Annotated in this window: 54 protein-coding genes, 1 tRNA gene and 1 pseudogene (1 of these 56 only partly in view); 32 read left to right on the top strand and 24 right to left on the bottom strand. The window is 66.1% G+C overall.

Features of this window, described 5'->3' with window-relative positions; translation table 11 throughout:
- From RBB42_RS06825 to RBB42_RS06815, 3 genes are all read right to left on the bottom strand, one after another.
- Positions 1-1,160 carry the 5' portion of a GspE/PulE family protein gene (locus tag RBB42_RS06825; RefSeq protein ID WP_305969253.1) on the bottom strand. It extends 325 nt beyond the left edge of the window, so only the first 1,160 of its 1,485 coding nucleotides appear in the window; the start codon lies at positions 1,158-1,160; its stop codon lies off the left edge, out of view.
- A 124-nt stretch (positions 1,161-1,284) separates the two neighbouring features.
- Positions 1,285-3,180: a type II secretion system secretin GspD gene (gene gspD / locus RBB42_RS06820; protein WP_305969254.1), complete on the bottom strand. Its 1,896-nt coding sequence runs from the start codon at positions 3,178-3,180 to the stop codon at positions 1,285-1,287.
- A gap of 155 nt (positions 3,181-3,335) precedes the next feature.
- Positions 3,336-3,812 carry a type II secretion system protein N gene (locus RBB42_RS06815; RefSeq protein WP_305969255.1) on the bottom strand — a complete coding sequence of 159 codons (477 nt, stop codon included), beginning with the start codon at positions 3,810-3,812 and terminating at the stop codon, positions 3,336-3,338.
- Between the two features lie 113 nt (positions 3,813-3,925).
- Between RBB42_RS06815 and RBB42_RS06810 the strand changes: the two genes are divergently transcribed.
- On the top strand, positions 3,926-4,438 hold the full coding sequence (locus RBB42_RS06810; RefSeq protein ID WP_305969256.1) for an outer membrane protein assembly factor BamD: 513 nt from the start codon (positions 3,926-3,928) through the stop codon (positions 4,436-4,438).
- A 7-nt stretch (positions 4,439-4,445) separates the two neighbouring features.
- Here RBB42_RS06810 and RBB42_RS06805 read toward each other — a convergent pair whose 3' ends face one another.
- Positions 4,446-5,432, bottom strand: coding sequence for a DMT family transporter (locus tag RBB42_RS06805; RefSeq protein WP_305969257.1), 987 nt, complete (start codon positions 5,430-5,432; stop codon positions 4,446-4,448).
- A gap of 133 nt (positions 5,433-5,565) precedes the next feature.
- Here RBB42_RS06805 and RBB42_RS06800 point away from each other — a divergent pair, with 133 nt between their 5' ends.
- Positions 5,566-6,504, top strand: a complete 939-nt coding sequence (locus RBB42_RS06800) for an ABC transporter ATP-binding protein (RefSeq protein WP_305969258.1) — start codon at positions 5,566-5,568, stop codon at positions 6,502-6,504.
- Positions 6,501-7,262: an ABC transporter permease gene (locus RBB42_RS06795; protein WP_305969259.1), complete on the top strand. Its 762-nt coding sequence runs from the start codon at positions 6,501-6,503 to the stop codon at positions 7,260-7,262. The genes RBB42_RS06800 and RBB42_RS06795 overlap by 4 nt, the downstream gene beginning before the upstream one ends.
- 12 nt (positions 7,263-7,274) lie before the next feature.
- Here the strand turns inward: RBB42_RS06795 and RBB42_RS06790 are convergent, their stop codons facing one another.
- Both RBB42_RS06790 and RBB42_RS06785 read right to left on the bottom strand, forming a co-directional pair.
- Positions 7,275-8,075 (bottom strand): alpha/beta fold hydrolase, encoded by an 801-nt coding sequence (locus RBB42_RS06790; protein ID WP_305969260.1) that lies wholly within the window; start codon positions 8,073-8,075, stop codon positions 7,275-7,277.
- The gene (locus RBB42_RS06785) at positions 8,075-8,674 is read right to left on the bottom strand and encodes a 2-hydroxychromene-2-carboxylate isomerase (RefSeq protein ID WP_305969305.1); all 600 of its coding nucleotides are present in this window, start codon (positions 8,672-8,674) and stop codon (positions 8,075-8,077) included. Before RBB42_RS06785 ends, RBB42_RS06790 begins: the two co-directional genes overlap by 1 nt.
- Before the next feature lie 99 nt (positions 8,675-8,773).
- Here RBB42_RS06785 and RBB42_RS06780 point away from each other — a divergent pair, with 99 nt between their 5' ends.
- On the top strand, positions 8,774-9,781 hold the full coding sequence (locus RBB42_RS06780; protein WP_305969261.1) for a ribose-phosphate pyrophosphokinase: 1,008 nt from the start codon (positions 8,774-8,776) through the stop codon (positions 9,779-9,781).
- Positions 9,782-9,919: 138 nt separating this feature from the next.
- Here the strand turns inward: RBB42_RS06780 and RBB42_RS06775 are convergent, their stop codons facing one another.
- The 9 genes from RBB42_RS06775 to RBB42_RS06735 form a co-directional block, all read right to left on the bottom strand.
- A complete protein-coding gene (locus RBB42_RS06775) occupies positions 9,920-10,267 on the bottom strand; it encodes an H-type lectin domain-containing protein (protein ID WP_305969262.1) in 348 nt (115 codons plus the stop codon).
- A gap of 76 nt (positions 10,268-10,343) precedes the next feature.
- A complete protein-coding gene (locus RBB42_RS06770) occupies positions 10,344-10,994 on the bottom strand; it encodes a MarC family protein (protein ID WP_305969263.1) in 651 nt (216 codons plus the stop codon).
- Between the two features lie 96 nt (positions 10,995-11,090).
- Positions 11,091-12,314: an MFS transporter gene (locus tag RBB42_RS06765; RefSeq protein ID WP_305969264.1), complete on the bottom strand. Its 1,224-nt coding sequence runs from the start codon at positions 12,312-12,314 to the stop codon at positions 11,091-11,093.
- 98 nt (positions 12,315-12,412) lie between these two features.
- Complete coding sequence (locus RBB42_RS06760) at positions 12,413-12,844, bottom strand: F0F1 ATP synthase subunit epsilon (protein ID WP_305969265.1); 432 nt, start codon at positions 12,842-12,844, stop codon at positions 12,413-12,415.
- A 55-nt stretch (positions 12,845-12,899) separates the two neighbouring features.
- Positions 12,900-14,324, bottom strand: a complete 1,425-nt coding sequence (atpD, locus tag RBB42_RS06755; RefSeq protein ID WP_305969266.1) for a F0F1 ATP synthase subunit beta — start codon at positions 14,322-14,324, stop codon at positions 12,900-12,902.
- 19 nt (positions 14,325-14,343) lie between these two features.
- Positions 14,344-15,225 carry a F0F1 ATP synthase subunit gamma gene (locus RBB42_RS06750; RefSeq protein WP_305969267.1) on the bottom strand — a complete coding sequence of 294 codons (882 nt, stop codon included), beginning with the start codon at positions 15,223-15,225 and terminating at the stop codon, positions 14,344-14,346.
- A 12-nt stretch (positions 15,226-15,237) separates the two neighbouring features.
- The gene (gene atpA, locus RBB42_RS06745; RefSeq protein ID WP_305969268.1) at positions 15,238-16,773 is read right to left on the bottom strand and encodes a F0F1 ATP synthase subunit alpha; all 1,536 of its coding nucleotides are present in this window, start codon (positions 16,771-16,773) and stop codon (positions 15,238-15,240) included.
- Positions 16,774-17,340: a F0F1 ATP synthase subunit delta gene (locus RBB42_RS06740; RefSeq protein WP_305969306.1), complete on the bottom strand. Its 567-nt coding sequence runs from the start codon at positions 17,338-17,340 to the stop codon at positions 16,774-16,776.
- Positions 17,341-17,718: 378 nt separating this feature from the next.
- Complete coding sequence (locus tag RBB42_RS06735) at positions 17,719-18,459, bottom strand: methyltransferase domain-containing protein (RefSeq protein WP_305969269.1); 741 nt, start codon at positions 18,457-18,459, stop codon at positions 17,719-17,721.
- A gap of 68 nt (positions 18,460-18,527) precedes the next feature.
- On the opposite strand from RBB42_RS06735, the gene gloB reads away from it, so the two are divergent.
- The 3 genes from gloB (at position 18,528) to RBB42_RS06720 (ending at position 22,740) form a co-directional block, all read left to right on the top strand.
- On the top strand, positions 18,528-19,289 hold the full coding sequence (gene gloB / locus RBB42_RS06730) for a hydroxyacylglutathione hydrolase (protein ID WP_305969270.1): 762 nt from the start codon (positions 18,528-18,530) through the stop codon (positions 19,287-19,289).
- A gap of 149 nt (positions 19,290-19,438) precedes the next feature.
- Positions 19,439-21,769 (top strand): ATP-dependent Clp protease ATP-binding subunit ClpA, encoded by a 2,331-nt coding sequence (gene clpA, locus RBB42_RS06725; protein ID WP_305969271.1) that lies wholly within the window; start codon positions 19,439-19,441, stop codon positions 21,767-21,769.
- The gene (locus RBB42_RS06720) at positions 21,766-22,740 is read left to right on the top strand and encodes a M23 family metallopeptidase (RefSeq protein ID WP_305969272.1); all 975 of its coding nucleotides are present in this window, start codon (positions 21,766-21,768) and stop codon (positions 22,738-22,740) included. The genes clpA and RBB42_RS06720 overlap by 4 nt, the downstream gene beginning before the upstream one ends.
- A gap of 27 nt (positions 22,741-22,767) precedes the next feature.
- Here RBB42_RS06720 and RBB42_RS06715 read toward each other — a convergent pair whose 3' ends face one another.
- From RBB42_RS06715 to RBB42_RS06705, 3 genes are all read right to left on the bottom strand, one after another.
- Positions 22,768-26,229, bottom strand: coding sequence for a peptidoglycan -binding protein (locus tag RBB42_RS06715; RefSeq protein ID WP_305969273.1), 3,462 nt, complete (start codon positions 26,227-26,229; stop codon positions 22,768-22,770).
- Positions 26,230-26,232: 3 nt separating this feature from the next.
- Positions 26,233-27,408: a biopolymer transporter ExbB gene (locus RBB42_RS06710; RefSeq protein WP_305969274.1), complete on the bottom strand. Its 1,176-nt coding sequence runs from the start codon at positions 27,406-27,408 to the stop codon at positions 26,233-26,235.
- Positions 27,409-27,523: 115 nt separating this feature from the next.
- A complete protein-coding gene (locus RBB42_RS06705; protein ID WP_305969275.1) occupies positions 27,524-28,153 on the bottom strand; it encodes a TetR/AcrR family transcriptional regulator in 630 nt (209 codons plus the stop codon).
- Positions 28,154-28,287: 134 nt separating this feature from the next.
- On the opposite strand from RBB42_RS06705, the gene RBB42_RS06700 reads away from it, so the two are divergent.
- The gene (locus RBB42_RS06700; protein ID WP_305969276.1) at positions 28,288-29,244 is read left to right on the top strand and encodes a homocysteine S-methyltransferase family protein; all 957 of its coding nucleotides are present in this window, start codon (positions 28,288-28,290) and stop codon (positions 29,242-29,244) included.
- 59 nt (positions 29,245-29,303) lie between these two features.
- Here RBB42_RS06700 and RBB42_RS06695 read toward each other — a convergent pair whose 3' ends face one another.
- Positions 29,304-29,837: a gamma-glutamylcyclotransferase gene (locus tag RBB42_RS06695; RefSeq protein ID WP_305969307.1), complete on the bottom strand. Its 534-nt coding sequence runs from the start codon at positions 29,835-29,837 to the stop codon at positions 29,304-29,306.
- Between the two features lie 66 nt (positions 29,838-29,903).
- On the opposite strand from RBB42_RS06695, the gene RBB42_RS06690 reads away from it, so the two are divergent.
- From RBB42_RS06690 to RBB42_RS06680, 3 genes are all read left to right on the top strand, one after another.
- Complete coding sequence (locus tag RBB42_RS06690) at positions 29,904-30,815, top strand: DUF2125 domain-containing protein (protein WP_305969277.1); 912 nt, start codon at positions 29,904-29,906, stop codon at positions 30,813-30,815.
- Positions 30,816-30,873: 58 nt separating this feature from the next.
- Complete coding sequence (locus RBB42_RS06685; RefSeq protein WP_305969278.1) at positions 30,874-32,145, top strand: acetylornithine deacetylase/succinyl-diaminopimelate desuccinylase family protein; 1,272 nt, start codon at positions 30,874-30,876, stop codon at positions 32,143-32,145.
- A gap of 65 nt (positions 32,146-32,210) precedes the next feature.
- Entirely contained in the window at positions 32,211-32,627 is a 417-nt protein-coding gene (locus RBB42_RS06680) for a hypothetical protein (RefSeq protein ID WP_305969279.1), read from the top strand.
- Positions 32,628-32,644: 17 nt separating this feature from the next.
- Here the strand turns inward: RBB42_RS06680 and panC are convergent, their stop codons facing one another.
- Positions 32,645-33,487, bottom strand: coding sequence for a pantoate--beta-alanine ligase (gene panC, locus RBB42_RS06675; RefSeq protein ID WP_305969280.1), 843 nt, complete (start codon positions 33,485-33,487; stop codon positions 32,645-32,647).
- On the bottom strand, positions 33,484-34,317 hold the full coding sequence (panB, locus tag RBB42_RS06670) for a 3-methyl-2-oxobutanoate hydroxymethyltransferase (RefSeq protein ID WP_305969281.1): 834 nt from the start codon (positions 34,315-34,317) through the stop codon (positions 33,484-33,486). Before panB ends, panC begins: the two co-directional genes overlap by 4 nt.
- A 183-nt stretch (positions 34,318-34,500) precedes the next feature.
- Here panB and RBB42_RS06665 point away from each other — a divergent pair, with 183 nt between their 5' ends.
- From RBB42_RS06665 to RBB42_RS06600, 14 genes are all read left to right on the top strand, one after another.
- Entirely contained in the window at positions 34,501-35,970 is a 1,470-nt protein-coding gene (locus tag RBB42_RS06665) for an ABC transporter substrate-binding protein (protein ID WP_305969282.1), read from the top strand.
- A gap of 156 nt (positions 35,971-36,126) precedes the next feature.
- Positions 36,127-37,011, top strand: coding sequence for an alpha/beta fold hydrolase (locus tag RBB42_RS06660; protein ID WP_305969283.1), 885 nt, complete (start codon positions 36,127-36,129; stop codon positions 37,009-37,011).
- 67 nt (positions 37,012-37,078) lie between these two features.
- Positions 37,079-38,020: an ABC transporter permease gene (locus RBB42_RS06655; protein ID WP_305969284.1), complete on the top strand. Its 942-nt coding sequence runs from the start codon at positions 37,079-37,081 to the stop codon at positions 38,018-38,020.
- The gene (locus RBB42_RS06650; protein ID WP_305969285.1) at positions 38,017-38,832 is read left to right on the top strand and encodes an ABC transporter permease; all 816 of its coding nucleotides are present in this window, start codon (positions 38,017-38,019) and stop codon (positions 38,830-38,832) included. The genes RBB42_RS06655 and RBB42_RS06650 overlap by 4 nt, the downstream gene beginning before the upstream one ends.
- Complete coding sequence (locus RBB42_RS06645; RefSeq protein WP_305969286.1) at positions 38,829-40,469, top strand: ABC transporter ATP-binding protein; 1,641 nt, start codon at positions 38,829-38,831, stop codon at positions 40,467-40,469. The genes RBB42_RS06650 and RBB42_RS06645 overlap by 4 nt, the downstream gene beginning before the upstream one ends.
- Positions 40,470-40,673: 204 nt before the next feature.
- Positions 40,674-41,405 (top strand): SDR family NAD(P)-dependent oxidoreductase, encoded by a 732-nt coding sequence (locus RBB42_RS06640; protein ID WP_305969287.1) that lies wholly within the window; start codon positions 40,674-40,676, stop codon positions 41,403-41,405.
- A gap of 11 nt (positions 41,406-41,416) precedes the next feature.
- On the top strand, positions 41,417-42,157 hold the full coding sequence (locus RBB42_RS06635) for a glucose 1-dehydrogenase (protein WP_305969288.1): 741 nt from the start codon (positions 41,417-41,419) through the stop codon (positions 42,155-42,157).
- A 124-nt stretch (positions 42,158-42,281) separates the two neighbouring features.
- Positions 42,282-42,851, top strand: coding sequence for a hypothetical protein (locus tag RBB42_RS06630; protein ID WP_305969289.1), 570 nt, complete (start codon positions 42,282-42,284; stop codon positions 42,849-42,851).
- On the top strand, positions 42,848-43,510 hold the full coding sequence (locus RBB42_RS06625; protein ID WP_305969290.1) for an ABC transporter ATP-binding protein: 663 nt from the start codon (positions 42,848-42,850) through the stop codon (positions 43,508-43,510). The genes RBB42_RS06630 and RBB42_RS06625 overlap by 4 nt, the downstream gene beginning before the upstream one ends.
- Positions 43,507-44,661 carry an ABC transporter permease gene (locus RBB42_RS06620; protein WP_305969291.1) on the top strand — a complete coding sequence of 385 codons (1,155 nt, stop codon included), beginning with the start codon at positions 43,507-43,509 and terminating at the stop codon, positions 44,659-44,661. Before RBB42_RS06625 ends, RBB42_RS06620 begins: the two co-directional genes overlap by 4 nt.
- A gap of 37 nt (positions 44,662-44,698) precedes the next feature.
- The gene (locus RBB42_RS06615; protein ID WP_305969292.1) at positions 44,699-45,463 is read left to right on the top strand and encodes a DUF4198 domain-containing protein; all 765 of its coding nucleotides are present in this window, start codon (positions 44,699-44,701) and stop codon (positions 45,461-45,463) included.
- Positions 45,460-45,795 (top strand): hypothetical protein, encoded by a 336-nt coding sequence (locus tag RBB42_RS06610; protein WP_305969293.1) that lies wholly within the window; start codon positions 45,460-45,462, stop codon positions 45,793-45,795. The genes RBB42_RS06615 and RBB42_RS06610 overlap by 4 nt, the downstream gene beginning before the upstream one ends.
- Positions 45,795-46,667: a metal ABC transporter substrate-binding protein gene (locus RBB42_RS06605; RefSeq protein ID WP_305969294.1), complete on the top strand. Its 873-nt coding sequence runs from the start codon at positions 45,795-45,797 to the stop codon at positions 46,665-46,667. The genes RBB42_RS06610 and RBB42_RS06605 overlap by 1 nt, the downstream gene beginning before the upstream one ends.
- Before the next feature lie 332 nt (positions 46,668-46,999).
- Positions 47,000-47,998 (top strand): P1 family peptidase, encoded by a 999-nt coding sequence (locus tag RBB42_RS06600; RefSeq protein ID WP_305969295.1) that lies wholly within the window; start codon positions 47,000-47,002, stop codon positions 47,996-47,998.
- 8 nt (positions 47,999-48,006) lie between these two features.
- Here RBB42_RS06600 and RBB42_RS06595 read toward each other — a convergent pair whose 3' ends face one another.
- Complete coding sequence (locus RBB42_RS06595) at positions 48,007-48,801, bottom strand: SseB family protein (RefSeq protein ID WP_305969296.1); 795 nt, start codon at positions 48,799-48,801, stop codon at positions 48,007-48,009.
- A complete protein-coding gene (locus RBB42_RS06590) occupies positions 48,798-49,379 on the bottom strand; it encodes a uracil-DNA glycosylase family protein (RefSeq protein ID WP_305969297.1) in 582 nt (193 codons plus the stop codon). The genes RBB42_RS06595 and RBB42_RS06590 overlap by 4 nt, the downstream gene beginning before the upstream one ends.
- A gap of 236 nt (positions 49,380-49,615) precedes the next feature.
- On the opposite strand from RBB42_RS06590, the gene RBB42_RS06585 reads away from it, so the two are divergent.
- The 4 genes from RBB42_RS06585 (at position 49,616) to RBB42_RS06570 (ending at position 53,447) form a co-directional block, all read left to right on the top strand.
- Positions 49,616-49,960 carry an ArsR/SmtB family transcription factor gene (locus RBB42_RS06585; RefSeq protein WP_305969298.1) on the top strand — a complete coding sequence of 115 codons (345 nt, stop codon included), beginning with the start codon at positions 49,616-49,618 and terminating at the stop codon, positions 49,958-49,960.
- On the top strand, positions 49,953-50,978 hold the full coding sequence (locus tag RBB42_RS06580) for a permease (protein ID WP_305969299.1): 1,026 nt from the start codon (positions 49,953-49,955) through the stop codon (positions 50,976-50,978). The genes RBB42_RS06585 and RBB42_RS06580 overlap by 8 nt, the downstream gene beginning before the upstream one ends.
- 149 nt (positions 50,979-51,127) lie before the next feature.
- Positions 51,128-51,787, top strand: coding sequence for an ABC transporter ATP-binding protein (locus RBB42_RS06575; RefSeq protein WP_305969300.1), 660 nt, complete (start codon positions 51,128-51,130; stop codon positions 51,785-51,787).
- The gene (locus RBB42_RS06570) at positions 51,765-53,447 is read left to right on the top strand and encodes a KpsE/RkpR family capsule polysaccharide export protein (protein ID WP_305969301.1); all 1,683 of its coding nucleotides are present in this window, start codon (positions 51,765-51,767) and stop codon (positions 53,445-53,447) included. The genes RBB42_RS06575 and RBB42_RS06570 overlap by 23 nt, the downstream gene beginning before the upstream one ends.
- Positions 53,448-53,459: 12 nt before the next feature.
- Here RBB42_RS06570 and RBB42_RS06565 read toward each other — a convergent pair whose 3' ends face one another.
- Positions 53,460-54,152, bottom strand: coding sequence for a nitroreductase family protein (locus tag RBB42_RS06565; RefSeq protein ID WP_305969302.1), 693 nt, complete (start codon positions 54,150-54,152; stop codon positions 53,460-53,462).
- A 158-nt stretch (positions 54,153-54,310) separates the two neighbouring features.
- Between RBB42_RS06565 and RBB42_RS06560 the strand changes: the two genes are divergently transcribed.
- From RBB42_RS06560 to RBB42_RS06550, 3 genes and pseudogenes are all read left to right on the top strand, one after another.
- Positions 54,311-54,400, top strand: a tRNA-Ser gene (locus tag RBB42_RS06560).
- A gap of 411 nt (positions 54,401-54,811) precedes the next feature.
- Positions 54,812-55,105: a hypothetical protein gene (locus RBB42_RS06555; protein ID WP_306043515.1), complete on the top strand. Its 294-nt coding sequence runs from the start codon at positions 54,812-54,814 to the stop codon at positions 55,103-55,105.
- Positions 55,106-55,263: 158 nt separating this feature from the next.
- A pseudogene (locus RBB42_RS06550) lies at positions 55,264-55,564 on the top strand (transposase); the annotation flags it as partial.
- Positions 55,565-55,668 lie beyond the last annotated feature (104 nt).

Below are 55,668 nucleotides of genomic sequence, written 5' to 3'. Positions count from 1 at the left end.
GGGCACAGCCTGCGCAAGAGACGCTGTGCGATTACCCCGCGCAATGTGGCCGCGATCAGGAAGTTTTCCAGCCCGAGGTCCCGCAGGCGCACCACCGCCGCCACCGAGCTGTTGGCGTGCAGCGAGGAAAACACGAGGTGCCCGGTCAGTGCCGCCTGCGCGGCGGTGCTGGCGGTTTCGGTGTCGCGGATCTCTCCAACCAGGATCACATCCGGGTCCTGCCGCAGTGTGGCGCGCAGTCCGGCGGCAAAGCTCATGCCGATTTCGGCGTTGATCTGGGTCTGGCTGATCCCGGTCAGGTCGTATTCGATCGGATCCTCGACCGTGACGATGTTGCGTTCCTCGCGGTCGGCCAGCTTCAGCAGGGAATAGAGCGTCGTGGTCTTGCCCGCGCCGGTGGGCCCGGTTGCCAGGATGATGCCGTTGGGGGTGGCGGCGAGCCGTTCCAAGAGCGCGATCTGGCCGGCGTCCAGCCCCAGCCGGTCCAGAGGCATCAGCCCCGCCGCCCGGTCGAGAATGCGCAGAACGATGCGTTCGCCATAGTTGCCGGGCAGCGAACTGACCCGCGTGTCGATCATTCGTCCCCCCAGCCGCAACGGGATGCGTCCGTCCTGCGGCAGCCGGGTTTCGGCGATGTCCAGCCCCGCCATGACCTTGAGCCGCGAGACCACGCGTTTCACCGGCACGTCGGCGCGGTCCATGACCGTTTTCAGGAACCCGTCCAGGCGCATTCGCGCGCGCAAACCGCCCTCGTGCGGTTCGATATGCAGGTCCGATGCGCCATCCAGAACCGCCTGCCGCAAGAGCTGGTTGACCAGTTGGATCACCGGCGCTTCCTCGGCATCCTCCAGCAGGTCGCGGCCGCGCGTGTCACCGGCGGTGTCGACAAGATCGAAGGTGACGCCCTCCGCCTCGCCGTCGCGGGCCCCGGAATGATAGAGCCGTGCCAGCACCGCCTCGAAGCCCGTCGCATCCTCTCGGTCCAGCGGCGCGGCCAGTCCCGCGCGGCGCTGCGCCTCGCGCAGGCCCGTCACAGAGACCCCCGGCCCCGCTACGACGCGCCCGCCATCCAGCGCCACGCCGTGATCGCGGGCAAAGGCATAGGGCAGCAGGGCCTGTGCGAAGGAAGGCGGGTGATCTTCGGGCATTGAGGGGGCCATGTTCTGCGGATCCGCCATCTTTGTGCCTGCAATTCGACCAGTGCCGCAAGAGGAACACTCAGGCTCCTGCCCACCGCCGGCGCCGGCTCCCTTGAAGGAAACCGGACGGGCACCGGCTTTTGGCCTAGTATTTGCCGTTGAACTTCAGCCGGCTGGGCAGCGGCGGATAATTCTTGCTCCGCGCCGCCTTGTCGATGAAGGTCTCGTCGAAGGGCTGGTTCAGGTCGGCACCGTCAAAGGGCAGCGCGCCCAGCGGCGTCTGCGGGAACCGGGTGCTGTCTTCGGGCTGGATCGCCAAGCTGGCCCGTTTCGCCTCGCGGGCCAGTTCGCGGGTCAGGCGTGTCGCCTCGCGGTCGGAACTGACGATCCGGGGCCGCAGCATGACCAGCAGGACGCGCTGGTTCTTGGACCCGGACTTGCCCCGGAACAGACCGCCCACGACGGGCAGCTTGGACACCCCCGGCACCCGCTGCGCGTTGGAGCCAAAGCCGTTTTCCAACAACCCGCCCAGCATGATCACGTTGCCGTCGCGCACCAACACGGTGGTGGACAGTGCACGTTTTGCGGTGATCTCTCCGCCCGCCGAGGAGGTGGCATTGGTCAGGTTCGACACCTCCTGCTTGATCACCAGCCGCACGGTACCGTCGGCGTTGATCTGCGGGGTCACGTTCAGGGTCAGGCCGACGTCCTGGCGTTCGATGGTCTGGAACGGCTCCTGCACGGCGCCCTGCCCCACCTGGGTGAACTGGCCGGTGACGAAGGGCACGTTCTGGGCCACCACGATTTCCGCCTCCTGCCCGTTCAGGGTCAGGATCGAGGGGGTCGAGAGAAGCCGCGTGCTGCGGGTTTCGGCGATGGCGGTCAGCAGGCCCGCGATGCCGGTGTGGGAGTCCCCCGCCCGGCCGCCGATCACGCCGCCGTTGCCCGGGTTGGGCGCATCGCCGTTCAGGACGGTGGACACGAGGCTGGTCAGGCTGGGCCGCCCTTCGAGCGCGAACTGCACGCCACCGACGATGGCGTCGTTCAGGATCGTGCCGAACTGGACCGAAAGATCGGCAAAACCATCCACCGACATCTCGAAGATCACCGCCTCGACCAGCACCTGCGTCGGGCGGCGGTCGAGATGCTGCACCATCGCGACGATTTCATGCATCCGGTCGGCCGGGGCGGAAATCAGCAGCGAGTTGGTGCCCGGCTCTGGCACGATGCGGATCTGCCCGCCGGTGCCGTCGCCCTGGAAACTGCGCAACACCACATCGGCCAAGGTCGCCGCCTGGGCATAGTTGACCTGCACGACCCGGCTTTGCTGGCTGTTCTGCTGGGCGTCCAGCCGCCCGGCCAGCACGCGCACCTGTTCACGCAGCGATTGCGGCCCCAGCACCAACAGCGCGTTGGACCGCGCGTCGACGCTGACGCTGGCGCCGTCTGGGACGATGCCCATCGACTGGATCACCTGCAGCACCTCGCGCGCGTCGGCATTGCGCAGGCGGATCATCTCGATCGGCTCGGAGCGGGGCTGATCGAGTTCCGAAATCAGCGCCTGAATGCGGCGATGGTTGCCCGCACGGTCCGACAGGATGATCAGCCGCGCGTCGGGGACGGTGGAAATCACCGCCTCGGACGGCAGAAGCGGCCGGACCACCTCGACCACCTCAGACACCGGGATGTGGTTGACCCGGATCACCCGGGTTTCATAGACGCCGGATCCGGCGACACCGGGCGAAAGCTCGCGCGCCGTGGTCAGCGGGACGATCCGGTCGGCATCGACGCCCTTGACGATGGTCAGGCGGTTGACCTCCAGCACATTGAGAAAGATCTCGTACAATGCGGCGGGGGTGACGTTTTCCGGCGCCAGCACGGTCACGGTGCCGCGCACGCCCGGGTCGATGACGAAATTCCGGTTCGTGGCCTCTGACACGATCTCGACAAAGCTGCGCAGGTCCGCGTCGCGCAGGTCCAGCGCGCCCTGCGCACGGGTCAGCCCCGGAACCGTCACCAGAATTGCTAGGAGTAGCGCCACGCACCACGACCGCACCCACCGGGGGCCGGCCATGTCGACCGAAGTTCCTGCCCGCACTTTCGTGCCCTCTCGATTATATTCTTGCCGCGTCTTTCGCGGTCGTTGCGCGCAACATATCGCGAAACGGACGGCTTGTCTCCCCCCGGGTGGCGGGCTCAGTCGGTGAAGGACAGGAAGGCCGGGGCGCCGTGATTGTCCAGCCGTATGCCCCCCGCCTCGATCGCGGTCACGGTGATGCCATCGGCCAGCGTATCGCCCACCCGCATCAGCCTTTCGCCCGTGGGGTGCGAGACGATGGCCCAGCTGCTGTCGCCGTTGCTGACCACGCCTTTCAGCGCAAAACCGAGGCTGTCGATGGGCGGCGCGGGCGGCTGCGGTTCATCGACGACGGGCGGTGCGGGCGGCTTTGGCGGCTGCGGTTCCGGCGGCTTGTAGCTGCCGAACAGCGAGGGCCAGCGCATCGGCGGCTGTGGCTGTGGCAGGTCCAGCGCCAGCCCCGTGTCCGGCGTGGACAAAGGTGCCGTGCGAGGTGCGGGCAACGGGTCCTGCAGCGTCCGATACAGGGTGTTCCCGGCCCATATCGCGGCGGCCAGGGTCAGCGGTGTCAGGAGCCAGGCCAGCCAGCGTATCACGGTTTTCCATCCATCCCACGGGCGGGCTTGGGTTTTCGTGGACGCCGCCCCCGGTCAGGTGGTATCATGACCGGCGATCAAGGCAAACCTTGGCGACGTTGAGGACAGAGCAGATGATGATGGGACGGGTGATGCCGGCGCTGATGGCGTTTGGCGTGATGTTGCCGCTGGCGGCCTGTGACACCGCAGAGGGCAACGCTTCGGGCTTTCGCAAAAATTATTTCGTGGCCCGCTCGGCGCTGGAAGAGGGCGACTACGGCCAGGCAAACCGGCAATATGCCAGGCTGATGAGCAGCGCGGGGCCTTTCCTGCCACGCATCCAGTTGGAATATGCCCACAGCCTCTTGCGCGCCGGGGACTATGCCCAGGCCGCCGACATTGCCGAGGGCATGGCGATGAGCAGCGAGGGCGCGGCCAGTTCGGCAGCGCTGGCCGTTGCGGCCACGGCGCGGCATGAACTGGGTCTGGCGGCGCTGGCGCAGGGCGACCGGCAAGGCGGCAAGGCACAGTTGGAGCGCGCGCAGACAGCCATGGCGCAGGTGCTGGACACCCACCCCGAACTTGATCCGCTGGGTTCTCTGGCCGGACGGCAGGCCAGCATCGCGGTGCGGCTGCGCGCGCTCTGAACCGGCGCTAGCGGCGCCCCCAGCGGGCCCGGCGGCCCGGCATGGGGCGGGCCTTGGCCTGTTCGCGGAGAAAGACAAAAACCCCGGCGCCGATGATCAGCACGCACCCGGCCCAGGTGGCCGGGACCGGCCATTCCCCGAAGATCATCCAGCCCCACAAGATCGCCAGCGGCAGGCCGATGTATTCGAACGGTGCGATGGTCGCCGCGTCGGCCAGCCGGTAGGCCGCGCTGAGGCAATAGCCCACCACACCCGAACAGACGCCCAGCCCCAGGAACACCAGCCAATCGTCCGGCGTGGGCCAGACCCAGGCGCGCAGCAGGAACACCAGGCTTTCGTTCTGGATGCCCTCGGCATAGCGCCCGTCGCCGGCAACCAGGTAGAACACCGCCGAGACCATCAGGAAGGTGCCCTGGATATAGACCGCCAGCGCCGAGGCGCGCGTGGTCATGCCCAACCGCCGGGTCAGCACCTGCATCAGCGCGTAGAATGCCGCCGCGATCACCGGCAGAAGCATGACAAGACGTGACACCGACAGGTCGGCCTTCCACGGCTCCTGCATGATGATCACCCCGGCAAAGCCCACAATCACCGCGCCGATCCGCAGCGGCCCCACCTTTTCGCCGAGGATCGGGATCGACAGCAGCGTGATCATCAATGGCGCGACAAAGAAGAGCGCCGTCGCCTGACCCAGCGGCAGCACCGCCAGCGCGCAGAAATAGGTCATGTTGGCACAGACGACGAGCAGCCCGCGCAAGAGGTGCAGCCCCGGTGTCGCGGTTCTCAACAGGCCCAGCCCGCCCTCGGCAAAGACGAAACCGAAGGTAAAGACCAGCCCGATGGCAGAGCGGGTAAAGACCATCTGGTGCAGCGGATAGCCGCCCGACAGGACCTTGATCAGCATGTCGTTGACCGAAATCGCGAGGATCCCGAGACAGATGTAGAAGATGCCCAGCGCAGGGCGGTTGATCGCGGCTGTCGTGATGGAGGTCATGCAAGGGGCTTAGAACGGGGTGGCCGGGGGTGCCAGTCTGTTTGCGACATGCATGTGCCCTATGCATTTCTGCTCAATTGCGCATCACGTCGTTAGGTTTAGTTTGCACCCGTGCGAACAAGGAGGGCGGACCATGCCCACGGTAGAGATCCGCGATGTGCGGAAACGGTACGATGGCGGCTTCGAGGCGCTCAAGGGCGTCTCGCTCGACATCGAGGAAGGCGAAATCCTGGCGCTGCTCGGCCCCAACGGCGCGGGCAAGACCACGCTGATCTCGGCGATCTGCGGCATCACCCGCATCACCGACGGCAGCATCCGGGTGGGCGGACATGACGTGGTGACAGAGTTCCGCGAGGCGCGCAGCCTGGTCGGACTGGTGCCGCAGGAAATGAACCTGGAGCCGTTCCAGACGGTCATCGCCGGGGTGCGGTTCTCGCGCGGGCTGTTCGGCAAGCGGCCCGACGAGACGCTGATCGAACGCATCCTGCGGCGGCTGTCGCTCTGGGACAAGCGCAACGCCAAGGTGATGGAACTGTCCGGCGGGATGAAACGCCGGGTGCTGATCGCCAAGGCGCTGGCGCATGAACCGCGCGTGCTCTTCCTGGACGAGCCGACGGCGGGCGTGGACGTGGAACTGCGCCGGGACATGTGGGACACGGTGGCCGAACTGAAACGCGATGGCGTGACCATCATCCTGACCACCCATTACATCGAAGAGGCCGAGGCCATCGCCGACCGGGTGGGCGTCATCAACAAGGGTGAGATCCTGCTGGTCGAGGACAAGGCCAGCCTGATGACCCGCATGGGCCAGAAGGAACTGACCATCGAGCTGACCGACCCGATCGACAGAGTGCCCCCTGCCCTTTCGGACTATGACCTGCGGCTGAGCGAGGATGGCGGCAGCCTGACCTACCGCTACGACACCGGGGCCGACCGTACGGGCATCGGGCGGTTGATGGGCCTTCTGGTCGAGGCGGGATGCCAGGTGCGCGACGTGCACACGGCGCAGAACTCGCTCGAGGATATTTTCGTCGGGCTGGTCGCCCGGCAGGAAGAGGAGAGCGCGGCATGAACCTTCCCGCGATCTGGGCCATCTACAAGTTCGAGATGGCACGTTTCTTTCGCAGCATCCTGCAAAGCTTCGTCTCGCCGGTCATCTCGACCTCGCTGTACTTCGTGGTCTTCGGGGCCGCCATCGGATCACGCATCGACCAGGTGGAGGGGGTCAGCTACGGCGCCTTCATCGTGCCCGGGCTGATCATGCTGTCGGTCATGACGCAGGCCATTTCCAACGCCAGTTTCGGGATCTACTTTCCGAAATTCATCGGCACCATCTACGAGCTGCTCTCGGCCCCGGTGAATTTCCTTGAAATCGTGCTGGGCTTTGTCGGCGCGGCGGCGACCAAGGCGCTGTTCATCGGCGTGGTGATCCTGGGCACGGCGGCGTTTTTCGTCGACCTGCAGATCCTGCACCCGGTGTCGATGGTCATTTTCCTGCTGCTGACCTGCGTGAGCTTCTCATTGCTGGGCTTCATCATCGGGATCTGGGCCCGCAACTTTGAACAGTTGCAACTGGTGCCGCTGCTGGTGGTGACGCCCCTGGTCTTCCTGGGTGGCAGTTTCTACTCGATCTCGATGCTGCCCCCGGCCTGGCAGACGGTGGCCTACTTCAACCCGGTGGTCTACCTGGTGTCGGGGTTCCGGTGGTCGTTCTTCGGGTTGGCGGATGTGCCGATCGCGGTCAGCCTGCTGGCGATCGCCGGGTTCACCGCGATCTGCCTGGCGGCGGTCTGGTGGATCTTCAAGACCGGCTGGCGCATCCGCACCTGACCGGGCGGCGGGTCAGGGCAGCGCGCCAAGTTGCTCTGACAGCGCCTGCGTCACGGCCTGGGGATGCGACGTCAGTACCATGTGGCCTGCCCTGCCGACCACCATTTCCGTGGCCATCGGCAGGCGCGCCATCAGGCCCCGGTGCACCTGGGCAATGATTGGCACGGTGTCAGCCCCCCGCAACAGCGTGACCGGAAAGGTCAGCTTTTCCAGCCCGCCAGGGGCCAGCATCCCGGCGCGATCCCCCCACAGGGCGGGCTCTGTCGCGCGGACAAAGGGCATTTGGGCGGCCATGCCCCTTTGCACCTTCTCGGGGAAACTGGTCCAGGGCACGCCCCCACCCCACAGCCGGTTGAAACCGCGCGCGGCCTGCAGGAGGTTCCCGGTGTCGACGTCGACGTACAGCGCTTCCTCGGCGGACTTGTGGTCACGCTTCAGCGCGTTGTCTGGGGCCGCGGCAAAGAACACCGGCTCGATCAGCAGGAGCGAGGCGATACGCTCCGGCGCCTCCAGCGCCAGCCGTAGGGCCAGCGTTGCGCCAAAGCTGTGGCCCGCCAGGTGGATGCCGTCGGTCAGGTGCGGGCGGAGCGCTGCGCAAGCCGCGTCGTGAACGTCCTCGCCTTCGGGGAAGGACGGGCTGCGGCCATGCCCCGGCAGGTCAGGCGCACGGAAACGACACCGGTCTTCCAGCGCCTGCGCCACGGCTTTCCACATGCCGCCCTGTCCAAGACCGCAATGCAGGGCCAGCACATTCGCCGGCCCCTGTCCCCAGTCCCGCCAATGCAGCGCCGTTTCCGGGCCTGCGTCGCGCATCAGAGCTTGCCCGCAAGGTGCGCGTCCAGATCGTCCAGCCGGTCGTTGCCCCAGAAGACCTGGCCGCTGTCCACGACATAGGTCGGCGCCCCGAAGACACCTTTTTCGACCGCCTCTTCGAGGTTGGCGGGATAGGTTTCGGCCCCGGCCAGCAGCCCGGTATCCGCCAGCGACGGGTCGAATCCGGCCTCCGACAGGCAGGCCTTGATCACCGCATCCTCGGCGATGTCCTTGTCCTGCGCCCAGCAGGCCGCCAGCAATCCGTGCACCAGCTTGCCCATGTCACCGCCGCCTGCCTTCTGGGCGGCAATCACCGCATAGGAGGACGGTGCCGGGTTGGTCGGGAAATGCGCGGGTTTGGTATTCACGGGCAGGCCGGTTTTCTTCGCGGTGCGCTCGATCTCCTGCAGGCGATAGGCCTGCCTGTTGGGATGCCGTTCCGCAGGGGTCACACCCCCGGTGCGACCAAAGAGGGCGACGATATCGACGGGTTTGTACGCGATGCTGGCGCCGTGCTTCGCGGCGATCTCTTCCAGTCGCATGCCTGCAAAATAGGAAAAGGGGGAAATCGTGGAGAAGAAGTAGTCGATATGAGCCATGCTGTCGCCTTCCGGTGCCTGTGCTGGCGCCGACCGTAGGCCCATGCTAACGGGACCGCAATATCGTCACGAATCCGTCATCCGCCGAGGACGCATCACATGCCCACCGTCATCGAACCCAAACTGATCGCAGGCAACGCCAACAAGCCGCTGGCACAGGCCATCGCCCGCCGCATGTCGCTGTATCGCGGCATGAGCGTCGGCCTTGTGGACGCCCGCGTCGAGCGGTTCAACGACCAGGAGATCTTTGTCGAGGTCTTCGAGAACGTCCGCGGCGAGGACATGTTCATCCTCCAGAGCACCTCGAACCCGGCGAACGACAACCTCATGGAACTGCTGATCATGTCGGATGCGCTGCGCCGGTCTTCGGCGGCGCGCATCACCGCCGTGATCCCCTATTTCGGCTACGCCCGCCAGGACCGCCGCACCAAGGCCCGCACGCCGATCACCGCCAAGCTGGTGGCCAACATGATCGCCGAGGCCGGGATCGAGCGGGTGCTGACGATGGACCTGCACGCGGCGCAGATCCAGGGCTTCTTCGACATTCCCGTCGACAACCTCTATGCCTCGCCGATCTTTGCCATCGACATCAAGAACCAGTTCGAGGACCTGAGCGAAGTGATGGTGATCTCGCCGGACGTGGGCGGCGTGGCCCGTGCGCGCGAACTGGCCAAGCGGATCGAGGCGCCGCTGTCGATCGTGGACAAGCGCCGCGAGAAGCCCGGTGAAGTGGCCGAGATGACGGTGATCGGCAACGTCGAGGGCAAGCGCTGCATCATCGTGGATGACATGTGCGACACCGCCGGCACGCTTTGCAAGGCGGCCGAGGTCCTGATGGAACACGGCGCGACCGAGGTGCACGCCTATATCAGCCACGGCGTCATGTCCGGCCCCGCTGTCGAGCGCGTGACCAAGTCGGTGATGAAATCGCTGGTTCTGACGGACTCGATCCAGCCGACCGACGCGGTGGCCGGGGCCCCCAACATCCGTATCCTGCCGACTGCGCCGCTGTTCGCACAGTCGATCCTGAACATCTGGAACGGCACCTCTGTCTCGTCTCTGTTCGAGACCGAAACGCTTGGGCCGATCTACGAAGGCATTCTCTGATCCCCGGACCAACGGGGCCGGGCAAGATCACTTGCCTCGCCCCCTCCAACCGGCACGGACCGGTCCATGTCGGGATAAGGTGAGGGAACACCGCTCTGGTGCGCGGGAACTGGACGCGCGCCCGATGCCCTCGGGCGTCTAGAGGTCCCAGTCGTCCTCATTCTTGATCTCGCCAATGGCGAGCCAATTCATGCGAACCCTCGCAACCCGGGTATCGGCCCAGGTGCGAAACACGAGGTCGAATCCGGTTTTCGTCACCTTCTCGGCTTTGATGTCCGCGCGAATGTTTGCACGTTGATCCATGTCCCAGAGCGACATGCCCACCTGGACCGTTGGCGGCATCCGGAACGGTTCGGAAAAGCGGACGGACTTGCGGCGCTCGCGGTTGCCCTCCCCCGTCCACATGTCACGGCCGGTGGCAAATTCGGAAAAGACTTCCTCGTCTCCCTGGTCGATCCCGACCCGGCTGGCGGTCAGTTTCTTCATGTCCTGCCCTTCGTCATTCCACGCGGCATAGTTCTGCAATCGGGCGGAAATGTGAAGGCGGGGCGCCGGTTTCCGGTCAGAGCGGTCCGGATCCGGATTGCAGATTGAGAACGCCCACCTCGGCCAGCCCGCCCAGTACCGCATCCACGGCCACCGTTGCCAGGATGATGCCCATCACGCGCGAAATCACGGAGGCCCCAGAGTTGCCGAGAGCCCGTTTGAGCACCGAGCCCAACAAGAGCAGCAGAAGCGTTATGCCAAGCACGATGGTCAGAAGGCCCGCAGTCACGATCTGATCGGGGATGGAGTTCTTGTGGTTGTCGGTCAGCACAACCACGGCCAGCATCGCCCCGGGCGAGGCGATGGACGGCATCGCCAAGGGAAAGATGGCCCCCGACAGGTCGCTGCGCCCGGCCTCTTCGATCTCGCGGTCGGGTTTCGACTCGCCAAAGATCATCGTCAGGGCAAAGAGAAACAGGACGATCCCGCCCGCGATCTGGAAAGAGCCGAAGCGCAGACCGACGCCTTCGAGCAGCAGCTGGCCCCCGATCAGGAAACCCATCAGCACGACCCACGCGACAAAGACGGCCCGCAGGGCAAAACGCCAGTGAAGCGCCCTGGGCACGGCCGAGGCGGCAAAGTAGAACACCGGGAGCGACCCTATCGGGTCGATGACGACGAGGAGCGTGATGAACTCGCGCAGCAGGGCGCTTGTGTCGAATACCATGAGAGATTTTCCGCGCGGGCCGACACCTTGGCGGGCCGGTTACATGCGATCTGTCAGATCGCACCCATTCATGCAAGTCGGTGGGAGAACCTGGTTTCAGACGGTGGTAGACGGCTGCCGACCCGGGCGCAGTGGCCAGAAAACAAGCGCGCTGAGAACGAGCAGCAGGGCCGTCATGAGGAAAGGTGCCCCGGGCAGGTAGACCGCCGCGTCGGGCGCGGCAAAGGTCCGGAACAGTGGGGTCACGATCAGCGGCGCGGTGATGGCCGCCACCGCGCTGAGGCTGGCAATGACGCCCTGCAACACTCCTTGCCGCGCCTCGTCCACCAGGTTCGAAGCGATGCCGGTGGCATTGGGCGGAGCCATGTCGGACAGGCAGGCAAACGGCAGGAAGGCCCAGACCAGCCAGGCCGCCGAAATGAACCCGTAGGCGACAGAGGCAACGACGCCCGCGGCCACCGCAACCATCAGGGTGCGCCATTCGCCGATGCGCGGGATCATCACCCGCATCAACCCGCCCTGCGTGATGACGACACCCACGCCGTAGGCCGCCAGCGACAGGCCGATCAGGGGCGAGGGCCAGCCAAAGGCCTCGCGCGTCCAGAAGGCCCAGAGCACCGGGTAGACCATGTTGGCGAACTCGAAGAGGAAGAGGCCGAACAGCGGCAGGCCCAGCCCGGGCAGACGTGCGGCTGCCAGGATGCTGCCGAAGGGGTTGAGATCCTTGCGGTCGAAGCCGCGACGCTTCTCGACGGGCAGGCTTTCGGGCAGGACAAGGAGGCCGAACAGGAAATTCGCCGCCGCCAGACCCGCCGCCGCCCAAAAGGGCGCAGTGACGTGGACGCCGGCCAAAAGCCCCCCCAGTGCCGGGCCGAAAATGAAACCCACCCCGAAGGCCGCCCCGATCAGGCCAAAGTTCGCGGCGCGGTCCTTGGGCGCTGAAATATCGGCCAGGTAGGCCGAGGCTGTGATGTAGGTGGCGCCAGCCACCCCGGCGAGGAAGCGCCCAACCAGCAATAGCCAGAACGTGCCTGCCAAGGCCATGATGACGTAGTCGACCGCCAGCGCCGCCAGTGTGACCAGCAGAACCGGCTTGCGCCCCAGCGCATCCGAAATACCGCCCATCGCGGGCGAGAACAGGAACTGCGCGCCGGCGTAGGTTGCCAGCAGGACACCGCCCCAGAAGGCACCGGTGGCGGTATCCCCCGCCCCCACGCGGGCCATCAGGTCGGGCATGATGGGAAAGATCAGCCCGATACCGATGGCATCGAGCAGGATCGTGGCCAGGATGAACCAGACGGCGCCGCGTTTCGTTTCCATGTTGTTTGTCCCGGGGCCACCGCAAAAAACCGGCGGGTCACAAAAATGAAAGGCCCCGCCGGGTGGCAGGGCCTTGTCAGAATAGTCTGTCCGGTGCCTCAGATCGAGGGCTGTTTCGGGTCCAGACCGATATGAGAGCCGACAGCCACCATGTCCTGCAGCAGCTTGACCGCGTCATCCACCAGGCCCGGATCCTCGGCGGTTTCCTTGGTCTGCTGGTAGATGCGGTGAGCTTCGTCCACCAGGGCCTCGTAGGTGGCCTGGTCGACATCCTCGCGCGGCAGGGCCTTTTCGGCCAGGACCGAGAGGCTCTCGCCGATTTCGGCGAACCCGCCGGTCACGACGAACTGCTCCGACCCCTTGGCGGTCTCGACCGTCAGGATGCCGGGGCGCAGCGTGGTGATCAGCGGCGCGTGGTTCGGCATGGCGGTCAGGTCGCCATCGGCGCCGGGGATCTGAACCGAGGTCGCCTCGGTCGACAGCAGGCGGCGCTCGGGCGACACCAGGTCGAATTGCATCGTATCTGCCATGTTGTCCTCCGTTCAGGCCGGGGGCGCGGCAGGCGCCCCCGAGCGGTGGATTGGATCAGGCAGCCTCGGCGGCCAGTTTCTCGGCCTTGGCGAGCACCTCGTCGATGCCGCCAACCATGTAGAAGGCCGCCTCGGGCAGGTGGTCGTATTCACCGGCAACAACCGCCTTGAACGACTTGATCGTGTCCTCGAGCGGAACCTGCACACCGTCCGAACCGGTAAAGACCTTGGCCACGTCGAAGGGCTGCGACAGGAAGCGCTGGATCTTGCGGGCACGGGCCACGGTCAGCTTGTCCTCTTCGGACAGTTCGTCCATCCCGAGGATGGCGATGATGTCCTGGAGCGACTTGTAACGCTGCAGGATACCCTGAACGTCACGCGCGACCTGGTAGTGCTCTTCGCCCACGATCTGCGGGTCCATCAGGCGCGAGTTCGAGTCGAGCGGGTCCACGGCGGGGTAGATGCCGAGTTCCGAGATCGCACGGTTGAGAACCGTGGTCGCGTCGAGGTGCGCAAAGGTGGTTGCAGGTGCGGGGTCGGTAAGGTCGTCCGCGGGAACGTAGACGGCCTGGATCGAGGTGATCGAGCCCGACTTGGTCGAGGTGATGCGTTCCTGCATGGCGCCCATGTCGGTCGCCAGCGTCGGCTGGTAACCCACGGCCGAGGGGATACGGCCGAGCAGAGCCGACACCTCGGAGCCCGCCTGCGTGAAGCGGAAGATGTTGTCCACGAAGAACAGAACGTCGGTCCCGGACTGGTCGCGGAACTGCTCCGCCAGCGTCAGGCCGGTCAGGGCGACGCGCGCACGGGCCCCCGGAGGCTCGTTCATCTGACCGTAGACCAGGGCCACCTGGCTCTCCGACAGGTTGTCGGGCTTGATGACGTTGGATTCGATCATCTCGTGATACAGGTCGTTGCCCTCACGGGTCCGCTCACCAACACCGGCGAACACGGAAAAGCCCGAGTGCACCTTTGCGATGTTGTTGATCAGTTCCATGATCAGAACGGTCTTGCCCACGCCGGCACCGCCGAAGAGGCCGATCTTGCCGCCCTTCGAGTAAGGCGCCAGCAGGTCGATGACCTTGATGCCGGTGACGAGGATTTCCGATTCCGTCGACTGCTCCTGGAAGGCCGGGGCTTCGGCGTGGATCGGACGGTATTCGTCGGCGTTGACCGGCTCGCCTTCGTCGACCGGCTCGCCGATGACGTTCAGGATGCGGCCCAGGGTTGCGTTGCCGACCGGCACCGAGATCGGCGCGTCCGTGTCGGTCACGGTCTGGCCGCGGACCAGACCTTCGGTGGCGTCCATCGCGATGGTGCGGACGGTGTTTTCACCAAGGTGCTGGGCCACTTCCAACACCAGCTTCTTGCCGTTGTTGTCGGTGGTCAGCGCGTTCAGGATTGCCGGCAGGTGGTCGTCGAACTGAACGTCGACCACGGCGCCAATCACCTGGGTGACCTTGCCTTGTGCGTTTGCCATGTTTCGTCTCCGGGTGTCTTTAGAGCGCCTCGGCGCCCGAGATGATTTCGATCAGTTCGTTGGTGATGACGGCCTGACGCGAGCGGTTGTATTCGATGGTCAGCTTGTCGATCATCTCGCCTGCGTTGCGGGTCGCGTTGTCCATCGCGGACATCCGTGCACCCTGTTCCGACGCGCCGTTTTCCAGCAGAGCCGCGAAGATCTGCGTCGCGACACCACGCGGCAGCAGGTCGGCGAGGATCGCCTCTTCGTCGGGCTCGTAGTCGTAGAGCGTGCTTTCGCCCGCATCGTCCGACCCTTCGCTTTCGTAGGCGGCAGGGATGATCTGCTGCGCCGTCGGGATCTGCGCGATGACAGACCGGAACTGCGCATAGAAGATCGTCGCCACGTCGAATTCGCCACCGTCGAACCGCGCCAGCACATCGCGGGCGATGTCCTGGGCATTGCCGTAGCCGATGCGCTTGACCTCGGAGAGATCGACATGTCCCACGAAGAGATCGCCGTAGTCGCGCTTCAGCTGCTCGCGGCCCTTCTTGCCGACGGTCAGGATCTTGACCGTCTTGCCTTCGGCCTGGAGCTTTTCGGCATGGGTCTTTGCCAGCTTCACGATGTTCGTGTTGAAGCCGCCGCAGAGCCCCCGCTCGGAGGTCATGACCACCAGCAGTTGCACGTCCGACTTGCCGGTCCCCGCCAGAAGGCGGGGAGCCGAGTCACTATCACCGACCGAGGCCGCAAGCGACGCCATCACACCATTGAAGCGTTCCGCGTAGGGGCGGGCCGCCTCGGCCGCTTCCTGGGCGCGGCGCAGTTTTGCGGCCGCGACCATCTGCATGGCCTTGGTGATCTTGCGCGTCGACTTGACGCTCTCGATCCTGTTTTTTAGGTCCTTCAGGCTGGGCATCTGATGATCCCCTTACGAGAAGTCGGCGGCGTATTCGTCGAGAACCGCTTTGATCTTGGCTTCGTTGTCACCCTTGATCTTGGGATCTTCGTTGGTGATCCAATCCAGCAGATCCTGGTGCTTGCCGCGGACATGGGCCAGCAGGCCCTTCTCGAAACGGCCCACGTCGGACACGGCGACCTTGTCGAGGTAGCCCAGCGTACCGGCGCAGATCACGACGACGATCTCGGCGTTGGTCAGCGGCGAATACTGCGGCTGCTTCATCAGTTCGGTCAGGCGCGAACCACGGTTGAGCAGCTGCTGGGTGGCGGCGTCGAGGTCGGAACCGAACTGCGCGAAGGCGGCCATCTCGCGGTACTGGGCGAGCGACAGCTTGATCGGGCCGGCGACCGATTTCATCGAGTTGGTCTGAGCGGACGAACCCACACGCGAAACCGACAGACCGGTGTTCACGGCGGGGCGGATGCCCTGGTAGAACAGTTCGGTTTCCAGGAAGATCTGGCCGTCGGTGATCGAGATCACGTTGGTCGGAATGAAGGCCGAAACGTCACCACCCTGGGTTTCGATGATCGGCAGAGCGGTCAGCGAGCCGGCACCGTTGTCCTCGTTCAGCTTGGCCGAACGTTCCAGCAGGCGCGAGTGAAGGTAGAAAACGTCGCCCGGGTAAGCTTCGCGGCCCGGCGGGCGGCGCAGCAGCAGGGACATCTGGCGGTAGGACACGGCCTGCTTGGACAGGTCATCGTAGATGATCAGCGCGTGCTTGCCGTTGTCACGGAAGTACTCGGCCATCGCGGTCGCGGCGTAGGGCGCCAGGAACTGCATCGGGGCCGGGTCGGAGGCGGTTGCCGCCACGACGATCGAGTAGTCGATGGCGCCGGTCTCTTCCAGCTTCTTCACCAGCTGGGCAACGGTCGAACGCTTCTGGCCGACGGCGACGTAGACGCAGTACAGCTTTTCCGAGTCGTCCTTGGCCGCGTCGTTGTACGACTTCTGGTTCAGGATCGCGTCGAGTGCGACGGCGGTCTTGCCGGTCTGACGGTCGCCGATGATCAGCTCGCGCTGGCCACGGCCGATCGGGATCATGGCGTCGACGGCCTTGAGGCCGGTCGCCATCGGCTCGTGCACCGATTTACGCGGGATGATGCCCGGCGCCTTGACGTCGGCCACGCGACGCTCGGAGGCGTCGATCGGGCCCTTGCCGTCCAGCGGGTTGCCCAGGCCATCGACGACGCGGCCAAGCAGCGCCTCACCGGCGGGCACGTCCACGATGGAGTTGGTGCGCTTGACGGTGTCGCCTTCCTTGATGTCCCGGTCGGAGCCGAAGATCACGATACCGACGTTGTCGGTTTCCAGGTTCAGCGCCATGCCCATGATGCCGCCGGGGAACTCGACCATCTCACCCGCCTGGATGTTGTCGAGGCCGTAGACACGGGCGATACCGTCACCGACCGAGAGCACGCGACCGATCTCGGCAACTTCGGCATCCTGGCCGAAGTTCTTGATCTGGTCCTTCAGGATCGCAGAAATCTCTGCAGCTTGGATACCCATTTATCCGACCTCTTTCATTGCATTCTGGAGGGAGTCGAGCTTCGAACGGATCGAGGTGTCGATCATCTTCGAGCCCACCTTGACGACAAGACCGCCGATGAGGCTTTCATCGACGGTCGCACTGATCTTTACATCCTTGCCGACCTTGGCCTTCAGCGCGTCCGCGAGCTGGGCCGCCTGTGCGTCGGTCAGAGCCTGGGCAGAGGTCACTTCTGCGGTGACTTCGCCCTTTTCCTTCGCGATCATCTCGCGCAGGAGGGTGACCATCTGCGGGACCACGAAAAGACGGCGCTTGGAGGCCATCAGCCCCAGCACGTTGGTCATGGCCGGCATCAGGCCCATCTTCGAGGCGACGGCCTTGATGGCGGCGCCCTGCGCTTCGCGCGAGTAGACGGGGTTGACCAGGAGATCCCGCAGATCTGCGCTTTCAGCCAGCGCGGCAGAGAGATCATCCAGGTTGCCTTCGAGCGCGGGAAGCTCGCCGGCCTCCTTCACGATCTCGAAGACGGCGGTGGCATAGCGCTCTGCGATGCCGGAGGAAATCGATGCTGAGTCAGACACGTCCACCCTTCCGATAGTAAGCCGCCAAGACACGCGCGCCCCGGGCCGGGGCGGCGTCTGGCAGCGTTTCCTCACCTTGACTTGCGTCAAAGCAATCAAATCGTGGCGGATGTAGCAGAGCCTCCCCCACCTCGCAACATGCTTAGGAAAGATAAACGCCCGGGCTAAATCGTTTATTTTCAGCCGCTTGACCAAAACACCCCATTTGGTGCGACCTTTCGTGCTCTGCCAAGATGCCTCAAAGCCACGGTTTTTGCTGCAAATGCACGATTCCCGGGCGGTTTCAGGCGCCTCTGACGGCATTTTTCGCAGGTCACGGAAGCTTTCGGCCCTGAAATCGGTCGGGCACGTCAGAATCCGGTCCTGACGCGCCTCCGGGCGCGTTCAGATCGGCTTGGCCTTGCCGGCCGGGCTGAGCACCTCGAGCGGGTTGAGAACCTTGGCGGCCTCGCCAACTCCGCGGCGCGATGGCGGGTGACGCTTGGAGGCCTCGACCATCATGACGCCGCCCGCGGTCACGGGCACCGCGCGGCCCATGCGCTCCCAGACCGGGCCGGTCTTCATCCAGAACCGGCGGGTCGAGGGTGGCTGGTACAGTACCGAAACATGCGCCTCGGGGACGAAGTCGTGCCGTTTCAGCTGCGCCTCGAGCTGGCCCAGCGAATAGGGGCGCCCATAGCCGAAAGGCGTATGATCCGCCCGCGCCCAGATCCCTGCGCGGTTGGGCAGGATGAACAGCGCCCTGCCCCCCGGCCCCAGCACGCGATACGCCTCGTCCAGCAGGTCCGACGGCCGTTCCGAGGTCTCCAGCCCGTGCATCAGGATCAAACGGTCGGTGTGCCCCGTCTCAAGCGGCCAGAGTGTTTCTTCGCTGAGAACAGAGACATTGGGCAGCCCCGCGGGCCAGGTCATGACACCCTGCGGCGCGGGCATCAGCGCCACGACCCTGCGCGATTCCTTCAGGTAGGGGCGCAACATTGGCACGGCAAAGCCGTAGCCCACCACCGTCTGGCCCTGGCATTCAGGCCAGAAGCGCTGGACCTGTGTGCGCAGGATCTTCTGCGCCGCGCGCCCCAGCGCACTGCGGTAATAGAAATCGCGCAACACCTGCACATCCAGATGCATTGATACCCCAGCCCTGATGCGCCACTCTGACGATAAGCGCATCCTGACAAAGCCGCGAAGGAAAGACCATGCCCCTCGAGATCGTGACCGTCCCCTGCCTCAAGGACAATTACGCCTACCTTGTGAACGGCCCCGACGGCGTGGCCCTGATCGACGCCCCCGAGGCCGGGCCGATCATCGAGGCGCTGGAGGCCCGCGGCTGGTCTCTGGGCGTCATCATGATCACCCACCATCACCATGACCACGTCGGCGGTGTCGCCGAATTGCGCGCGAAATACGGCTGCCCGGTCATGGGGCCCAAGTCCGAAGCGGACAAGCTGCCGGAACTGGACATGGCGGTCGAACCCGGATTTTCGGGCGGTACGGGGGATGGCCTCTGCGAGGTGATCGCGGTGCCGGGCCATACGCTGGGCCACGTCGCCTATCACTACCCAAAAGGCGGTGCCGTCTTTACCGCCGACAGCCTGATGGCCCTGGGTTGCGGCCGCATCTTCGAGGGCACGCCCGAAATGATGTGGGAAAGTCTGGAAAAGCTGGCCTCTTTGCCGCCGGAAACCGTGGTATACTCGGGGCATGAATACACAACGGCGAATGCCGCATTTGCCCTGACCATTGAACCGGAGAACGAAGCGCTTATCTCTCGCAAGCGGGAGATCGACGCAGCCCGCGCCGAGGGACGGCCCACCGCACAGGTGCCGCTTTCGGTCGAACTTGAAACGAATCCCTTCCTCCGAGCCACCAGCGACAGCGTGAAAAAGGCCGTCGGCCTGCCGGACGGAACGGATGCAGAGGTCTTTGCAGAGGTGCGCGCGCGCAAGGACCGGTTCTGATCACGCACACGGCAGGTTTCGTCGGTTTGTCCAAAAGTGATGCAGGAACCCCGAGAAAAAACTTGAAGAGTGGCCGCAATCGACCAAACTTTAACCCTATGAGGCAATGCTGATCCTCACGGATCGGCGCAGACAAGAGGAGCACTCCCGTGCCTTCATTCTCGAACACACTTGAGCAGGCAATTCATTCGGCGCTGGCACTTGCGAACTCTCGCAGCCATGAATTCGCGACGCTCGAACACCTTCTTCTTGCGCTGATCGACGAACCGGATGCCTCCCGCGTGATGAAAGCCTGCTCGGTCGATACCGAAGAGCTGCGCACAACGCTGGTCGAATTCATAGACGACGATCTGTCGAACCTCGTCACCGATGTCGAGGGATCCGAGGCGGTGCCGACCGCAGCCTTCCAGCGGGTGATCCAGCGTGCCGCGATCCATGTCCAGTCCTCGGGCCGGACAGAGGTGACGGGCGCCAACGTGCTGGTCGCCATCTTTGCGGAACGCGAATCGAATGCGGCCTATTTCCTGCAGGAGCAGGACATGACGCGCTACGATGCGGTGAATTTCATCGCCCATGGCGTCGCCAAGAACCCGGCCTACGGCGAGGCACGCCCCGTCCAGGGTGCCACCGAGGCAGAGGAAGAGGCGCAGCAGGCCGAGACCGCAGCCCCCGGTTCGGACAAGGAATCGGCGCTGGCGAAATACTGCGTCGACCTGAATGCCAAGTCGCGCGACGGCGACGTGGATCCGCTGATCGGCCGCAATTCCGAGGTCGAGCGCTGCATCCAGGTGCTCTGCCGCCGCCGCAAGAACAACCCGCTTCTGGTGGGCGATCCCGGCGTGGGCAAAACCGCCATCGCCGAGGGGCTGGCGCGCAAGATCGTTGCCGGCGAAACGCCCGAGGTCCTGTCGAATACCACGATCTACTCGCTCGACATGGGCGCGTTGCTGGCAGGCACGCGCTATCGCGGCGATTTCGAGGAACGGCTCAAGGCCGTGGTGCAGGAGCTTGAGGAACACCCCGACGCTGTGCTCTTTATCGACGAGATCCATACCGTGATCGGTGCCGGGGCCACCTCTGGCGGGGCGATGGACGCCTCCAACCTTCTGAAGCCCGCGCTTCAGGGCGGCAAGCTGCGCACGATGGGCTCCACTACCTACAAGGAGTTCCGCCAGCACTTCGAGAAGGACCGCGCCCTGTCGCGCCGGTTCCAGAAGATCGACGTGAACGAGCCTTCGGTCGATGACACCGTGAAGATCCTCAAGGGCCTGAAGCCCTATTTCGAGGAGCATCACAGCGTCAAGTACACCGGCGACGCGATCAAGACCGCCGTGGAACTGTCCGCGCGCTATATCAACGACCGCAAACTGCCCGACAAGGCCATCGACGTGATCGACGAGGCCGGTGCGGCGCAACACCTGGTGGCGGCATCCAAGCGGCGCAAGTCCATCGGTACCAAGGAGATCGAGGAGGTCGTGGCCAAGATCGCCCGTATTCCCCCGAAGAACGTCTCCAAGGACGATGCCGAGGTGCTCAAGGACCTGGAGAACACGCTCAAGCGCGTGGTCTTCGGCCAGGACAATGCGATCGAGGCGCTCAGCTCGGCGATCAAGCTGGCCCGTGCCGGCCTGCGCGAACCGGAAAAGCCCATCGGCAACTACCTGTTCGCGGGTCCGACCGGCGTGGGCAAGACCGAGGTGGCCAAGCAACTGGCGGACACGCTGGGCGTGGAACTGCTGCGCTTCGACATGTCCGAGTACATGGAGAAACACGCGGTCTCGCGCCTGATCGGCGCGCCTCCGGGCTATGTCGGCTTTGACCAGGGCGGCCAGCTGACGGACGGCGTCGATCAGCACCCGCACTGCGTTCTGCTGCTGGACGAGATCGAGAAGGCCCACCCGGATGTCTACAACATCCTGCTGCAGGTCATGGACCACGGTTCGCTGACCGATCACAACGGCCGGACCGTGGACTTCCGCAACGTGATCCTGATCATGACCTCGAACGCCGGGGCGACCGAACAGGCCAAGGCGGCCATCGGCTTTGGCCGCGACCGCCGCGAGGGCGAGGATACGGCGGCGATCGAGCGGACCTTCACGCCGGAATTCCGCAACCGTCTGGACGCGGTCATCAGCTTTGCGCCGCTGCCCAAGGACACCATCCTGCAGGTAGTCGAAAAGTTCGTGCTGCAACTCGAAGCCCAGCTCATGGATCGCAACGTGACCATCGAACTGACCAAGCCCGCCGCCGAATGGCTGGCCGAAAAGGGTTACGACGACAAGATGGGCGCCCGCCCGCTGGGCCGCGTCATCCAGGAGCACATCAAGAAGCCCTTGGCCGAGGAACTGCTCTTCGGCAAGCTGGCCAAGGGTGGCGTGGTCAAGGTATCGGTCCGCGACGGCGAGTTGTTCCTGGACCTCAGCGGCCCGGACAACCCGCGGCTGGGCTCCAAGAAGCCGCCGCTTCTGACCGCCGAATGACACCTGCGCGCGCCGCCTTCGCGGCCGCGCTGGCCCTGATCTCCTCCGTCCCGCCTGCCGGGGCGGAGGATTTTCGCCTTTCAGTACCTCTGGACTGCACTCTGGGCGAAACCTGTTTCATCGAAGATTACGTCGACAACGACCCGGCCCAGGGGCGCCACAGGGATTTTGCCTGCGGCATCAACTCCCGCGACGGGCACAAGGGCACGGATTTCGCCCTGCTCGACTTTGCTGCCATCGACACGGGCGTTTCGGTGCTGGCCGCCGCACCCGGCGTGGTCAAGCGCACCCGGGATTCGATGCCCGATGACCGGCTGATGCGCGGCGTCACCTCGGAAAATGCCTGTGGAAACGCCGTGCTGATCGATCATGGCGAAGGCTGGCAGACGCTTTATTGCCACTTGCGGCTCGGCTCTGTCTCGGTTGCGCCGGGCGATCTGGTGCAACCCGGTGACCCGCTGGGGGTCGTCGGCTTGTCAGGTCAAACGAACCATCCCCATGTGCACATGACGCTCCTGCTCAACGGCAAGGTGGTCGATCCCTTCCGTCCCGGGGCCACGGGGACATGCGGTGATCCCGGTCCGACCCTCTGGACCGATCCGCCTGCCTACACCAAGACGGGCCTCGTCACGGCCGGTTTCTCGGACGCGGTGCCAACTCTGCAGGCCGTGGGTGACGGCTCTGCACGGCGACCGACGCTCCGCCCGGACGAGGCAATGGTGGTCTATGCGCACGCGGGCTATGCCCGTCCCGGCGATGTCCTGACGATTTCGGCGCAGAGCCCGGACGGCAGGGAAGTGTTTCGCCAAGCCATCACGCTGGACAGCGACCAGGTCAGCCAGATGCGCGCCCTGGGCCGCAAGGCCCCGGCCTCGGGCTGGCCCGCCGGCGAGTACCTCGGCCGCGCCAGGCTGACCCGCGACGGCAAGGTAATCGCGCATCGCTTTGCCCATGTGACCGTCACGGACTGAGTTCGGAACAACGCGTCTGCGCCCAAGTCAGCGTTCGGTCAGTTTCAACTCGATGCGCCGGTTCCTTGCCCGCGCCTCGGGCGTATCCGCTGGATCAATCGGCTGGAACTCGCCAAAACCGTTGGCCGACAGCCGGTTGGGCGGAATGTCGTAATTGTCGATCATGTCCCGCACCACGGACAGGGCCCGCGCCTGGCTGAGTTCCCAGTTGTCCGCGAAATCGCCCCCCGGTCGGATCTTCTGGCTGTCGGTATGGCCATCCACCCGGATCACCCAGTCGATGCCCTGCGGAATATCCTCGGAGATGTCGCGCAGGATCTGCGAAACCTTCTCGATCTCGCGCCGGCCTGCCGCCGACAGATCCGCCGAGCCGACCTCGAACAGCACCTCTGACGAGAAAACAAAGCGGTCGCCCTCGATCCGGATGCCCTCGCGGTCGCCCACCACAGAGCGCAGCTTGCCGAAGAACTCGGACCGGTAGCTTTCCAAGTCTTTCTTTTCGGCCTCCAGCTGCCTGGCGCGTTCTTCTTCCAGCTTGCGCTTTTCCTCTTCGGCCTTCCGGCGTGCCTCTTCGGCCAGGCGACGGCGGCGTTCTTCCTGTGCCACACGCGCAATCGCCGCGTTCAGCTCCGATCCCAGGTTCTGCAGCCGCACCTCGGCCGCCGCATCGCGGACCTTGGAATCGTCCAGCAACGCCTGCAACTCGCCCAACTGGCGGCGCAACTCGGCCACGTTCTGGTTCAGCGCCTCGACCTGCAGCTCCGCCTTGGTCGCGCGCTCTTCGGTCAGGGCCAGCTTCTGGCGCGCCGTGTTCAGCAGGATCTGCCGTTCCTCCACCTCGTCCAGGCGGGCATCCAGCTTCGACTCCGCCGCTTCCTGCGCCGCCAGCGCCGCGGCAAGCCGGTCGCGTGTCTCGTCAACCGTCGTCTCGGCGGCCAAGCGCGCGGCCAGCGCGGCGGCCAGCTTTTCCTCCAGGCTGCGGGTATCGTCGCTCTGCTCGGCGGCCCGGGCCTCGGCCTCGGCCAGCTTCTGGCGCAACTCCGCGATCACCGCATCGCGCCGCGCATCGCGGGACCGCAGCGCTTCCAGTTCAGAGGCAACCCGGTCGATCCGGGCCTTGAGCAGGTCCAGTTCCGCGTCCTTGGCCGCGCCTCGGCCGTCAGCCTCGGCCAGGCGGCGTCCAAGGTCGGCGTTCTCCGCCTCCAGCGAAATCACGCGGGCAAGCCCCTGCGCAGCACGCGCCTGCGACGCCTCCAACCGGGTGCGCAACTGCGCCAGTTCACCGCGCAGCACCTCCACATCGGCTGCCTCGGCGGTACGGTCCTCGGCGCGGGCCTCGGCCTGCGCCAAATCCTGCCGCAGGCGGGCCATCTGGGCGTCGCGTTCTGTCGCCCGGGCCCGCGCCGCATCGAGTTCCGCCGACAAGCGTGTGTTCGCCGCCTCCAGCGCGGCCACCGCCGCATCCTGTTCCGCCGCCTCGCCGCCCAGCCGGGTCAGGCGCGCCGACAGATCGACATTCTCCGTTTGCAGCCGATCGATCCGGTCGCCGCGCTCCTCGACCCGTTTCAGGGCCGAATCAAGTTGCGCCTGGACCTGGGCCACCTGGCCGCGCAGGCCCTCGATCAGCTCTGTTCGTTCAGCAACACGTCCCTGCGCCTGGGCCAATTGCGCCTCGAGCGCGGCCACCTGATCCTGCAAGGAGGTCACCGCGCTGCGTGCATCGCCCACGTCGCCGCGCGCGCGGGTCAGCGCCGAGTCCAGCCGGTCCCGCTCTGCCCGCAGTTCTTCCAGTGCCGCGGCACGATCGTCGGCCTGCCCCTCGGCCGCCGACAGGTCCGAAACCAGCGAGTCGTTGCGGGCCCGCAGCGCCTCCAGCTCGGTCCGGAGCGCCTCTGCCTTGGCCAGCCGAGCCAGCGCCTGTGCCAGTTGCGCAGAAAGATCCGTCAACCGTGAGGCGCGCGCCGCGGCCTCGGCCTGCGCATCCTTCAGGGCGCGCTCGGCCAAGGTGCGCGCCGCCGTTTCCTGCGCCAACGCCTGTTCGGCATCGCGCTGCGCCTTCAGCGCCTCGGTCAGGTCGCCGCGCAGCCCTGCAAGACGGCTGTCGGTCTGCGCCCCCTGCGCCCGCGCATCGGCCAGCGTCTCCTCAAGCTCCGAGATCCGCGCAAGCGCGGCGTCGATGCGGCTTTGCAGGGCGCGGGCCTCGCGTTCACCATCGGCAAGCACGGTGGCCAGTTCCTGGTTCAGCTTGGCCTCGTCCTGACGCGCCTGCGACAGCGCCGCCTCCAGCTCGGTGATACGGGCAAGCGCCGCATCCACCCGGGTCTGCAGTGTTGCGGGCGGAGTGTCGGAGGGGCCAAGCCCGGCGGTCAGTTTCTCACCGGCCTTGGCCGCCTCGTCCAGGTCGGCCTCCAGCCGGGCGATACGCGCCGTCGCGTCGTCGATCCGCGCCTTGAGCCGCTGCGCCTCGAGCGCGCTTTCATCGCGAAGATCGGCCAGTTGCGCGGTCAGGCGGGTTTCGTTCCGCCGCGCCTCGGCCAGCTGCGCCTCCAGCGCGTCGATGCGCGATTGCAGGTCGTCGCCCTGCTGCTGCCCGGCCAGCAAGGCCGCCGCCAGTTGGGCGTTCAGGTCCTTTTCCGCCTCGCGGGCCGCCGCCAACAGGGTCAGCGTCTCCTCGGCCCGGGCGCGTTCCTGTTCCAGCGCCAGCGTCATGGCGGTCAGTTCCGCATCCGCCTCTTCCAGCCGCTTGCGCAGCGCCGCGGCGGCCTCGGCCTCGGCCAGCTTGGCCTGTTCCTCTGCGGTCAGGGCCTGTTCCGCTTCGTCGAGGTCGGCGGACAGGGCGGCGATCCGCACGTCCCGGTCCGCGTTGCGGGCGCGCAGATCGGTGATCAGGGCCTCCAGGGCTTCCCGCCGCGCGGCGGCCAGCTTGGCCGCCTCGGCCTGTTCGTCGATCTCGGTCCGGGCGGTGGCCAGCGCCGCGGTCAGCGCATCACGTTCATCGGCCAGTTCGTCGCGTTCCTCGGCCAGGGCGTCACGGGCGACGGTCAGGTCCTGCACCTCGTCCCGCGCCGTGTCCCGTTCCAGAACCAGTGTGGCCACCCGTTCCTCGAAGGTCGCGATGCGCGCCGCGGCGGCGGCAAGCTGATCCGCCTGCCGGTCGCGTGTCGCGGTCAGGCTGTCGATGATGGTCTGCTGTTCGGCCAGTTGCAGATCACGGTCGCCGAGCGTCGAGGTCATGCGCCCCAGTTCTGTTTCCAGCCGGGTCGCACGGGTTCGTTCCACGCCCAGCGCCTTGGACAGGGCGGTGATCTCGGCGCTGAGCGTGTCCAGTTCGCTTTCCTGCCCCGAGATCGTTTCGTTCAGGACGAATTGCATGACCAGGAAAATCGACAGGACAAAGGTCAGCACCAGCAGCAGGCCCGTCATGGCATCCACGAAACCCGGCCAGATCGAGGCCTGAAAGCGCGCACCGGTGCGTCGCGACAGGGCCATGCGTCACCCGTCCCCGCGGGGCCGGGAATTGCGTGCCGTGCCCAGCGACCGTGAAAGCGCCGCAAGATCGGTCCGCAATTCGGCCATGCTTTCCTGCCGTCCGGCGCTGATTTCCTCGAGGATGCGCAACATCTGCACGTCGATCGACCGCAGCCGCATCCGGCTTTCGGCGTCCAGCCCCTCGTCGCTTTCCTTTTCGCGGATCGCCTGCGCCAGCAGTTCCTGCCCCTCGGCAATCCGCGCCAGCGACGAGGCCGAGGGCGATGTCGCCTCGATCCGTTCGGTCAGGCGCTCGACGCTGTCGGCCAGTTGCGACAGCCGGGTATCGACCTCGGACCGGCTCTGTTCCGCCTCGGAGAAAAGGTACTGCAGGCGGTCCATCTGCTCGGCCATCTGGTCCAGCACCAGCCCGGCCGGCCCAAGGTCCGGCCCCTCGCCATCATGCGAAAAACCCAGCCGGGTGATCGAGGACAGCCATTCCTCAAGCTCGCGGTAGAACCGGTTCTGCCCGTGGCCTGCGAAAAGCTCCAGCAGGCCGACGACCAGCGAACAGGCCAACCCCAGGAGAGAGCTGGCAAAGGCCACGCCCATGCCGCCAAGCTGCCCCTCCAGCCCCGTCATCAGGCGGGCAAAGGCGGCGGTGCCGGTTTCCCCCTCCTGCGGAGCAAGGCTCTGGATGGTTTCGACCAGTGCGGGCACCACGGTCGCAAGACCGTAGAAAGTGCCCAGCAGGCCCAGGAAGATCAGCAGGGAAACGATGTAGCGCGTGATCTCGCGCGCCTCGTCGATCCGCTGCGCGACGGAGTCGAGGATCGACCGGGTCGAGGTCGCCGTGATCTGCATCCGCTTGTCCCGGCGCGACCGCAAGAGCGCGGCCAAGGGCGCCAGCAGGCGCGGCGGCGTGGCCCGCACCCCCTGATCACCACGCGCGGTAAACCGTTCGATCCAGCGGACCGAGACCATCAATTGCGCCACCTGCCAGAAACAGGCCAGCACGCCGACGACAAAGACGATCAGGATGAAGCCGTTCAGGTAGGGATTCGACTGGAACACCGGCAGGACGCGCGGCAGGGCCAGGAACGCGCCAAAGCCCGACAGGCCCAGCACCGCCAACATGAGGACCACCTGGCGGAAGGGCTGGCTGAAATGTGGCTCGGCCTCGCGGTCGGGCTGGTCCATCGGACACCTGACACTTGTTCTCTCTTGTCGAACCTAGGGGTTTAGCGTCGAAGAGCCAAGAAGTTATGAACAATTCCGCGTCAGCACCGGCGAAAACCGGCGCTTTGCGCAGGTGTCATTCACCCTCGCTGAACAACCCGCGCACAAAGGTCTCGTAAAGGCCGATCTGGCGCGGCAGCGCCTCTTTCTCGCGGACGGTCTTGGACAGGATGATCGCCCCGTCCACAAGCACCACCAGCATGTCCGCCAGCGCCTCGAGGTCGACCTGCTGTCGCGGCGGGTTCGCCTCGGCGATCTCGGTCAGGCGGGCGTGGAACCGCTGCCGCCAGGCCAGCAGGTTCTGCCGCGCAAGGTCATGCACGACCTGGGTGAACAGCCGCTCCTGGAAACAGGTCGCCGCGATCAGGCAGCCGGGATGCACGTCCGGCAGCGCCTCCATCTGTTCGCGCAGGATCCGCAGGAAGGCCAGGAACTCTGCCAACGGGTCGTCGCTCTCCGTGGCAGCGCGGGCAAACAGCCCGTCGAGCCAGGCCTCCTCGGCGCCAAGGTGACGCTCGAGGATCGCCTCGACCAGCGCACTCTTGTCCTTGAAATGGTAAAAGAAACCGCCCTTGGTGATCCCCACTTCGGCGATCAGCTCCTCGATCGACGTGGCGGCATAGCCCTTGTGCAGGATCGCCATTTCCGCCGCCGTCAGCAGGCGGTCGCGGGTCGTCTCGGTGCTGCGCGGCTTGATGAAGGACATCGGCGGCTCTCCTCTCCGGGTCAGCTTACCGCAGGCCGCCGCAGGGGTCACTGTACCGTCGGTACAGTAGACCGCGAGTCCACTGGCACGAGGCGCGCCCTCCGGTCCAGTCTGGGGCGGAAAGGAGCCCTGCCATGCCCCCCGTATTCGCCCCCCATCCCGACGGCCTGCCCTGGTTCACCGAAGGCGGCACCGAAACCGAGCTCATGTACCGCCACGGGTTCGCGTTCGACCATTTCTGCGCCTTCACCCTGCTTGACGATCCGCGTGCGATGCAGGTCCTTCACGACATGTACCGCCGCCTGTTGGATGCCATCGCGGCATCGGGCGGCTGTGCCTTGCTGGCAGGCCTCGACTATCGCGCCAGCCCGGACTGGGGCGCCCTTGTCGGTTACGACGGCGCCGCGCTCGACGACATCCAGCGGCGCAACATCGCCTTCCTGCGCGAGGTCAGCGCGCCATACACCGGCCAGATCCCGCAGATCCGCATCGCCGCCATCCTCGGGCCGCGCGGCGACGCCTATGCGCTGAACCGCACCATCACCGAGAACGAGGCGGAAGCCTATCACGTCCGCCAGATTGCCACCTGCGCCGACGAAGGTATCGACCTGCTCTGGGCCGCCACGATCAACAACGTCCCCGAGGCGATCGGCATCGCCCGCGCCTCCGCCGGGGCCGATGTGCCGGTCAACATCTCCTTCACCCTGACCGAGAACCACCGTCTGCGCGCCGGTGCCCACCTTGCGGAGGCGGTCACCGCCACAGATGCCGCCTGCGGCCCCCAGGCGCGGCCCGACAGCTACGGCGTGAACTGCTCCCATCCGCTGGAATTCGAACCGGCGCTGACCGCCGGCAGCTGGAAGACCCGCCTGCGCAGTTTCCGCCCCAATACCGCGGCGATGGACAAGATCGCGCTTTGTAAACTCGACCACCTGGAAGAGGGCGACCCGCAGGAACTGGCGGCGCAGATGGGCGCCCTCGCCCGCCGGTTCCCGCAGGCCGATATCTGGGGCGGCTGCTGCGGCAGCTGGGACACTCATCTAGCCCGGATCGCCCCTGCCGTGATGCAGGCCCGCCGCCCGGCAGCCTGACCGCCGGGCGCGGTTTTACTTGCAATAACAACCCGACGGAGGCCGCGCCCCCTGCCCCGCTACCGGTCCCGCGACAGCGCCCGCACCTCGCGCACCAGCCATTGCAGGTCCGCGTCCGGCACGCCGATCTCGTCCAGGTGGGCGGCGGTGTTGTACAGGTATTCGGTGTTCGGCCCACGTCCGCCATGCGCCCGCGCGATGATGCGCGCCTGTTCTTCCAGGGCCAGGTGGCAATACTGGACGTGATGCGGGTCGATCACATAGGCCACCGCCTCGACTTGGCGCCCGTCCGTCAGGCTGAGTTCCAGCCTCTTTTCGAGGTAGGCCGAGGACACCAGCTCGCGTTCGCGCAGATAGGCCAGCGTCTCTTCCTCGCTGCCCGGCGCCGCGCGCAGGGCCAGCCCGTCGCAACAGGCGCCCTCCTGCTCGTCCAGCGCCAGCACCAGCCCGGGCTTTTCCTCGGTGCCGCGATGATGGATCGAATACATGCAGAAACTGCGCGAATAGCCATAAAGCCGCGCCTGCACCCGTTCCGCCACCGGAAATCCCGGGTTCCAAAGAAGTGAGGCGTATCCGAACACCCAAAGCGTCATCATTCTGGTCCTTCCCGCTATGGGCCTGTAAACACGATCGGGTGCGGCAGGAAAAGGGGGGCGCGCGTGGCACGTTGGATCTTTGCCGTGACCTTGGCGCTGGGGCTGGCCTGGTCGGCGCTCTGGCTGACCTCCTCCTGGGCATTGAAAGCCGATATCGCCAACTGGTTCGAGGCGCGCCGTGCCGAGGGTTGGCAGGCAGAGTATTCCTCGCTCTCCGTGCGCGGCTTTCCCAGCCGTCTCGACGCCACGCTGAACGATGTGGTCCTGAAGGACACCGCGCGCGGTATCGTCTGGCAGGGGGATTTCTTCCAGGTGCTGGGGCTGACCTACCGGCCCGGGCACCGCATCCTGGTCTGGCCCGACAGCCAGACCGTGACGCTGCCCTCCGGCCCGGTCACGGTGCAAGGCAGGGGCCTGCGCGCCTCCCTGATCCACGACGCCGAGGGCGTGATCCTGCGCGCCAACCTCGAGGCGGACAGTTTTCGCGCCGGCAAACTGTCCCTGTCCGACCTACGCGCGGGCCTGCTGGACGTGCCGGCCACACCGGGTCTCTACCGTCTGGGATTGAGCGCCGGGTTCGCCGGAACGCCGGCGGACAACGGGTTGGCCCTGCGGGCCGAGGTCACCTTTGACCGGGACTGGCACCTCGACAGCCTTGCCGGACCCGTGCCGCAGCCCGTCAGGATCGACCTGCGACAGGGCAGCTATACGTCCGGCGGCGCACAGCTTGACGCCAGCGGCCTGCTGGAGATCGACGCCCAGGGACGCCCCGGCGGAGATCTCGCCCTGGGCACCGACAACTGGACCACGCTGCTGGACAGCGCCCGCCGGGCCGACCTGATCCCCGCCCCACTGGCCGACGCACTTGCGCGCGCGCGCGAGGACAGCCCCGACCTGCGGCTGATCTTCGACGCGGGACAGGTCTCGCTTGGCGACGCCCTTCTGGGCAGGGCGCCCCGGCTACGGCTGCCCTGAGCACCGGTCGCGGCTGCGCCCCCTTGCGCCGTCGCGACAAGCGGCAGAAACTTTGCGCATGACAGATTCCCTTTTCGCGCGGATCGATGCCGCCCGCGACGACCTGATCGCGCTGACCCAGGCCCTTGTCCGTTTGCCCACGCTGAACCCGCCGGGCCGGCACTACCGCGAGATCTGCGAGCTCTTGCAACAGCGCCTCGCGCCCTCGGGGTTCACCTGCGAGCTGATCCGTGCGACCGGCGCGCCGGGCGACAGCGACCGTTACCCGCGCTGGAACGTGATCGCCCGGCGCGAGGGCACGCGCCCCGGTGACTGCGTGCATTTCAACAGCCATATCGACGTGGTCGAGGTCGGCCACGGCTGGACCCGCGATCCCTTTGGGGCCGAACTGGACGGCGACAGGATCTATGGCCGTGGCACCTGCGACATGAAGGGCGGGCTGGCCGCCTCGATCATCGCCGCAGAATGTTTCATCGCCGAACACCCCGACTTTGCCGGTGCCATCGAGATTTCCGGCACCGCGGACGAGGAAACCGGCGGCTACGGCGGCGTCGCGCATCTGGCCCGGCTGGGGTATTTTTCGCCCGACAGGGTACAGCACGTCATCATCCCCGAGCCGCTCAACAAGGACCGCATCTGCCTGGGCCATCGCGGCGCCTGGTGGGCCGAGATCGAGACCAAGGGAGAGATCGCGCATGGCTCCATGCCCTTCCTCGGCGATTGCGCCGTGCGCCACATGGGCGCCGTGATGCAGGCCTTCGAGGACCGGCTGTTCCCCTCTCTGACAACGCGGGAAACCGCCATGCCCGTCACGCCAGAGGCCGCACGGCAATCGACGCTCAACATCAACTCGGTCCACGGGGGCGAACCGGAGCTGGAGGATTTCACCGGCCTGCCCGCACCCAATGTCCCCGACAGCTGCCGCATGGTGATCGACCGGCGGTTCCTCGTCGAAGAGGCCTACGACGAGGTGCGCGGCGAGGTCATTGCCCTGCTCGACGATCTCAAGACCCGCCGCCCCCGGTTCGACTACGCGATCCGCGACATCAACCGCATCGACCCCTCGATGACGGCGCAGGACGCGCCGGTGGTGACGACGGTGGCCGAAGCCATCGGCGACGTGCTGGGACAGGCGCCGGAGTACGTCGCCTCGCCCGGGTCCTACGACCAGAAACACATCGACCGCATCGGGCGGCTGCAGAACTGCATCGCCTACGGGCCGGGGGTTCTGGAACTGGCGCACAAACCCGATGAATGGGTCGGCGTGACCGATATGCTCGACAGCGCCAAGGTCATGGGCCGCACGCTGGAAAAGCTGCTGTTGCCCTAGAGTTTCGTTGACAGGGCCGCGGCCCGCTCCGATCCTTTGCGCGGTATTGCATGAAAGGGTTTCACATGACTCGCGTTGCCATCCTCGCCGCCGCGCTCTGGGGCCTTGGCGCACCGCTGGCACAGGCCCAGGACTGGGGCGAGGTCGCCTGGTACGGAGCGACCATCGGGACCGACGATCTTTACAATTCGCGCGGCACCCGCCTGACCGATCCCCGCGCGGTGATCCAGCAGGACCGTGCCAATTATCATCGCTTCGGGCTGCGCCAGCAGGGCGACACGGGTGATCCCATCTTTCATGCCCGCGATGCCCGCGCGCGCATTCCCGGCATCGTCGACCTTGGCGCGGCGCAGGGCTTTGTCGCGGATGTCCGCGCGGGCCGCCCCTCTGCGGTCGAGGTCTATGTCTGCGGACGCGGATGGGCCGAGGTCATGCTGGTCGTCGACCGCGGGGCCATGGGCGGGCATTCCGGCTGTTACTAGGCCCCGGCGCCCGGCGCTCACACCGCGATATTGTCGATCAACCGCACCCCGGCAAGCCAGGCCGCGACCAGCAGGCGCGCGGGCCGTTCGGGCCGGTCCAGCAGCGACAGGTCGTCATTGGCGCGCAGGTCCAGGTATTCGACCTGCGTAAAGCCCGCCGCCGCCAGCCGCGCCTCTGCCCCGGGGCGCAGATCAGAGGCCGAACGCCCGGCGCGCAACCCTTCAGCCATCTCCTCCAGCGCCTCGTTCAGGGCCGCCGCCCGTGCCCGCGCCATGTCGGACAGCAGCAGGTTGCGAGAGGACATGGCCAGCCCGTCGATCTCGCGGATCGTCGGGCAGCCCAGGATTTCGCAGGGGATGTTCAGATCGGCCACCAGCCGCCGCACCACCTGCAACTGCTGCCAGTCCTTCTCGCCGAAAAAGGCCCGGTCGGCGGCGGTCTGCAACAGCAGCTTGGTCACCACCGTGGCCACCCCGTCGAAATGTCCGGGCCGGTGCGCGCCGCACAGAACGTCGGTCAGGCCGGACACGGACACGCCGGTCGCAAACCCCTGCGGGTACATCTCGTCCCCGTCGGGGACAAAGATCGCGTCGACGGCAAATCGCTCGAGCTTGCGGGCGTCGTCATGTTCGGTACGCGGATATTTCTCGTAATCCTCGCGGCTGTTGAACTGCCTTGGATTGACAAAGATCGTCACGATCACCCGATCACAGCGGTCCTTGGCCGCCGCGACAAGGCTGAGGTGGCCGTCATGCAGCGCCCCCATCGTCGGCACCGCACCAATGGTTTCCCCCGCGCGGCGCCAGCCGTCGGTCAGCTGGCGCAGCTCGGCGACGCTGCGGACGATCGGCGCGATCATGCCTTGCCCTCCGGCGCGTCGTCGCCAAAGACATGCTCGGGCGCGGGGAAGCTCCGCGCGCGGACCTCGCGGGCATAGTCGGCAATCGCCGCCTCGCCGTCCGCGCCCAGGGTCGCGTAGCGTTTCACGAATTTCGCCTTGAAGGCCGTGAACAGCCCCAGCATGTCGTCCACGACAAGTATCTGCCCGTCACAGCCGGGTCCCGCTCCGATGCCGATGGTCGGGATCGACACCGCGCCCGTCACCGCGTCGGCCAGCGAGGCAGGCACCTTTTCCAGCACCACCGAAAACGCCCCCGCCTCGGCGACGGCGCGGGCATCGGCCATCAGCGCCTCGCCCGCCGTGCCGCGCCCCTGCACCTTGTAGCCGCCCAGCGTGTTGATCGACTGAGGCGTCAGACCGACATGCGCCATGACCGGTATACCGCGTTTCACCAGAAAGGCGATCGTCGGCGCCATCTCCACCCCGCCTTCCAGCTTGACCGCGCCCGCGCCGGTTTCGGCCATCAGCCGCGCGGCATTGCGAAAGGCCTGCTGGGGACTTTCCTCGTAGGATCCAAAGGGCATGTCGATCACCATCATGGCGCTGGACAGGCCCCGCGCCACCGCCTGACCATGCAGGATCATCATCTCCATCGTCACGCCCAGGGTCGAGGGCAGCCCGTGCAGCACCATGCCCACGCTGTCGCCGACCAGCACGAAATCGCAATGCGCGTCCATCATCTGCGCCATCGGCGTGGTATAGGCCGTCAGGCTGACCAGCGGTTCGCCGCCTTTGCGGGCGCGGATATCCTCCGCCATTAGCGCTGTCTTCTTCGCGGTTGCACTCATCGCCTGGGCCTCCTCCCTGAGCGTGGCGCAAGGACCGGACAAGGTCCGACGCCCCTCGCGCAACAAAGTTGCGCACCCACCTATCATTTGCTGCAACGCAGAACCAGAGCCCATTTGCAGCCCGTGCTTGAACCGCGCCCGGCAAAGCGCAACACTCGACCCCAAAGCAACAGGGGAACCGACATGACATTCCGCCTTACCCTCGCCGCCGCCCTTCTGGGCGGGACCGCGGCGCTTGCCCAGCAGACCGACCTGACCATCGCGATCCAGCTGGAACCGCCGCACCTCGATCCGACCTCTGCCGCCGCCGGGGCGATCGACAGCGTGCTCTATTCCAATGTCTTCGAAGGTCTGACCCGGTTCACCGGCGATGGCGCCATCGTCCCGGCACTGGCCCGCACATGGGAGATCTCCGACGACGGGCTGACCTATACCTTCCACCTCGCCGAGGGTGTCGTCTTTCACGATGGCACCACCTTCGACGCCGAGGACGTCAAGTTCAGCCTCGACCGCGCCCGGGCCGAGGACAGCACCAACGCCCAGAAGGCGCTGTTTTCCGACATTGCCGAGGTCACGGTGATCGACCCCGCCACGGTCGAGCTGACCCTGAATGCGCCCAACGGCAACCTGCTGTTCAACCTGGCCTGGGGCGACGCGGTCATGGTGGCCCCCGAAAGCATCGAGGACATCCAGCAGACCCCCATCGGCACCGGCCCGTTCAAGTTTGATGAATGGCGCAAGGGCGACAGCGTCCGCCTGGTGCAGAATGCCGACTACTGGGGCGATGCGCCCCATCTGACAGAGGCCACGTTCAAGTTCATCTCGGACCCGACCGCCGCATTCGCCGCCATGATGGCGCAGGACATCGACGTGTTCTCCGGCTACCCGGCACCCGAAAACCTGCCCCAGTTCCAGGGCGACCCGCGATTCCAGGTGCTGCTCGGCTCGTCCGAGGGCGAGACGATCCTGGCGATGAACAACAAGCAGCCGCCCTTCGACGATCCCCGCGTGCGCGAGGCGGTGGCTCATGCCATCGACCGGCAGGCGATCATCGACGGCGCCATGTTCGGCCTGGGCACGCCCATCGGCACGCATTTCGCGCCGCACAACCCCGATTACGTCGACCTGACCGGCCTGTCGCCGCATGATCCCGACCGCGCGCGCATGTTGCTGGTGGACGCGGGCTATGCAGAAGGGTTCAAGACAACGCTCAAGCTGCCGCCCCCCTCCTACGCCCGCCGCGGCGGAGAGATCATCGCCGCGCAACTGCGCAATGTCGGGATCGAGGCCGAGATCACCAACCTGGAATGGGCGCAGTGGCTGGAGGAAGTGTTCAAGGGCAAGGGCTACGGACTGACCATCGTCAGCCATACCGAACCGCTCGACATCGGCATCTACGCCCGGCCCGACTATTACTTCCAGTACGACAGCCAAGAGTTCCGGGCCCTGATGACGACCCTGAACGCCACCACCGACCCGGCGGCACGGTCGGACATGCTGGCCGAGGCACAGACGCTGATCGCCCGCGACTACGTCAACGGCTTCCTGTTCCAGCTGGCCTTCCCCACCGTCGCCGATGCCCGGATCGAGGGCCTGTGGGTCAACCAGCCGACCCAGGCAAACCCGCTGGCGCAGGTGCGCTGGACACAGTAACCCCGGGGCGCGCCTTGTCGGTGGACAGGGCGCGCTTGCCTTCGGGCCGTCGTGAAAGGGCATGGGACCAGCCCGCCCGACGACCCATTTCCCAGACGCCGCTTCTCAGCCCCCCGGCCGGGACGAAATCCTCTGCGTGACAGGAGGCTGAACGCCATGCTCCGCAACGACATCCCCGGATTCACCCCTGCCAGCGCCGAGCTTGACGGCACGCGGATCGCCTATGAACACGGCGGCTCCGGGCCGCCGCTGCTGTTGCTGCACGGTTTTCCCCAGACCCGCGCCATGTGGGCCGAGGTCGCCCCCACCCTCGCCCGAGATTTCACCGTCATCTGCCCCGATCTGCGCGGCTACGGCGAAAGCGACAAGCCCGCAGGCGTCGCCAGCTACAGCTTTCGCAACATGGCCCGCGACCAGCTGGCCCTGATGCAGCACCTCGGCCATGAGAGCTTTCACCTTGTCGGACACGATCGCGGCGCCCGTACCGCGCACCGCCTCGCGCTCGACGCGCCCGAGGCCCTGCGCTCGCTGACGGTCATGGACATCGTGCCCACCCACCACCTGCTGACGGACCTGACCCACGACGTCGCAAGGGGCTATTACCACTGGTTCTTCCTCGCCCAGCCGGAACCGTTCCCGGAAACCCTGATCGCCGCCGACCCAGAGACCTTCTACACCCGCTGCCTGCTGGGCTTCGGCAAGGCGGACCTGTCGGATTTCCCGCCTGCCCAGCTCGATGCCTACCGCGCCGCATGGGCCGATCCAGAGTGCCGCCGCGCGATGAACGACGACTACCGCGCGGCGCTGGACATCGACCTGCAGCATGACACGGACGACCTCGACCGGCGCGTGACCTGCCCAGCGCTGGTGCTCTATGGCGCCGAGGGCGCAATGGCGCGGGCCTACGACGTGCCCGCCACCTGGGCGCCCCGGCTGGATCACATGCGGGCCCGCGCGATCCCCGGCGGGCATTTCTTCGTCGACCAGTCCCCGGCCGAGACGACCGAGGCGTTGCAGGGCTTCCTGTCCACGCCGGACTGATCCCCCGGACCGGCCCGCCGCCTGCAACCCTCTGGACGCCGCCACGGGCCAATCATACGGTGCCCCAATGCTGGCCTATCTCACCCGACGCCTGATCTCGCTGGTCCTCAGCCTCGCCGTCGCATCGGCGGTAATCTTCCTCGTCGTCGAAGTGGCCCCGGGCGATCCGGCCAGCTACATGCTGGGCATCAACGCCCAGCCCGAAACCCTGGCCGCCCTGCGCCAGGAACTGGGCCTCGATCTGCCGAAATGGCAACGCTACCTCGCCTGGACAACCGGCATGCTGAGCGGCGACTTCGGCATGTCCTACACCTACCGCGCCCCGGTCTCCGAAATCATCGGCGAAAGGCTCTGGATCTCGCTGCCGCTGGCGCTTTTCGCGCTGACGCTGGCGGTTCTGCTGGCCTTCCCGGCGGGGCTCATTGCCGCCGCCACCCGCGGCCGCGCACCGGACCTCGGCGTCATGGCCTTCTCGCAACTGGGCGTCGCGATCCCGAACTTCTGGTTCGCCATGCTGCTCGTGCTGGGCTTTGCCATCACCTGGCGCATCTTCCCCTCCGGCGGCTTCCCCGGCTGGGAGGACCCGCTACAGGCCATCCGTGCCCTGACCCTGCCCGCCGTGGCGCTGGCCCTGCCGCAGGCCGCCATCCTTGCCCGCGTCCTGCGCTCCTCGCTCATCGACGCGCTGGGAGAGGACTATATCCGCACCGCCCGCGCCAAGGGGCTGACCCGCACCCAGACGCTCTGGCGGCACGGGGTGCGCAACGCGCTGATCCCGGTGCTGACCATCATCGGGCTGCAATTCTCCTTTCTCATCGCCGGGGGCATCATCATCGAGCAGGTCTTCTACCTCCCGGGCCTCGGGCGCCTGATCTTCCAGGCCATCTCGCAACGCGACCTGATCGTGGTGGAAAGCACCGTCATGCTGCTGGTCTTTGCCGTCATCCTCGTGAACTTCCTCACCGACCTCGCCTATGCGCTGGCCGACCCGAGGCTGCGCCACAGATGAGCCGCAACCTGATCCTCGGCGGTTTGCTCACCGCGCTTTTCCTGGCCGCCGCGGCCCTGTCCTTTGTCTGGACACCGGGCGACGTCACCGCGATGAACATCCCGGGCCGCCTCCGGCCGCCGGGCGGCGCCCACCTGCTGGGCACCGATCACTTCGGCCGCGACATCCTGAGCATGCTCATGGTCGGCGCGCGCACCTCCATCGCCGTGGCGCTGGTGGCCGTGGGCATCGGCCTGACGCTCGGCGTCCCGCTCGGCCTCGCCGCCGCCGCCCACAGGGGCGGTCTCGTGGACGAGCTCATCTCGCGCAGCTCCGACCTGATCTTCGCCTTTCCCAGCCTCGTCATCGCCATCCTGATCACCGCCGTCTTCGGCCCCGGCGCGATCAACGCCATCCTCGCCATCGGCATCTTCAACATCCCCGTCTTCGCCCGGCTCGCACGCGGCGCCGCGCTGTCGCTCTGGACGCGCGAGTTCATCCTCGCCGCCCGTGTCGCGGGCAAGTCCACGCTGCGGATCAGCGCCGAACACATCCTGCCCAACATCGCCAACCTGCTGATCGTGCAAAGCACCATCCAGTTCTCCCTCGGCATCCTCGCCGAGGCCGGCCTCAGCTATGTCGGCCTCGGCGCCCAGCCCCCGGTCCCCTCCTGGGGGCGGATGCTGGCCGATGCCCAGACGCTGGTCTCCCTCGCCCCGCATGTGGCCGTGATCCCGGGCCTCGCGATCGTCTTCATGGTGCTGGGCCTGAACCTGCTGGGCGACGGGCTGCGCGACGCGCTGGACCCGCGGCTGAAGGTCCTGCGCACATGACGGCTTCTTCTCTCGAAAAATACTCCGGGGGAGGCCGCAGGCCGGGGGCAGCGCCCCCCCTTCTCGACATCCACGCCCTCACCGTCGAGATCCAGGGCACGCGAATCCTCGACGCCATCTCGCTGTCGATCGCGCCCGGTGAAATCCTCGCCCTGACCGGCGAATCCGGCTCCGGCAAATCGATGACGGCGCTGGCGGCGATGGGCCTCCTGCCGCAGGGCGCGCGGGCCGCGGGGCGGATCGTGCTGGACGGCACCGATCTGCTGGCGCTGTCGGAACGCAGGCTCTGCGACATCCGGGGCCGCGACATCGGCATGGTCTTCCAGGAACCGATGACCGCGCTCAACCCGGTGCAGAGCATCGGCGCGCAGGTCTCGGAAACCATCCTGCAACACGCCCCCCGCACCTCCCGGGCCGAGGCCCGCACCCGCGCCAGAGAGGCGCTCGCCCGCTGCGGTCTCGACCTGCCGCTGTCACGCTACCCGCACGAACTCTCCGGCGGCCAGCGCCAGCGCGTGGTCATCGCCATGGCCATCGCGCTCAGGCCCCGGCTGCTGATCGCGGACGAACCCACCACCGCGCTCGACGTGACCACCCAGGCACAGATCCTCGAGTTGCTGCAAGACCTCACGAGGACCGAGGGCATGGCACTGATGATGATCACCCATGACCTCGCCGTGGTCGCCGCCATGGCCCATCGCATCGCCGTCATGCAAAAGGGCCGCATCGTCGAAAGCGCTCCCACGCACCAGCTCATCGCCCGTCGCGACCACCCCTATACCCGCGCCCTCTTCGAAGCGTCGGGCCATCAGCCGCACCTGCCACCGCGTCCTGACAGCGGCGCCCTGCTCGAGGCGCAGCGCGTGACCTGCACCTACCCGCTGCCGCGTCCGCATCCCCTTGCCGCCCATCCCCGGTTCACCGCCGTCGACGATGTCAGCTTTGCCATCGGGCGCGGCGAACGCGTCGGCCTCGTCGGCGAATCCGGCTGCGGCAAGTCCACCCTCACCCGCGCCCTGCTGGGATTGACGCCCATCGCCTCGGGGGTCATCACGCTCGACGCCACGCCGGTCTTCACCCATCACCGCCCCAACCCGCAGGTGCGGCGCAAGGTGCAGGTGGTCTTCCAGGACCCCTACGGCAGCTTCAACCCCCGCCACCGGGTCGCGCGGCTGATCTCCGAACCTTTCCACCTGCTGCCCGATCCGCTCCGGGGCAAGGCGCGTGAGGATGCCATCGCCGAGGCGCTCACCGCCGTCGGCTTGTCCCCCGACGACGCGCAGAAACACATCCACGCCTTTTCCGGCGGCCAACGCCAGCGCCTCGCCATCGCCCGCGCGCTCATCATCCGGCCCGAGCTGATCGTCTTCGACGAGGCGGTCTCGGCGCTGGACGTGCGCGTGCGGGCGCAGATCCTCGACCTGATCGCCGGTCTCAGCGCCAGCTACGGGCTGGCCTATCTCTTCATCAGCCACGATCTGTCGGTGGTGCGCGGGATCACCGACCGGGTCATGGTCATGCAGAGGGGCCGCATCGTCGAGCAAGGCCCGACCGGGCGGATCTTCTCCGCGCCGCGGGATCCCTACACCCGAACCCTGCTCGACGCCGCCCCCCGCCTGCCGCACCTTGCCTCCTGACACCCTCACCGGCTGGTCCAGCCGCCCGGCCTGGTCCCCGGAACCTCCGAAAGAAGGCCTACAGGCGCAGCCTGTCCCAAGGGTCGGCGGGCGGGCGTCTTTGCGGCGCCAGCCGCAAACAGAGCCGCCCCGCCGACCGCGCGCAATCCTCTGGACCTCGCCGCAGCAAGCCCGCAACATGCCGCGCAAAAGGGAGGACACTGAATGCGCTTCGAAAACCGCCACGCGGTGGTGACAGGCGGCGCCTCGGGCATCGGCGCGGCCATTTCGCGCCGCCTTGCGGCCGAGGGCGCCATCGTCACGGTCTGGGACATTTCCGCCGACAACCTCGCCGCGATCGAGGGCGAAACCAACATCCGCACCCGCGCGATCGACGTCACCGATCCGCAGGCCGTCACCCGCGCGATGGCAGAGGACCAGACCGCGATGGGCGGGCTCGACACCCTGGTCTGCTCCGCCGGGATCACCGGCCCCAACACCACCGTCATCGAATACCCCACCGAGGCCTGGAAACAGGTGTTCGAGCTCAATACACACGGGCTGTTCTACTGCAACCGCGCCGCCGCCGCGCTGATGCGGCCCGCGGGCTTTGGCCGGATCGTCAACATGGCCTCGGTCGCCGGGAAAGAGGGCAACCCCAACGCCTCGGCCTATTCCGCCTCCAAGGCCGCGGTCATCGGGCTGACGAAATCGCTGGGCAAGGAACTGGCCGACACGCAGATCACCGTCAACGCCATCGCGCCTGCTGCCGTGCGCACCGCGATCTTCGACCAGATGACGGACGAGTTCATCGCCTACATGGAATCGAAAATCCCGATGGGCCGCTTCGGCACCATCGACGAAATTGCCGCGATGGCCTGCTGGCTCGCCTCGTCCGAGGCGAGTTTCACCACCGGGGCGGTCTTCGACCAGTCCGGCGGCCGCGCCACCTACTAGGGAGACCCAGCATGAGACTGCAAGGAAAACGCGCCATCGTCACCGGCGGCGGCTCCGGCTTTGGCGAGGGGATCGTCACCCGGTTCGCCGCCGAGGGCGCGCAGGTGGTGGTGGCCGACATCAACTATGAAAACGCCCGCCGCGTGGCCAAGGAGACCGGCGCCCATCCCCTGCACACCGATGTCGCCGACGGCGCCAGCGTCCGCGCCCTCGTGGCGCTGGCGACCGAACACATGGGCGGCATCGACATCCTGGTGAACAACGCCGGCATCACCCATCTGCCCGCCCCGATGGAAGAGGTCAGCGAAGAGGACTTCGACCGCGTCTTCGCCGTCAACTGCAAGTCCGTCTACCTCGCCGCCCGCGCGCTTGTCCCTGCGCTCAAGGCGCAGGGCTCGGGCGCGATCCTCAACGTGGCCTCCACCGCCGGCGTCTCGCCCCGGCCGAACCTGAACTGGTACAACGCCTCCAAGGGCTGGATGAACACCGCGACCCGGGCCATGGCGGTGGAACTGGCGCCTGCGGGCATCCGTGTCAACGCGCTCAACCCGGTGGCGGGCGAAACGCCCCTGCTCGCCAGTTTCATGGGTGAGGACACGCCAGAGATGCGGGCGAAATTCCTCTCCACCATCCCGCTGGGCCGGTTTTCCACGCCCCGCGACCTCGCCAACGCCGCCCTGTTCCTCTGCTCGGACGAGGCCGACATGATCACCGGCGTCTGCATGGAGGTGGACGGCGGCAGGTGCATCTAAGCGCGCTGCACGGCAAGCAAAGGCATGGCCCTCGATGCAAGGTGAACCTGCCCTGCCCGCCTTGCACGCGATCCGGTCTGCACTATGCTCTTGGCGACAGTTCGGAAGGCGGTGCAGTCGTATCATGTTCAGAAACATCTTGGCCGCGGCGCTGGCGGCGGCCGGCATCGCGATCGGCGTCTGGACCTTCATCGCGCCGGACCGGACGGGCCCCGTCACCGCCGACGGCATGTCGCCGCAGGAATTCTCGCGCGAAAGCCCCCTGTTGCTGCCGGGCATCCTCGCCACGATCTACGAGGCCTTCAGCCAGACCGAAGAGACCGAGATCTACGACCGGCTGGCAAAGGTGGCCACGGGGCCGGCGCTGGAACAGCTCTACCTCGAACGGGTCGGGGCAATGGCCGGGGGCGGCCTGAACCCGGACCAGGAAATCCACGAGGTCTCGCTACTGGGCATGAGCGCGCGCCGAAACGGCGACATGGTCGAGATCACCGCCAGGTGGCGCGTCCTTGGCGTGGTCGGCCATGCCGAGCACATGCACATGCGCGGCAACGCCTACGCCGCCGATCTCACGATGGCCGCCGACCAGGGCGCCTGGAAGATCACCGGCTTCTCGCTGACAGAGGTCGACCGCAGCGACGCGGGCACGCTCGAACGCAACGCCGACGCGCCTCCCCCGGGAGACGGCAGTTGATCGCCGCCCGCGACCTGTCCTTTGCCTATCCCGGCGGCGGCTTTGCCCTGAAGGTGCCCACGCTGGACGTGGCGCCGTGCGAACGGGTCGGCGTGATCGGTCCCAGCGGCACCGGCAAGACGACGCTGCTGAACCTCGTGGCCGGGATGGTCCGGGCGGACGCCGGCGCATTGACCGTCGCCGACACCGATCTGGCGACGCTGGACGACGCCGCGCGCCGCCGGTTCCGGGCGACGCATGTGGGCTTCATCTTTCAGAATTTCGCGCTGGTCGACTACCTGAACGCCTACGAGAACATCCTCTATCCCTATCGCGTCGGCCTCGGGCTGCGGCTCGATGCGCAGGTCAGGGAACGGGCCCGCGCCCTGGCAGAGGCCTGCGGAATCGCGCATCGCCTGAAAAGCCATCCCGCCGCGCTGTCGGGGGGCGAGCAGCAGCGCGTGGCCATCTGCCGGGCGCTGGTCACGCAACCGAAACTGATCCTCGCGGACGAGGCCACCGGCAACCTCGACCCGGAAACCAAGGAAGCCATCCTCGACCTGCTGTTCGACCGGGCCTCTGACATGCAGGCAACCGTCGTCGCGGTGACACATGACCACGACCTCTTGCCCCGGTTCGACCGGGTGATCGATTTCGCATCGCTGAGACGACCCGCATGAACGCGCTTTTCCTGGCCTTCGCCCACCTGCGCTGGACATGGGCGCGCAGTCTGCTGCTCGTCGTCGTAGGCGCGCTGATCCTCTCGGTCCCGCTGGTGACGCAGGTCCTCTTGCGCGGCTCCGAAGAGGCGCTGACCCGCCGGGCCGAGGTCACGCCGCTGGTGCTGGGCGCGCGCGGCAGCCAGCTCGACCTGGTGATGGGCGCGGTCTATTTCTCGCAGGACCGCGCCCAGCCCGTCACCCGCGCCGCCGAGGACGCGGTCTGGGACAGCGGGCTGGCCCTGCCGATCCCGCTGCACACCGCCTTCCAGACCAATGGCGCCCGGATCGTGGGCACCTCGCTCGACTACTTCGACTTTCGCGGCCTGCAGATCGCCGAGGGGCGCCAGATGGCCCTCCTGGGCGAGGCGGTGCTGGGCGCGCAGGTGGCGGACCGGCTCGGCCTCGGCCCCGGCGACACCGTCGTCTCGGCGCCGGAAAACCTCTTCGACCTCGACGGGGTCTATCCGCTGGAACTGCAGATCACCGGCGTGCTGGCCGCCACCGGCACGCCCGACGACGAGGCCGTCTTTACCGACGTCAAGACCACCTGGATCATCGCCGGCATCGGTCACGGGCATGATGACGTGGTGACACCGGACGCCGCGGGCAATGTCACCGCCAATGCCGCCATCACCCAGTTCCAGCGCATCACGCCCGAGAACATCGACAGCTTTCATTTCCACGGCGCCTCTGGTGACTACCCGCTCTCCGCCGTGCTGGTCGCCCCCTACGACACGCGCTCGGGCACGATCCTGCGCGGGCGCTATCTCGACCCGGAAAACCCGCTGCAGATGACCGTCCCGGCAGAGGTGGTCGCGGGACTGGTCGACCGGATCTTCCGGATCGCGGCGCTCCTGGACGCGGTCACCCTGGTGATCGGGATCGCCGCGCTTGGCGCCATCGGCCTGTCGCTCTTCCTGGCGTGGAGCCTGCGCGCGCCCGAGATCGAAACCGCCCGGCGGCTCGGCGCGGGCCGTTTCATGATCCTGCGATTGGCCTTCGCGGAAATTGCCCTACTGTTGATCCTGTCGGCAGGGATTGCCGCGGGGCTTGTCACGCTCGTCACGATGAACGGCGACAGCCTTGTTGCCTGGATCCTTGCACTTTGAGTAGCCATTTGACCTGACCTGTAACGGAGACATTCCGATGAAGACACTGATGACCGCCGCGGCCCTTGCCGCCTTCGCCACGACGGCAACGGCCCACTACGGCATGATCATCCCCTCCGACAACATGGTCAGCCAGGAAGACGGGCGCAGCATCGACCTGACGCTCTCCTTCTCGCATCCGTTCGAGGGCGTGGGCATGGTGCTGGAGATGCCCGAGGCCTTTACCGTGACACACGGCGGCGAGACGACCGACCTGCTGGACACGTTGGAGGACACGCAGGTCATGGACCACGCCGGCTTTGCCACCGAATACCGGCTGGAACGTCCGGGCACGCATGTCTTTGCCCTGACGCCCCAACCCTACTGGGAACCCGAGGAAGACGCCTTCATCACCCATTTCACCAAGACCTACGTCTCGGCCTATGGCGACGATGAAGGCTGGGACGCTGAACTGGGCCTCAAGACAGAGATCGTGCCGCTGTCCAAGCCCTTTGCCCTGTGGGAAGGCAACCTGTTCCAGGGCATCGTCAAGCTCGACGGCGAACCCGTGCCCTATGCAGAGGTCGAGGTCGAATACTACAACGAGGACGGCAGCGCCGTCGCGCCCTCGGACCTGATGATCACCCAGACGATCAAAGCCGACGCCGATGGCGTCTTCAGCTATGCCGTGCCGACCGCCGGATGGTGGGGCTTTGCCGCGCTGAACACCGCCGCAGAGCCGATGCAGCATGACGGTGAGGACAAGGCCCACGAACTGGGCGCGGTGATCTGGGTCCACTTCGAACCCTGGGCCACGGAATGATCCGCGCCCTCGCCTTTGCCCTGGTTGTCGCCGCCCTGCCCGTCGCGGCGCATGACCTGCGGGTCTTTGCCTCTGTCTCGGGGCAGACCGTGACGGTGGAATCCACCTTTTCATCCGGCCGCACCCCCACAGGGGGCGCGGTGCGCGTGCTGGATGCCGACAACGTCCTGCTGATGACGCTGGAGATCGGCGCCGAGGGCAAGACGCAGTTCACCCTGCCAGAGGGCACGGCGAACACCGGCCTGATGATCGAGGTCGAGGTCAACGAGGGCCATTCCGATTACTGGATGCTGACACCGGACGACATCGCCTACGGTCAGGGAACGAACTGATGCTCAAACCTCTTGCCTTTGCGCTGGCCGTTCTGGCCGGCGCCGCCAGCGCTCAGGACCGGCCGGTGGTGGCCACCGTGAACTACCCCTTGGCCTGGATGGCGGAACGGCTGGGCGGCGATGCGATCGAGGTGCTGTTCCCGGTCCCCGAGGGGCGCGACCCGTCCTTCTGGCGGCCCGGCCTGTCCGACATCGCGGCGATCCAGCAGGCGGATCTGATCGCGCTCAACGGGGCCGGGTTCGCGGCATGGACGACGCGCGCCTCGCTGCCGCGCTCGCGGCTCATCGATACCTCCTCGGACCTGTCCGGGGCCTTCATCGCCACGCAATCCGTGACCCACAGCCACGGCGAGGATGGTGAACATTCGCACACCGGCACCGCCAGCTATACCTGGCTCGATTTCGAACTGGCAGCCGGACAGGCGCAGGCATTGGCGGCCGCCATGCAACGCCGGATGCCCGACCTGAGCGATCAGGTGGCGGAAACCCTGCCCGCGCTGCTGGCCGATCTGGACGCCCTCGACAGCCATGCGCGCGAGGCCCTCGCGGCGCTGCAAGGCACGACGATCATCGCGACCCACCCCCGCTACCAGTATTTCGCCCGGGCCTACGGTCTCGATATCGCCGCGCTCGAATGGGAGGCCGGCGCCATGCCGGGCGAGGCGCAGTGGCAGGACCTTCAGAACATGGTGACGGACACCGGCGCCGCCCTCCTGATCTGGGAGGCCGAACCGCCCCGGGAGGCCAGGGACCGCGCCGCCGAGATGGGTCTTGCCTCCGTCATCTTCGCGCCACTCGCGTCGCGGCCCGCCAGCGGGGATTTTGTCTCTGTCATGCGGGCGCAGGTCACGGATCTGGCCGGGCGCCCCTGAGCGCACCGGCCCCCGCCTCACCGGCCTTAACCTTTTCGGACGCAACGTCACCTTCGTGACCGGACCAAAGCGCGAAGGGTTTTGTACGTTTTGCTGAAAACGCCGTACGTTTTGTACAAAACGTACGGAACAGGCTGCCCTGCCTCTCTGTTTCCAGCCGTGTCCGGACCGGGCATGACCACAACATCTTGTGCCGTGTTGCGGCGCGCACGCCGTGTTAACCCCCTCGCCCGCCGCCGTCACCGGATCTTCATCGGTCGCGGCCAAGGCCCCTTGCGATTCTGCGGAGGGACCCGGATGCTGCGCGCAAATTCCCGAGACCAAGGCCAGCCATGCGACCCGGAAACCGTAACCTGATCACCGACGTGCCCGGCCTTCTGGTCGGCAATGCCGAGGACGAAACGCTCCGGTCGGGCACCACGGTCCTGACTTCGGACAGCCCGTTCACCGCCTCGGTTTCGGTCATGGGCGGGGCGCCCGGGACACGCGAAACCGACCTGCTGGCGCCGGACAAAACGGTCGAGGCCGTGCATGCGCTGGTGCTGTCCGGCGGCAGCGCCTTCGGGCTTGCCGCGGCACAGGGCGTGATGGACGCACTGCATGAAAAAGGCAAGGGATTCAGCATCTTCTCGGCACGCGTGCCAATCGTCCCGGCGGCCATCCTCTTCGACCTGCTGAACGGCGGCGACAAGGCTTGGGCCGACAATCCCTATCCCGCGCTGGGTCGGCGGGCGCTGACCTCGGCGGCCGCGGACTTCGCCCTGGGCACCGCTGGTGCGGGCACCGGCGCGCAGACGGCGCAGCACAAGGGCGGGCTGGGCTCTGCCAGCCTCGTGCTGGACGACGGCATCACGGTGGGCGCGCTGGTCGCCGCCAACCCGATGGGCAGCGTGACCACCCCCTCCGGGCGCCATTTCTGGGCGGCCCCTTTCGAAATCGGGGCAGAGTTCGGCGGCCTCGGCGTGGACCCGTCTCCAGGCCTCGCCCTCCCCCCCAGCCGCAAACTCGGCGCAATGGCCGCCCAGGGCAACACGACCATCGCGATCGTGGCCACCGACGCCGCGCTGAGCAAGGCACAGTGCCACCGCGTCGCCGTTGCGGCCCATGACGGGATCGCGCGGGCGATACTGCCGGCGCATTCACCGATGGACGGGGACCTTGTTTTTGCAGCCGCTACAGGCGCACGGCCCTTGGACGATCCGGGCACGCAAGGAACGATGATCGGCCATGCGGCCAGCCTGTGCCTGTCCCGCGCCATCGCCCGCGCGATCTGGGAAGCGCAGCCCCGCCAAGGGGATACCCTGCCGACGCTGAGGTCCGACCTGGCCTGACCGGAAGATCAGCGCAGGATCGGCGGCTTTTCCGGATCGGCTCCGGGGGCCAGACGCTCGACCCTCTTTGGTTCCTGAGCCTCTGGCAGGTCAAAGCGCAGCGCGACGCGGGCAAGATCGGCAGTCAGTCGGTCGCTGTCCGACAGAAAGGTGACGTCCAGCGCCCCCGCCTCCAACCCCGAGAAGACCAGCGCCTCGTTGATGGCCCCGGCCAGCGCGGCTTCGGCGCCCGCAACGGCGCCGGTGATCCCCAGAAGGTGCCCCCGCGTCCCGTCGTCATAGATCACCTCGGCGAGGTAGGCCTTGCGGGCAAGCCCGGCGCCGGTGGCCAGACGCGCATCCAGCGCCGTCACCAGCGCCTCTGGCACGCGCGGGGCGCGGAACTCGGCGGGGCGCGCCTCGGCCTGTTGCGGGCCGTGACCCAGAGTTTCCGCCAGCCAGGCCAGTGCCTCGGGCGGCAGCAGGTACTGCGAAGGGGCGACCTCGAGGTTCAGGGCCAGGCCGATCCCCTGCCCCGCCAGCATCGCGGCCAGCGCCCGGCCGGACAGTGCCGCGTAGGGAACGGCCCGCCCGGCAAAACCGGACAGCCGTTCCTCCCGGTCGAACCCCAGGACGAAGCGCGCGTCGCCCAGTTCGAAGATCTCGGGAGAGATCTCCTGCCCCTGCGGTTCGGCGGCAAGCATCAGGTACAGTTCGGTCGTGGCCAGCCGGTCGTAGTAACGCAGGCGCAGAGCGTCATCATCCGGCGCGGCCTCCATCGCCGCATGGGCGCGGTCCAGTTCGGTCAGGGTCTCTTCGCTCATGCCAGCACCTCCGCGACACGGGTCCGCAGGACGGGCAGCAGCTCGGCCTCGAACCAGGGATTGCGTTTCAACCATGCGGTATTGCGCCACGAGGGATGCGGCAAGGGCAGTGCCGCGGGCGAAAAGTCGCGCCAGCAGGCAACGGTCTCTGTCACCCCGCCTTTGACACCCAGATGCCATTTCTGGGCATAGCCGCCGACGAGGACGGTCAGCCGGACATCGGGCAATGCATCGATAACCTGTTGCCGCCAGGTGCGGGCACAGATCGGCGGCGGCGGCAGGTCCGAGCCCTTGCGGTAGCCGGGAAAGCAGAAGGCCATGGGCACGATGGCCACGCGGGTCTCGTCGTAGAAGGTCTCGGCGTCGACGCCCAGCCAGTCGCGCAGACGGTCTCCGGAGGGATCGGTAAACGGCAAGCCCGAGTGATGGACCTTCATTCCCGGGGCCTGACCCGCGATGAGCAACCGGGCCGAGGGCCGGGCCCGCAGGACCGGGCGCGGCGCATGTTCCGTCTCGGTGGCGGCGAAACGCTCGGCGCAGAGACGGCAGGCGCGAATGTCGGCAAGCAGTTGATGCATTGCGCAAGTCTAATGCGCCGATGCGTCGAGGTCACGCCGGGAGGGGGCGCTGCCTCCTCGGCCTTCGGCCTCTCCCCGGGAGGTATTTTCGGCCCAAAGAAACACAAGCGGCCGGGAGTACGCTCCTCCGGAGCTGCCGCAATTTCCGGCAACGCTGGCGCCTTGACCAGCACTCATTTCGAAGGTTGTCGAAATTTGACTTGCGAAAGCGCCTTCAGTTCGACATTTTTAGAATTATGAAAATGACCGATTCTCTTCCCCTGACCGTCGAAACGGCGGCCTCCAAGTTCGCCGCGCTCGGGTCCGAACAGCGCCTTCAGGTTCTGCACACGCTGGTGCGGGCCGGGCACGACGGGCTCAGCATCGGCGCACTGGGTGAACGTACCGGGATCACCGGATCAACACTCACCCATCACCTGAAAATCCTCTCTGCCGCCGGGCTCGTTACCCAGGCGCGGCAGGGACGCTCGATCATCTGCGCCGCCGCCGACTATTCCGAGGTCGAGGCGCTGTCGGACTACCTGCTGCGCCAGTGCTGCGCGGATGCCTCGATCTGCCACAAGGACATCGACAATGGCTGATACGTCAACAACGGCCACACGCCGCCTGCCGCCCGTTTCCAAGGCCTGGCTGGCCAGTGCCGTGCTTCTGGCTCTCGTCGCGCTGATCGACTGGCCCCAGTTCTGGCCGACGGTGACTTTCACCGCGGGGGCCCTTGGCCATACCGCGCCGTTCATCCTCTTTGCCGTGCTGGCGGTCGCCTATCTCAAGGCCACCGGGGCCGAAACGCTGCTGGCGAGGGCCTTTGAGGGGCGCGAAGTCCGGATGATTTTCCTGGCCGCGCTGCTGGGGGGCATGTCGCCTTTCTGTTCCTGCGAAGTGATCCCCTTCATCGCGGCGCTGCTGGCGGTGGGCGCCCCCTTGTCGGCGGTCATGGCCTTCTGGCTGGCCTCGCCGCTGATGGATCCGGCCATGTTCCTCATCACCGCGGGCACGCTTGGCTGGGACTTCGCCGTGGCCAAGACCGTCGCTGCCGTCGGCCTGGGCCTTTTGGGCGGGTTCGGGACCAAGACCCTGGCCGATAGCCCGGTCTTCCGCGCCCCACTGCGCGAAAAACCGCAGGTGGGCGGCTGCTGCGGCGTCAAGAAACCCTTTCAGGGCAAGCCCGTCTGGGCCTTCTGGCAAGAGAGCGAACGCACCGCCACCTTCCGCGATACGGCATTTGAGAACGCCCTGTTCCTGCTGAAATGGCTGACATTGGCCTATGTCATCGAGGCGTTGATGATCCACTACGTGCCCGCCGAAATGATCGCCGGCGTGCTGGGTGGCACCGGGTTCATGCCGGTCCTGCTGGGCGCATTGGTCGGGGCGCCGGCCTATCTGAACGGCTATGCCGCTGTGCCGCTGGTCGATGCGCTGCTGGCGCAGGGCATGGCACCGGGCGCGGCGATGAGCTTTGTCGTCGCCGGTGGTGTCAGCTGCATCCCTGCGGCCATCGCGGTCTGGGCGCTCGTCAAACCCCGCGTATTCTTGGCCTACTTCGTCTACGCGTTGCTGGGGGCACTGATCGCAGGCATGACCTGGGGTCTCGTCGCCTGAACCTCATGGAGAATTGTTGACTTGCCGGGTCCCTGCACGGGGCCCGGTTTGTTTTTGTTTCGCGCCAGCGCCATAATGTGAACAAATTGTCTACCAAGTTGGCGCATACACCAGATCATTAGGGATCCGAGCGTAGTCAGGGCACCCAGATGTTAGAGTTCGACATGGTCAGCAAGTCCTTCTGGACGGGCGCCCAGCGCAAGGTGATTCTTGACCGGGTGTCGTTCCGCGTTGACCTGGGTGAATCCCTTGGCATCCTCGCCCCCAACGGCACCGGCAAATCCACCGTCATCAAGATGATGGCAGGACTGGAAAAACCGGATGAGGGCGAAATCCGGCGTGGTTGCCGTGTCTCGTTTCCACTGGGCTTCATGGGCGGCGTCGTGTCCAAGATCTCGGCCAGGGAAAACGCCCGGTTCATCGCCAAGCTCTACGGGATTGATCCCGACTACGTCGAATCCTTCTGCCGTTGGCTTTGCGATCTGAAGGAGTATTTCGACCAGCCCATCGGCACATATTCGTCCGGTATGAGGGCCCGGTTCACCTTTGCCCTGATGCTGGCGCTGGATTTCGACATGTACCTGATCGACGAGGGCATGCCCAATTCCACCGACGCCGCGTTCAACAAGCGCGCTGGCGACATCCTGGCCGAAAGGCTGCGGACGACGACGATCGTAATCGTCAGTCACCAACCAAAGGTGCTGGAGAAATTTGCCCGCAAGGCGGCTGTCCTGATGGACGGCAAGATGTACATGTTCGACACCCTGGAAGAAGCGAAACGGCTGTATGACTATGAAACCGAAGGCTAAGAAGTTCCGCATTCGGCGTTCACCGGCCGCTGCCGCCCAACCAGGCGAGGGTGCCGAGACCGATCGTACCGCGCCGGCAGAAACACCTGCCCCAAAGCCGCCCGAGTCCGGGGGCAACCGGCCCGCAGCGGGACGACCGCAGTTCTCGAACACCGAGACTTCCGCAAAGGCCCGCAGTGACGAGGTCGCCGCTTCCCGCCAGGTCGCGGGTGAGACGGACATCGACTCGATCCGCGCCGAGGGGCTGACCGCGCGTCAATTGCGCATGGCCCGCCGTGTCGCCAACAAGCACGGGTTTGAGGCGACATCGGATTTCGACGCCGTGCGTCTGTTGCGCCAACGTGGGATCGACCCGTTCCAGCGCACCAACATGCTGGAACTTGTGAAGGCCGACCCCGACAACAGGCCCGCCGCGCCGCAGCCATCGAAACCGGAACCCAAGGTGCAACTGCCCCAGACCATCAAGATGGAAAAGGCGCAACTGCCTTCGACGGAAACCATCAGCCCGGCAGAGCGCCGCGCCACCGAAATACGGCAGATCCAGCGCGAACTGGCGGCACGACGCCGCAAGAAGATGATGCTGCTCATGGTGCGGCTTGCGGCCTTTGTCCTGCTCCCCACCCTCGTCGCCGGCTATTACTTCTATGCCGTTGCGACCCCGATGTATTCGACCAAGTCGGAATTCCTGATCCTCAAGGCCGAAAGCTCGGGCGGGGCGATGGGGTCGCTTTTCTCGGGCACCCAATTCGCCACCAATCAGGACGCTATCGCCGTGCAATCCTACCTGACCTCCAAGGATGCCATGCTGCGCCTGGATCGGGACGAAGGGTTCAAGTCGCATTTCACTCAAGGGTTCATCGACCCGATCCAGCGGTTGGAACCGGAGCCCACCAACGAAGAGGCCTATGCCTTGTACAAACGTCACGTCCAGATCGGCTATGATCCGACCGAGGGTGTGATCAAGATGGAAGTCATGGCCGCCGACCCGCAGGTCGCCGCCGATTTTTCCAGCGCGCTGATCGGTTATGCGGAGGAACGGGTGGACAACCTTTCGCTGCGCAAACGATCCAACGCGGTCAAGGACGCAGAGGAAGGTTTGGCCGATGCCGAAGCCGCCCGCCGCGACGCTCAGGAAAAGCTGGTCCGCATGCAACAGGAAGGCAACGTCATCGACCCCGAGGGCCGGATTGCCGCGTTGCGCTCACAGATCAATACCTACGAGCTGCAACTGCAGGAGAAACAACTGCAACTGCAGGCTCTACTGGATAACAGCCGTCCGAATTCCGCCAAGGTCGAAGGTGCCCAGGGCGACATTCGCCGCCTTGAGGCGCTGCTGGACCGGCTCAACCTCGAGATGACGACGGCCACAACGGGAAAGGACTCTCTGGCCGAGGTGGCCGTGCAGATCAAGCTGGCAGAAGCAGATCTCTCGACCCGCGACCTGATGCTGCAAACCGCGCTGGAACGCTTGGAACAGGCCCGCCGCGACGCCGACAGCCAGGCCCGCTACCTGACCACATCGGTGGTTCCCGTACCTTCGGAGGACCCGAGCTACCCCCGCAAGTTCGAGAACACGATGCTGGCCTTCCTGATCTTCGGCGGCATCTACCTGATGATCTCGCTGACCGCCTCGATCCTGCGTGAACAAGTCGCAAGCTGAGGCACCTGCCGCCTACTCGACCACGGTCAGGATCTCGTCCAGGGGTTTCTTGATCTTGGCCACGGCGGGGACCTTTGCCCCGGGCGCCGGATGCCCCGCAGCGATAATCATCACCGGCTTTTCCGAATCCGGCCGCCCAAGCAGCGCGTTCAGGAACCGCATCGGGTTTGGCGTGTGGGTCAGGGACACCAGCCCGGCATGGTGCAAGGCCGCCAGCAGAAAGCCGGTAGAAATGCCGACGCTTTCGGGCACGTAATAGTTCTTGAACCGCGTGCCATCGTCGAACCGCCCATAGCGCTGGGCAAAGACCACAATCAGCCAAGGCGCGATCTCAAGGTGCGGCTTTTCCGGCCCCGTTCCGATCGGTTCCAACGCCCGCAGCCATTCATCCCCCGCCGCCCCGTCGTAAAAGCTGCGCTCTTCTTCCTCTGCCGCGGCACGGATGCGCGACTTCACCCCCGAATTCGAGATCGCCACGAAGTGCCACGGTTGGTGGTTGGCCCCCGAGGGCGCCGATCCCGCCGTCCGGATACAGTTTTCGATGACCGCCCTTGGCACCGAACGGTCAGAGAACTCTCGCACCGAATGCCTCTGTTTCATCCGGTCATGGAAATCGGCCGCCGCCCGGACCATTTCCTCATCCGGCATCGAAACCCGGTCGGGCAGATCCACCGCCTCGTATTTCAACTGCTTGCGCGCGAACATCCCCGCCCTCCTTGCATTTCACCACACAGAGTGCGGTGCACGTGCTCATACATGCAAGCCTGACGCGGGGGCGTAGGTTACCGTGCCGACAAATGACAGGGAGAGAAGGTCGGAATGCCTCTTGCAGCCGACGCGCAGTCCTTGCTAAACGGGTCGACGGAGAGGTGGCCGAGTGGTCGAAGGCGCACGCCTGGAAAGTGTGTAGGCGGGAAACCGTCTCGAGGGTTCGAATCCCTTCCTCTCCGCCAAAAACCGGCGCAACCACCTGATAATACGTAGAGTTTTAAAGCTCTCCTCCTGCGCCTCACCCTCCTTCCCACCATCAAAATCAGCATGCGGTACAGCCACTTGCGACCGCGAGTATTTCGACTTGCGTTGTGAATGTTGTATTCACGTTCACAACGGAGATCACGGGGATGCAGGTTCAAAAAAATGGCACTTTTAGCAACTGAGCGCAAAAGACGACAACTGGAACGGCAACGCGAAGAGGAGCGTCGCCAGGAGGACTGCACATACCGGTACCTCCGAATACCCTTCTTCGAACACCTCGACGATCACGAGGACTTCAGTGTGCGCGAATCAACTTCGAACTTATGGGGATCGAGATGCCGGTCTTTGAGGATGACAGAGGTCCTGAAGCCTTTGCATTCGAAGAAGCAATGGGCGACGGTGACCGTGACGAGATGTTCCAGGGGGCACGCGGATCCATCGGGCGCGCCGAGAACATGATCGATAACCTGCTGTTCGCAGCGGTCGAACTCGCTTTGGTAGTTAACCGATTCAAGAAAGAAGAGCTTCAGGCCCGCCTTCGGGAAATCGAGAACGCCGATCTCGCGGACCCCGCCGCGCGCAAGGCGGCTCTCGCGGACGTGGCGCATATCTCGGCAGTGCTGGCGGAACTTGACAAGAACGTCCGCTGGACACTCCCCAAGTGGCGCGTCAAGGGCGTCTGACGACCCGGCACCCACCGAAACAAGACAATGATCTCGCGAGCGCCGCCCCTCCCGGGCGGCGAACAGATGATGTTTGCCCGAAAGCACAGGACTGACCTGCCCCCGCGAAATCCCTCACCGTAATGTAGAGTCTGCGCCAACTTTGAAGGAGCAGACAAATGCGAAAGAGCCGTTTCACCGAGGCGCAAATCATCGGGATGATCAAGGAAAAGGGTTCAAGCGTGAAGCGATTGATCCAGTGGATCAATCGTAGCGCCGAACGGAATGCCGACTGCGGAGGTGTGCCGTAGGCACGGGCTGAGCACGGCGACGTTCTACAAACTGAAGGCCAAGTATGGCGGCATGGAGGTGTCCGAGGCGGCCAGGCTGAAGGCCCTCGAGGACGAGAACGTCAAGCTCAAGCGCCTGTTGGCCGATACCATGTTGGACAACGTCGTCTTGAAGGACCTACTGGGAAAGAGCTAACGGTGAGCCATTGCGCGCCACTGATGGTGTGGATGGCTCCACCAGCGGCTTCGCGTTGTGCCAAGGTGGGTCTGTGAAAGCCCGCACCTGAGAGGAGC

Source organism: Mameliella sp. MMSF_3455 (genome assembly GCF_030733205.1).
GTDB lineage: Bacteria > Pseudomonadota > Alphaproteobacteria > Rhodobacterales > Rhodobacteraceae > Antarctobacter.
Note: the sequence above shows the minus strand (reverse complement) of the source record. Positions and strands in the feature narration are given on the sequence as shown.

What these genes read in the sequence shown, in the direction of transcription:
- RBB42_RS06810 (WP_305969256.1), top strand. Translation starts at nt 3,926, where the DNA reads ATGATGATGGGACGGGTGATGCCGGCGCTGATGGCGTTTGGCGTGATG.
- RBB42_RS06805 (WP_305969257.1), bottom strand. Translation starts at nt 5,432, where the DNA reads ATGACCTCCATCACGACAGCCGCGATCAACCGCCCTGCGCTGGGCATC.
- RBB42_RS06800 (WP_305969258.1), top strand. Translation starts at nt 5,566, where the DNA reads ATGCCCACGGTAGAGATCCGCGATGTGCGGAAACGGTACGATGGCGGC.
- RBB42_RS06795 (WP_305969259.1), top strand. Translation starts at nt 6,501, where the DNA reads ATGAACCTTCCCGCGATCTGGGCCATCTACAAGTTCGAGATGGCACGT.
- RBB42_RS06790 (WP_305969260.1), bottom strand. Translation starts at nt 8,075, where the DNA reads ATGCGCGACGCAGGCCCGGAAACGGCGCTGCATTGGCGGGACTGGGGA.
- RBB42_RS06785 (WP_305969305.1), bottom strand. Translation starts at nt 8,674, where the DNA reads ATGGCTCATATCGACTACTTCTTCTCCACGATTTCCCCCTTTTCCTAT.
- RBB42_RS06780 (WP_305969261.1), top strand. Translation starts at nt 8,774, where the DNA reads ATGCCCACCGTCATCGAACCCAAACTGATCGCAGGCAACGCCAACAAG.
- RBB42_RS06775 (WP_305969262.1), bottom strand. Translation starts at nt 10,267, where the DNA reads ATGAAGAAACTGACCGCCAGCCGGGTCGGGATCGACCAGGGAGACGAG.
- RBB42_RS06770 (WP_305969263.1), bottom strand. Translation starts at nt 10,994, where the DNA reads ATGGTATTCGACACAAGCGCCCTGCTGCGCGAGTTCATCACGCTCCTC.
- RBB42_RS06765 (WP_305969264.1), bottom strand. Translation starts at nt 12,314, where the DNA reads ATGGAAACGAAACGCGGCGCCGTCTGGTTCATCCTGGCCACGATCCTG.
- RBB42_RS06760 (WP_305969265.1), bottom strand. Translation starts at nt 12,844, where the DNA reads ATGGCAGATACGATGCAATTCGACCTGGTGTCGCCCGAGCGCCGCCTG.
- atpD (WP_305969266.1), bottom strand. Translation starts at nt 14,324, where the DNA reads ATGGCAAACGCACAAGGCAAGGTCACCCAGGTGATTGGCGCCGTGGTC.
- RBB42_RS06750 (WP_305969267.1), bottom strand. Translation starts at nt 15,225, where the DNA reads ATGCCCAGCCTGAAGGACCTAAAAAACAGGATCGAGAGCGTCAAGTCG.
- atpA (WP_305969268.1), bottom strand. Translation starts at nt 16,773, where the DNA reads ATGGGTATCCAAGCTGCAGAGATTTCTGCGATCCTGAAGGACCAGATC.
- RBB42_RS06735 (WP_305969269.1), bottom strand. Translation starts at nt 18,459, where the DNA reads ATGCATCTGGATGTGCAGGTGTTGCGCGATTTCTATTACCGCAGTGCG.
- gloB (WP_305969270.1), top strand. Translation starts at nt 18,528, where the DNA reads ATGCCCCTCGAGATCGTGACCGTCCCCTGCCTCAAGGACAATTACGCC.
- RBB42_RS06720 (WP_305969272.1), top strand. Translation starts at nt 21,766, where the DNA reads ATGACACCTGCGCGCGCCGCCTTCGCGGCCGCGCTGGCCCTGATCTCC.
- RBB42_RS06715 (WP_305969273.1), bottom strand. Translation starts at nt 26,229, where the DNA reads ATGGCCCTGTCGCGACGCACCGGTGCGCGCTTTCAGGCCTCGATCTGG.
- RBB42_RS06710 (WP_305969274.1), bottom strand. Translation starts at nt 27,408, where the DNA reads ATGGACCAGCCCGACCGCGAGGCCGAGCCACATTTCAGCCAGCCCTTC.
- RBB42_RS06705 (WP_305969275.1), bottom strand. Translation starts at nt 28,153, where the DNA reads ATGTCCTTCATCAAGCCGCGCAGCACCGAGACGACCCGCGACCGCCTG.
- RBB42_RS06700 (WP_305969276.1), top strand. Translation starts at nt 28,288, where the DNA reads ATGCCCCCCGTATTCGCCCCCCATCCCGACGGCCTGCCCTGGTTCACC.
- RBB42_RS06695 (WP_305969307.1), bottom strand. Translation starts at nt 29,837, where the DNA reads ATGACGCTTTGGGTGTTCGGATACGCCTCACTTCTTTGGAACCCGGGA.
- RBB42_RS06685 (WP_305969278.1), top strand. Translation starts at nt 30,874, where the DNA reads ATGACAGATTCCCTTTTCGCGCGGATCGATGCCGCCCGCGACGACCTG.
- RBB42_RS06680 (WP_305969279.1), top strand. Translation starts at nt 32,211, where the DNA reads ATGACTCGCGTTGCCATCCTCGCCGCCGCGCTCTGGGGCCTTGGCGCA.
- panC (WP_305969280.1), bottom strand. Translation starts at nt 33,487, where the DNA reads ATGATCGCGCCGATCGTCCGCAGCGTCGCCGAGCTGCGCCAGCTGACC.
- panB (WP_305969281.1), bottom strand. Translation starts at nt 34,317, where the DNA reads ATGAGTGCAACCGCGAAGAAGACAGCGCTAATGGCGGAGGATATCCGC.
- RBB42_RS06665 (WP_305969282.1), top strand. Translation starts at nt 34,501, where the DNA reads ATGACATTCCGCCTTACCCTCGCCGCCGCCCTTCTGGGCGGGACCGCG.
- RBB42_RS06660 (WP_305969283.1), top strand. Translation starts at nt 36,127, where the DNA reads ATGCTCCGCAACGACATCCCCGGATTCACCCCTGCCAGCGCCGAGCTT.
- RBB42_RS06655 (WP_305969284.1), top strand. Translation starts at nt 37,079, where the DNA reads ATGCTGGCCTATCTCACCCGACGCCTGATCTCGCTGGTCCTCAGCCTC.
- RBB42_RS06650 (WP_305969285.1), top strand. Translation starts at nt 38,017, where the DNA reads ATGAGCCGCAACCTGATCCTCGGCGGTTTGCTCACCGCGCTTTTCCTG.
- RBB42_RS06645 (WP_305969286.1), top strand. Translation starts at nt 38,829, where the DNA reads ATGACGGCTTCTTCTCTCGAAAAATACTCCGGGGGAGGCCGCAGGCCG.
- RBB42_RS06640 (WP_305969287.1), top strand. Translation starts at nt 40,674, where the DNA reads ATGCGCTTCGAAAACCGCCACGCGGTGGTGACAGGCGGCGCCTCGGGC.
- RBB42_RS06635 (WP_305969288.1), top strand. Translation starts at nt 41,417, where the DNA reads ATGAGACTGCAAGGAAAACGCGCCATCGTCACCGGCGGCGGCTCCGGC.
- RBB42_RS06630 (WP_305969289.1), top strand. Translation starts at nt 42,282, where the DNA reads ATGTTCAGAAACATCTTGGCCGCGGCGCTGGCGGCGGCCGGCATCGCG.
- RBB42_RS06620 (WP_305969291.1), top strand. Translation starts at nt 43,507, where the DNA reads ATGAACGCGCTTTTCCTGGCCTTCGCCCACCTGCGCTGGACATGGGCG.
- RBB42_RS06615 (WP_305969292.1), top strand. Translation starts at nt 44,699, where the DNA reads ATGAAGACACTGATGACCGCCGCGGCCCTTGCCGCCTTCGCCACGACG.
- RBB42_RS06610 (WP_305969293.1), top strand. Translation starts at nt 45,460, where the DNA reads ATGATCCGCGCCCTCGCCTTTGCCCTGGTTGTCGCCGCCCTGCCCGTC.
- RBB42_RS06605 (WP_305969294.1), top strand. Translation starts at nt 45,795, where the DNA reads ATGCTCAAACCTCTTGCCTTTGCGCTGGCCGTTCTGGCCGGCGCCGCC.
- RBB42_RS06600 (WP_305969295.1), top strand. Translation starts at nt 47,000, where the DNA reads ATGCGACCCGGAAACCGTAACCTGATCACCGACGTGCCCGGCCTTCTG.
- RBB42_RS06595 (WP_305969296.1), bottom strand. Translation starts at nt 48,801, where the DNA reads ATGAGCGAAGAGACCCTGACCGAACTGGACCGCGCCCATGCGGCGATG.
- RBB42_RS06590 (WP_305969297.1), bottom strand. Translation starts at nt 49,379, where the DNA reads ATGCATCAACTGCTTGCCGACATTCGCGCCTGCCGTCTCTGCGCCGAG.
- RBB42_RS06585 (WP_305969298.1), top strand. Translation starts at nt 49,616, where the DNA reads ATGAAAATGACCGATTCTCTTCCCCTGACCGTCGAAACGGCGGCCTCC.
- RBB42_RS06580 (WP_305969299.1), top strand. Translation starts at nt 49,953, where the DNA reads ATGGCTGATACGTCAACAACGGCCACACGCCGCCTGCCGCCCGTTTCC.
- RBB42_RS06575 (WP_305969300.1), top strand. Translation starts at nt 51,128, where the DNA reads ATGTTAGAGTTCGACATGGTCAGCAAGTCCTTCTGGACGGGCGCCCAG.
- RBB42_RS06570 (WP_305969301.1), top strand. Translation starts at nt 51,765, where the DNA reads ATGACTATGAAACCGAAGGCTAAGAAGTTCCGCATTCGGCGTTCACCG.
- RBB42_RS06565 (WP_305969302.1), bottom strand. Translation starts at nt 54,152, where the DNA reads ATGTTCGCGCGCAAGCAGTTGAAATACGAGGCGGTGGATCTGCCCGAC.
- RBB42_RS06555 (WP_306043515.1), top strand. Translation starts at nt 54,812, where the DNA reads ATGGGCGACGGTGACCGTGACGAGATGTTCCAGGGGGCACGCGGATCC.